At 45.9% G+C, this 55,896-nt stretch carries 50 protein-coding genes; 10 read left to right on the top strand and 40 right to left on the bottom strand.

Annotated elements, in window-relative coordinates:
- Positions 1 to 7: 7 nt before the first annotated feature.
- The 7 genes from BLQ13_RS27435 to BLQ13_RS27405 all read right to left on the bottom strand — a co-directional run bounded on the left by BLQ13_RS27435 (position 8) and on the right by BLQ13_RS27405 (position 8,088).
- On the bottom strand, positions 8 to 325 hold the full coding sequence (locus BLQ13_RS27435) for a transposase (RefSeq protein WP_090924849.1): 318 nt from the start codon (positions 323 to 325) through the stop codon (positions 8 to 10).
- 551 nt (positions 326 to 876) lie between these two features.
- On the bottom strand, positions 877 to 2,178 hold the full coding sequence (locus tag BLQ13_RS27430; protein ID WP_090924848.1) for a pyrimidine-nucleoside phosphorylase: 1,302 nt from the start codon (positions 2,176 to 2,178) through the stop codon (positions 877 to 879).
- Between the two features lie 413 nt (positions 2,179 to 2,591).
- Positions 2,592 to 3,299 (bottom strand): purine-nucleoside phosphorylase, encoded by a 708-nt coding sequence (gene deoD, locus BLQ13_RS27425; protein WP_056691414.1) that lies wholly within the window; start codon positions 3,297 to 3,299, stop codon positions 2,592 to 2,594.
- 280 nt (positions 3,300 to 3,579) lie between these two features.
- The gene (gene deoB / locus BLQ13_RS27420; RefSeq protein WP_090924847.1) at positions 3,580 to 4,758 is read right to left on the bottom strand and encodes a phosphopentomutase; all 1,179 of its coding nucleotides are present in this window, start codon (positions 4,756 to 4,758) and stop codon (positions 3,580 to 3,582) included.
- A gap of 36 nt (positions 4,759 to 4,794) precedes the next feature.
- Positions 4,795 to 5,985, bottom strand: a complete 1,191-nt coding sequence (locus tag BLQ13_RS27415; RefSeq protein ID WP_090924846.1) for a NupC/NupG family nucleoside CNT transporter — start codon at positions 5,983 to 5,985, stop codon at positions 4,795 to 4,797.
- A gap of 208 nt (positions 5,986 to 6,193) precedes the next feature.
- Complete coding sequence (gene deoC, locus BLQ13_RS27410; RefSeq protein ID WP_090924854.1) at positions 6,194 to 6,841, bottom strand: deoxyribose-phosphate aldolase; 648 nt, start codon at positions 6,839 to 6,841, stop codon at positions 6,194 to 6,196.
- A 308-nt stretch (positions 6,842 to 7,149) separates the two neighbouring features.
- The gene (locus tag BLQ13_RS27405) at positions 7,150 to 8,088 is read right to left on the bottom strand and encodes a sugar-binding transcriptional regulator (RefSeq protein ID WP_090924853.1); all 939 of its coding nucleotides are present in this window, start codon (positions 8,086 to 8,088) and stop codon (positions 7,150 to 7,152) included.
- A gap of 341 nt (positions 8,089 to 8,429) precedes the next feature.
- On the opposite strand from BLQ13_RS27405, the gene BLQ13_RS27400 reads away from it, so the two are divergent.
- Positions 8,430 to 9,056, top strand: a complete 627-nt coding sequence (locus tag BLQ13_RS27400; RefSeq protein WP_090924845.1) for an FMN-dependent NADH-azoreductase — start codon at positions 8,430 to 8,432, stop codon at positions 9,054 to 9,056.
- 161 nt (positions 9,057 to 9,217) lie between these two features.
- Here BLQ13_RS27400 and BLQ13_RS27395 read toward each other — a convergent pair whose 3' ends face one another.
- From BLQ13_RS27395 to BLQ13_RS27380, 4 genes are all read right to left on the bottom strand, one after another.
- Complete coding sequence (locus tag BLQ13_RS27395) at positions 9,218 to 9,574, bottom strand: hypothetical protein (protein WP_090924844.1); 357 nt, start codon at positions 9,572 to 9,574, stop codon at positions 9,218 to 9,220.
- Positions 9,575 to 9,759: 185 nt separating this feature from the next.
- Positions 9,760 to 10,422, bottom strand: a complete 663-nt coding sequence (locus BLQ13_RS27390; protein WP_090924843.1) for a class II aldolase/adducin family protein — start codon at positions 10,420 to 10,422, stop codon at positions 9,760 to 9,762.
- 15 nt (positions 10,423 to 10,437) lie between these two features.
- On the bottom strand, positions 10,438 to 11,958 hold the full coding sequence (locus tag BLQ13_RS27385) for a rhamnulokinase (RefSeq protein WP_090924842.1): 1,521 nt from the start codon (positions 11,956 to 11,958) through the stop codon (positions 10,438 to 10,440).
- Positions 11,959 to 11,983: 25 nt separating this feature from the next.
- Positions 11,984 to 13,774 (bottom strand): L-fucose isomerase, encoded by a 1,791-nt coding sequence (locus BLQ13_RS27380; RefSeq protein ID WP_090924841.1) that lies wholly within the window; start codon positions 13,772 to 13,774, stop codon positions 11,984 to 11,986.
- A gap of 465 nt (positions 13,775 to 14,239) precedes the next feature.
- On the opposite strand from BLQ13_RS27380, the gene BLQ13_RS27375 reads away from it, so the two are divergent.
- Positions 14,240 to 15,253 carry a LacI family DNA-binding transcriptional regulator gene (locus BLQ13_RS27375; RefSeq protein ID WP_090924840.1) on the top strand — a complete coding sequence of 338 codons (1,014 nt, stop codon included), beginning with the start codon at positions 14,240 to 14,242 and terminating at the stop codon, positions 15,251 to 15,253.
- 356 nt (positions 15,254 to 15,609) lie between these two features.
- Here the strand turns inward: BLQ13_RS27375 and BLQ13_RS27370 are convergent, their stop codons facing one another.
- From BLQ13_RS27370 to BLQ13_RS27360, 3 genes are read right to left on the bottom strand one after another with little or no spacing between them, the layout of a single operon-like run.
- On the bottom strand, positions 15,610 to 16,503 hold the full coding sequence (locus tag BLQ13_RS27370) for an NAD-dependent epimerase/dehydratase family protein (RefSeq protein ID WP_090924839.1): 894 nt from the start codon (positions 16,501 to 16,503) through the stop codon (positions 15,610 to 15,612).
- A gap of 26 nt (positions 16,504 to 16,529) precedes the next feature.
- Positions 16,530 to 17,336: a class I SAM-dependent methyltransferase gene (locus BLQ13_RS27365; RefSeq protein ID WP_338060896.1), complete on the bottom strand. Its 807-nt coding sequence runs from the start codon at positions 17,334 to 17,336 to the stop codon at positions 16,530 to 16,532.
- A gap of 33 nt (positions 17,337 to 17,369) precedes the next feature.
- Positions 17,370 to 18,350 (bottom strand): Gfo/Idh/MocA family protein, encoded by a 981-nt coding sequence (locus BLQ13_RS27360; protein ID WP_090924838.1) that lies wholly within the window; start codon positions 18,348 to 18,350, stop codon positions 17,370 to 17,372.
- Positions 18,351 to 18,637: 287 nt separating this feature from the next.
- Between BLQ13_RS27360 and BLQ13_RS27355 the strand changes: the two genes are divergently transcribed.
- From BLQ13_RS27355 to BLQ13_RS27340, 4 genes are all read left to right on the top strand, one after another.
- On the top strand, positions 18,638 to 18,844 hold the full coding sequence (locus BLQ13_RS27355; RefSeq protein ID WP_090924837.1) for a DUF5316 family protein: 207 nt from the start codon (positions 18,638 to 18,640) through the stop codon (positions 18,842 to 18,844).
- Between the two features lie 139 nt (positions 18,845 to 18,983).
- Entirely contained in the window at positions 18,984 to 19,259 is a 276-nt protein-coding gene (locus tag BLQ13_RS28980; RefSeq protein ID WP_276326757.1) for a DUF3221 domain-containing protein, read from the top strand.
- Positions 19,260 to 19,403: 144 nt separating this feature from the next.
- Entirely contained in the window at positions 19,404 to 19,988 is a 585-nt protein-coding gene (locus tag BLQ13_RS29235; protein WP_090924836.1) for a bifunctional transcriptional activator/DNA repair enzyme AdaA, read from the top strand.
- Positions 19,985 to 20,803, top strand: coding sequence for an SPL family radical SAM protein (locus BLQ13_RS27340; protein ID WP_090924835.1), 819 nt, complete (start codon positions 19,985 to 19,987; stop codon positions 20,801 to 20,803). Before BLQ13_RS29235 ends, BLQ13_RS27340 begins: the two co-directional genes overlap by 4 nt.
- A gap of 158 nt (positions 20,804 to 20,961) precedes the next feature.
- Here BLQ13_RS27340 and BLQ13_RS27335 read toward each other — a convergent pair whose 3' ends face one another.
- The 21 genes from BLQ13_RS27335 to BLQ13_RS27235 form a co-directional block, all read right to left on the bottom strand.
- Positions 20,962 to 22,068, bottom strand: coding sequence for a Gfo/Idh/MocA family protein (locus BLQ13_RS27335; protein ID WP_090924834.1), 1,107 nt, complete (start codon positions 22,066 to 22,068; stop codon positions 20,962 to 20,964).
- 113 nt (positions 22,069 to 22,181) lie between these two features.
- Complete coding sequence (locus tag BLQ13_RS27330) at positions 22,182 to 22,910, bottom strand: ThuA domain-containing protein (protein ID WP_090924833.1); 729 nt, start codon at positions 22,908 to 22,910, stop codon at positions 22,182 to 22,184.
- Between the two features lie 86 nt (positions 22,911 to 22,996).
- Entirely contained in the window at positions 22,997 to 24,169 is a 1,173-nt protein-coding gene (locus BLQ13_RS27325) for a Gfo/Idh/MocA family protein (RefSeq protein WP_090924832.1), read from the bottom strand.
- 89 nt (positions 24,170 to 24,258) lie between these two features.
- On the bottom strand, positions 24,259 to 25,326 hold the full coding sequence (locus BLQ13_RS27320) for a LacI family DNA-binding transcriptional regulator (RefSeq protein WP_090924831.1): 1,068 nt from the start codon (positions 25,324 to 25,326) through the stop codon (positions 24,259 to 24,261).
- 253 nt (positions 25,327 to 25,579) lie between these two features.
- Positions 25,580 to 26,665: a class II fructose-bisphosphatase gene (gene glpX, locus BLQ13_RS27315; protein WP_090924830.1), complete on the bottom strand. Its 1,086-nt coding sequence runs from the start codon at positions 26,663 to 26,665 to the stop codon at positions 25,580 to 25,582.
- Positions 26,666 to 27,421: 756 nt separating this feature from the next.
- Positions 27,422 to 29,764, bottom strand: a complete 2,343-nt coding sequence (locus BLQ13_RS27310; protein WP_244159487.1) for a glycosyl hydrolase — start codon at positions 29,762 to 29,764, stop codon at positions 27,422 to 27,424.
- Between the two features lie 280 nt (positions 29,765 to 30,044).
- A complete protein-coding gene (locus BLQ13_RS27305; protein WP_139168951.1) occupies positions 30,045 to 30,440 on the bottom strand; it encodes a hypothetical protein in 396 nt (131 codons plus the stop codon).
- 130 nt (positions 30,441 to 30,570) lie between these two features.
- A complete protein-coding gene (locus BLQ13_RS27300) occupies positions 30,571 to 31,143 on the bottom strand; it encodes a (2Fe-2S)-binding protein (protein WP_090924828.1) in 573 nt (190 codons plus the stop codon).
- Positions 31,140 to 33,455: a xanthine dehydrogenase subunit D gene (pucD, locus tag BLQ13_RS27295; RefSeq protein ID WP_090924827.1), complete on the bottom strand. Its 2,316-nt coding sequence runs from the start codon at positions 33,453 to 33,455 to the stop codon at positions 31,140 to 31,142. The genes BLQ13_RS27300 and pucD overlap by 4 nt, the downstream gene beginning before the upstream one ends.
- A 65-nt stretch (positions 33,456 to 33,520) precedes the next feature.
- Complete coding sequence (locus BLQ13_RS27290) at positions 33,521 to 34,471, bottom strand: FAD binding domain-containing protein (protein ID WP_090924826.1); 951 nt, start codon at positions 34,469 to 34,471, stop codon at positions 33,521 to 33,523.
- A gap of 77 nt (positions 34,472 to 34,548) precedes the next feature.
- Entirely contained in the window at positions 34,549 to 35,199 is a 651-nt protein-coding gene (locus tag BLQ13_RS27285; protein WP_090924825.1) for a nucleotidyltransferase family protein, read from the bottom strand.
- On the bottom strand, positions 35,141 to 36,271 hold the full coding sequence (locus BLQ13_RS27280; protein WP_090924824.1) for an XdhC family protein: 1,131 nt from the start codon (positions 36,269 to 36,271) through the stop codon (positions 35,141 to 35,143). Before BLQ13_RS27280 ends, BLQ13_RS27285 begins: the two co-directional genes overlap by 59 nt.
- A 41-nt stretch (positions 36,272 to 36,312) precedes the next feature.
- Positions 36,313 to 37,638: a 5'-deoxyadenosine deaminase gene (locus tag BLQ13_RS27275; protein ID WP_090924823.1), complete on the bottom strand. Its 1,326-nt coding sequence runs from the start codon at positions 37,636 to 37,638 to the stop codon at positions 36,313 to 36,315.
- Between the two features lie 32 nt (positions 37,639 to 37,670).
- Positions 37,671 to 38,048, bottom strand: coding sequence for a hydroxyisourate hydrolase (gene uraH / locus BLQ13_RS27270; RefSeq protein WP_090924822.1), 378 nt, complete (start codon positions 38,046 to 38,048; stop codon positions 37,671 to 37,673).
- 42 nt (positions 38,049 to 38,090) lie between these two features.
- Positions 38,091 to 38,600, bottom strand: coding sequence for a 2-oxo-4-hydroxy-4-carboxy-5-ureidoimidazoline decarboxylase (uraD, locus tag BLQ13_RS27265; RefSeq protein WP_090924821.1), 510 nt, complete (start codon positions 38,598 to 38,600; stop codon positions 38,091 to 38,093).
- A 324-nt stretch (positions 38,601 to 38,924) separates the two neighbouring features.
- A complete protein-coding gene (locus BLQ13_RS27260) occupies positions 38,925 to 40,541 on the bottom strand; it encodes a PucR family transcriptional regulator (RefSeq protein ID WP_090924820.1) in 1,617 nt (538 codons plus the stop codon).
- 276 nt (positions 40,542 to 40,817) lie between these two features.
- A complete protein-coding gene (locus BLQ13_RS27255; protein WP_244159486.1) occupies positions 40,818 to 43,586 on the bottom strand; it encodes a CHASE3 domain-containing protein in 2,769 nt (922 codons plus the stop codon).
- Between the two features lie 206 nt (positions 43,587 to 43,792).
- On the bottom strand, positions 43,793 to 45,181 hold the full coding sequence (fumC, locus tag BLQ13_RS27250; protein ID WP_090924818.1) for a class II fumarate hydratase: 1,389 nt from the start codon (positions 45,179 to 45,181) through the stop codon (positions 43,793 to 43,795).
- 157 nt (positions 45,182 to 45,338) lie between these two features.
- The gene (locus tag BLQ13_RS27245) at positions 45,339 to 46,349 is read right to left on the bottom strand and encodes an aldose 1-epimerase (protein ID WP_090924817.1); all 1,011 of its coding nucleotides are present in this window, start codon (positions 46,347 to 46,349) and stop codon (positions 45,339 to 45,341) included.
- 205 nt (positions 46,350 to 46,554) lie between these two features.
- Positions 46,555 to 47,364 carry an MBL fold metallo-hydrolase gene (locus BLQ13_RS27240; protein WP_090924816.1) on the bottom strand — a complete coding sequence of 270 codons (810 nt, stop codon included), beginning with the start codon at positions 47,362 to 47,364 and terminating at the stop codon, positions 46,555 to 46,557.
- A 184-nt stretch (positions 47,365 to 47,548) separates the two neighbouring features.
- Positions 47,549 to 47,815 (bottom strand): hypothetical protein, encoded by a 267-nt coding sequence (locus BLQ13_RS27235; protein ID WP_244159485.1) that lies wholly within the window; start codon positions 47,813 to 47,815, stop codon positions 47,549 to 47,551.
- Between the two features lie 265 nt (positions 47,816 to 48,080).
- Here BLQ13_RS27235 and BLQ13_RS27230 point away from each other — a divergent pair, with 265 nt between their 5' ends.
- The 4 genes from BLQ13_RS27230 to BLQ13_RS27210 all read left to right on the top strand — a co-directional run bounded on the left by BLQ13_RS27230 (position 48,081) and on the right by BLQ13_RS27210 (position 52,363).
- A complete protein-coding gene (locus tag BLQ13_RS27230) occupies positions 48,081 to 49,313 on the top strand; it encodes an aminopeptidase (RefSeq protein ID WP_090924815.1) in 1,233 nt (410 codons plus the stop codon).
- Positions 49,314 to 49,400: 87 nt separating this feature from the next.
- Positions 49,401 to 50,633 (top strand): aminopeptidase, encoded by a 1,233-nt coding sequence (locus BLQ13_RS27225; RefSeq protein ID WP_090924814.1) that lies wholly within the window; start codon positions 49,401 to 49,403, stop codon positions 50,631 to 50,633.
- A 220-nt stretch (positions 50,634 to 50,853) separates the two neighbouring features.
- Positions 50,854 to 51,444, top strand: coding sequence for an RNA polymerase sigma factor (locus tag BLQ13_RS27215; protein ID WP_090924812.1), 591 nt, complete (start codon positions 50,854 to 50,856; stop codon positions 51,442 to 51,444).
- Complete coding sequence (locus BLQ13_RS27210) at positions 51,422 to 52,363, top strand: hypothetical protein (RefSeq protein WP_090924811.1); 942 nt, start codon at positions 51,422 to 51,424, stop codon at positions 52,361 to 52,363. Before BLQ13_RS27215 ends, BLQ13_RS27210 begins: the two co-directional genes overlap by 23 nt.
- A 1-nt stretch (position 52,364) precedes the next feature.
- On the opposite strand, the gene BLQ13_RS27205 is transcribed toward BLQ13_RS27210, so the two are convergent.
- The 5 genes from BLQ13_RS27205 to BLQ13_RS27190 form a co-directional block, all read right to left on the bottom strand.
- Positions 52,365 to 52,892 (bottom strand): hypothetical protein, encoded by a 528-nt coding sequence (locus tag BLQ13_RS27205; protein ID WP_090924810.1) that lies wholly within the window; start codon positions 52,890 to 52,892, stop codon positions 52,365 to 52,367.
- Between the two features lie 237 nt (positions 52,893 to 53,129).
- The gene (locus tag BLQ13_RS27200) at positions 53,130 to 54,593 is read right to left on the bottom strand and encodes an Msr family ABC-F type ribosomal protection protein (protein ID WP_090924809.1); all 1,464 of its coding nucleotides are present in this window, start codon (positions 54,591 to 54,593) and stop codon (positions 53,130 to 53,132) included.
- Positions 54,594 to 55,091: 498 nt separating this feature from the next.
- Positions 55,092 to 55,298, bottom strand: coding sequence for a hypothetical protein (locus BLQ13_RS27195; RefSeq protein ID WP_090924808.1), 207 nt, complete (start codon positions 55,296 to 55,298; stop codon positions 55,092 to 55,094).
- Positions 55,299 to 55,379: 81 nt separating this feature from the next.
- Positions 55,380 to 55,526: a hypothetical protein gene (locus BLQ13_RS29230; RefSeq protein WP_139168950.1), complete on the bottom strand. Its 147-nt coding sequence runs from the start codon at positions 55,524 to 55,526 to the stop codon at positions 55,380 to 55,382.
- A gap of 67 nt (positions 55,527 to 55,593) precedes the next feature.
- The coding region (locus tag BLQ13_RS27190) for an integrase core domain-containing protein (RefSeq protein ID WP_139168949.1) at positions 55,594 to 55,896 on the bottom strand (303 nt) is incomplete at its 5' end.

Below are 55,896 nucleotides of genomic sequence, written 5' to 3'. Positions count from 1 at the left end.
TGAAACCTTAGCGCTTTGGTTTGCTGAAGATGTGCACTGCTTTTTTTACAATAGCCAGTTCCTCTTGCGTGTCCGCAAGCGTATGCTCTTTCTCTTGAAGTAACCGGCGCATTTCTTTAAGCTCTGCTTCCAGTTCTTTCACTCGATCTACGCTAGCTACAGGCTCATGTTTAAGTTCGCGATACTTGCCCATCCACTGGTGTAGTGTACTTTTTGGAATGTTGAGTTCTTCTGCCAAGTCTCCGAGTGTCTTGGTCTGTTCTTGAATAAATTTTACCGTTTGTTTCTTGAATTCTTCATTGTATCGTTGCCGTTGTTCTCCCATGTGGACACACCTCCGTTAGCCTTATTATCCTTCCGTCCGTTAACAGGTGTCCACTTTTTATTCTAGCTCCACTGTGATCGTTAGAATATTTAAACGCGGGAAATAGCTCAAATAGCGTTCCTTGTGATCATTAGAAAATTAATCTCATTGGATCGTTTTAGACGCTCCATTTGCACACAAGTTAGTAGCCGAGCTGATAATCATGATGATAATGACAATTTAAACTAACGAAGAGCGGTTAAGCAACATTTTCAAGGTTCATAGAGAACCAGAACATCGGACTGAGGATTGTCGTATTATGTGCTCAGCCGTGTTTCGAGTTTACGTGCACGTCGTCTCCGAACAAAAAAAGACGGGCAGATTATATCTGCTCCGTCTTCTTTCTTATATTATGTTCACCTGTATGTTTACAAGTGTGTATCTACAACTGTGTGCCAGTAAGGGATCTTGCGGCAGTTTTGTGGCAGTCTAGCGGACTGCAATCAGCAGGTAAGTCATGAGTGCATCGTTACCTTGCTTATCTATTCCGTCATTCTACCTTATTTTTCCTTTTACTCCGTTACGATATCATGAACCAATACAGGTGCATCGGCATGATCTGCAATGGTAATGTTTTCCTTGATTTTCGCAATCACCGCATCGACATCTTCACGATTCGCATGAATGGTTACCAGAGATTCACCGGCTTTCACTGAATCACCAACTTTTTTGTTCAGCATCAAACCAACCGCCAGATCGATCTCAGACTCTTTCGTTGCACGACCTGCACCAAGTAACATCGCAGCCGTTCCGATCTCATCTGCAACGATTCCAGCTACATACCCGTCACGATCTGCTGGAACTTCAATTAGATATTGTGCTTGTGGCAAGCGCTCTGGGTGATCGACCACAGAAGCATCGCCGCCTTGATTGGCCAAGAAATGTTTAAATTTCTCCAGTGCTTTACCGTTCTGGATCACTTCTTTGAGTTTCTCTTCCGCCTGCTCCAGTGAATCTGCTTTACCTGCAAGATATACCATCTGACGTCCTAGTGCCAGGCACAGTTCTTCCAGATCTTTCGGACCTTTACCTTGCAGTGTAAGAATCGCTTCTTTCACTTCCAGAGCGTTCCCGATGGCAAGACCCAGTGGCTGGGACATATCGGAGATAACCGCCATTGTTTTACGTCCTACATTGTTACCAATGCTAACCATGGCGTGTGCCAACTCTTTAGCATCTTCTGTTGTTTTCATAAACGCACCTGCGCCTGTTTTTACGTCCAGTACGATCGCATCTGCACCTGCTGCGATTTTTTTGCTCATGATGGAGCTGGCGATCAATGGGATCGAGTTTACCGTTGCCGTTACGTCACGAAGTGCATACAGCTTTTTGTCCGCAGGTGTCAGGTTGCCACTTTGACCGATAACCGCTACTTTATGTTCGTTTACGAGACGAATAAACTCTTCTTTTTCCAACTCAACGTGGAACCCAGCAACGGATTCCAGCTTGTCCGTAGTACCGCCCGTGTGTCCCAGGCCACGACCAGACATCTTCGCAACAGGTACATCCAGTGCAGCAACGAGTGGCGCAAGTACCAGTGTCGTCGTGTCTCCCACGCCTCCGGTGGAGTGCTTGTCAACTTTAACACCTTCAATAGCCGAAAGATCGATCGTTTCGCCGGAGTTTACCATCGACATCGTCAGATCGGCACGTTCCTTATCCGTCATATCCTTGAAAAATACAGCCATCGCCCATGCGCTGACCTGATAATCCGGGATTTCTCCTTGCGTATATCCTTGAACGACGAAATCGATCTCTTCTGTGGTCAGTTCTTTTCCGTCACGTTTTTTAGCAATAATGTCTACCATTCTCATGATGATCTCTCCTTTTGTAAAATGGATTGTCTAGGACACGTGTTGAGCGGGGCCGTTCCGGACCCGGATCGTTCTTTCGATCGCTGTTGTCTTCACATTTTTCTTGAATCACCTTTACTAAGGTTAAAATGTGAAAACAAAGGCGCACGCTTTGCTTCTCCAGAATCGATTCCGGTTCCTCCACTCCATGCTTCAACACCAGTTTCGATACAATCATTAGGGATTGTTTTTAATGTATACCGTTGAGCAGGAGCCGTTCCGGCTATGGATCGTTCTTTCGATCGCTGTTGTCTTCACCTTTTTTTGAATCACCTTTACTGAGGTTAAAATGTGAAAACAAAGGCGAGCGCTTCGCTTCTCCAGAATCGATTCCAGTTCCTCCACTCCATGCTTCAACACCAGTTTCGATATGTTTACAGTGTAATTGCTGTATCCAACGCCACAACCATCATGTCGTTAAATGTTTTTTGACGCTCTTCAGCTGATGTTTCTTCGCCTGTCAGCAAGTGATCACTTACGGTCAGGATTGTCAAAGCGTTCACGCCAAATTTCGCGGCAATCGTGTAAAGGGCTGTTGTTTCCATCTCCACACCAAGCACGCCGTGTTTCATCAATTTCTCTGTCACGGAACGGTCATCGCGATAGAAGGAATCGGAGCTAAATACGTTACCTACGTGGATTTTCATGCCTTTTGCAGTGGCACGGTCATAGGCTTCTTTCAACAACGAGAACGTTGCAATTGGTGAGAAGTCGTATCCACCGAAAACATGTTTGTTCATGCTGGAATCGGTACAAGCTGCTTGAGCAAGGATCACATCACGTACACGTACATGTTCCTGCATTCCTCCGCAAGTACCTACACGAATCAAGTTTTTTACGCCATATTCGCTAATAAGCTCGTTCGCATAGATTGCGAAGGATGGAATCCCCATACCTGAACCTTGCACCGAAATCCGGTGACCTTGATATGTACCTGTGAAACCGAGCATGCCACGAACTTCGTTGTAACAAACAACGTCTTCCAGATACGTGTCAGCAATGTATTTGGCGCGTAGCGGATCTCCTGGCAAAAGGATCGTTTCTGCGATATCTCCTGGTTTTGCTCCGATATGTGTACTCATGTGTAATCTCCTCCGATATAGATGATCTGTAGTACGATTTAGATGATCTCGAGTTCTTAATGTCGATTCTTTTTGATGTCAAGTTTTGTTAATGTAAAGTATATTATCGCATCTTATGCCGCTCCGATGTCTCAGAAATTACCCAGAGTTTAGCATCATGGCACAGCGCTTCGTATCTCGGCAGAGCAGGCACGTTCAGGATCAACCCAATCATCTAGATGCCCTCTCTGCCCAAGATACTATTCAAAATGCAATTAACAAATTCGCACCTAAAAGTGGTTTACTTCAACTCATTCAAGAAGCTTTTTCCATACTCCGGTAATTTCACACCAAAGTTATCTGCCACGGTTGCACCAAGATCGGCAAACGTGCTACGCAGTTCAAGCTTTTTACCCTCGCTGAAACGCGGGGAGTAAGCCAGCAGTGGTACATATTCACGCGTATGATCTGTGCCGCGGTAGGTTGGATCGTTACCATGGTCGGCTGTAATCAACAGCAGATCATCGTTTGTCATTTTCGCAAAAATCTCAGGTAAACGTGCATCATAATCTTCAAGGGCTTGCGCATAACCTTGTGGATCACGGCGGTGACCGTATAATGCATCAAAATCAACCAGGTTCAGGAAGCTGAGTCCAGTGAACTCTTCGTCCAGCGTCTCAGACAACTTGTCCATCCCATCCATATTGGACACAGTACGAACAGCTTTCGTTACGCCTTCACCGTCATAAATGTCAGAGATTTTACCCAAAGCAATCACATCCAGACCGCCATCTTTCAATTCATTCATCACCGTGCGTCCAAATGGTTTGAGCGCGTAGTCATGACGGTTCGCCGTACGTTTCCAATTCCCCGCTTCACCAACGAATGGACGGGCAATAATACGACCGAGCATGTACGGATCTTCAAGCGTGATTTCACGACAGAACTCACAGATCTCATACAGTTCTTTCAAAGGTACAACGTCTTCATGCGCTGCAATTTGCAGGACAGAGTCAGCTGAGGTGTATACGATCAGCGCGCCTGTTTCCACATGTTCCGCACCCAGTTCATCCAAAATCTCCGTGCCGCTGGCTGGTTTGTTACCAATGACCTTACGGCCCGTTTTCTCTTCAATGCGCTGAATTAACTCATCCGGGAAGCCATTCTCGAACACACGGAAAGGTGTATCAATGTATAACCCCATGATCTCCCAGTGACCTGTCATCGTGTCTTTGCCTCGGGAAGCTTCCTGCATTTTGGTGTAATACGCTTTAGGTTTATCCGCGACAGGGATACCTTGGATTGGTTCAATGTTGGAAAGTCCAAGACTTGCCATATGCGGCATATTCAGACCACCACGTTCACGTGCAATGTGACCCAACGTATCGACGTTAAAGTCATCGAATTCTGCTGCATCCGGCGCTTCGCCGATTCCTACAGAATCCATAACGATCAGATGTACTCTTTTGAATGTTGACATAAGTTAAGCACTCCTTCCAGCTTCCAATAATCCGAATTACAAAAACAGTCCAGTGATGATCGCAGACAGCACGCTGACCAGCGATGCACCGTAAAGCAGCTTCAGACCGAAGCGGGCCACCACGTTGCCCTGTTTCTCATGAAGTCCCTTCACCGCACCGGCAATAATACCGATGGAGGAGAAGTTGGCGAAGGATACGAGGAAGACGGATACGATTCCTGTTGTTCTGGCAGACAATGCCGTTTGCTCGCTCAAACTCAGCATCGCAACAAATTCGTTGGACACCATTTTGGTAGCCATAATACTGCCTGCCTGAATCGCTTCTTTCCAAGGGACACCCATAACAAAGGCAAAAGGTGCAAACACATACCCAAGCAGTTCCTGGAACGAAATACCGATTACAGCGCTAAATATTCCGTTAATCAAGGCAATCAGGGCGACAAAACCGATTAGCATCGCCGCTACGACAATTGCTACTTTGAATCCGTCCAGAATGTATTCTCCCAGCATTTCGAAGAACGATTGTTTCTCTTCTTCCCGCACTTCCAATATATCTTCTTCCGCCGTAACCCGATACGGATTGACGATGGAAGCAATGATAAAACCGCCGAAAAGGTTAAGCACAAGCGCTGTCACTACATATTTCGGTTCAATCATCGTCATATAGGCGCCGACAATGGACATCGATACCGTGGACATTGCTGATGCACAGAGGGTGTACAGCCGATGTTTCGGCAGTAGCCCGATTTGTTTTTTCACCGAGATGAACACTTCAGATTGCCCCAAAATGGCAGAAGCAACCGCGTTATATGATTCCAGTTTGCCCATTCCGTTGACTTTGCTTAATACCAGACCAATATATTTTATAACAAAAGGTAAGATTCGGATATACTGCAGGATACCAATTAAGGCAGAGATGACCACAATCGGCATTAGCACAGTCAGGAAAAACGGACCGCTCCCGCCTTCTGCTCCAATGTTGATCAAACCGCCGAAAACAAAGGTGATCCCTTCGGCTGCATAATCAAGCAAGTTCTTAAATACGGTGGAAAATCCGCCAATCAGCCATGTTCCCACTTCCGTATTCAGCAAAGCGTAAGCCAATATAATCTGTAAAACAATCATTACCGCAAGCGGTCGGTATCGAATCTGTTTCTTTCCGTTACTGGCGATATAAGCCAGTCCAAAAACAACGAGTAAGCCAAGGATGGCAATAAGGTATTTCATGTGATCTCTCCTTTGAAGGTCGTTAATCCCGTTGTATAAACTGCTCAAAGGGTTACTGAATCTTATTTTGTGTCATTTCATAACATATGATTTCAGAAATTTTATAAAGCGCTTACAAACAACAGGATATATTACGTTTCATGTTCAAGTGAAAATGGCCCTGAACCCTGTCATGTATCTCAGGCAGAGTTCAGGAGAATAACTCATTTTAGTAAGAAGAAGTGGACTGGCCGCCTTGCATGATTTTCACGCCAGAGCTTGCTCCGATTCGAGTTGCCCCTGCTTCAATCATTTTCTGCATATCTTCCAGACTGCGCACGCCGCCGGATGCTTTAACCCCTACGTCCGGACCAACGGTACGACGCATCAGGGCGATATCTTCCGGAGTTGCCCCACCTGTGGAGAAACCAGTTGATGTTTTCACAAAATCTGCTCCGCCTCTGACAGCCGCTTGACACGCACGTACTTTTTCATCATCTGTCAACAGACAAGTTTCAATAATTACTTTCACCAATGTACCTGCTGCAGCTTCGACAACAGCACGAATGTCCTGCTCTACAACATCATCTTTGCCGTCTTTCAGTGCGCTAATATTGATAACCATATCAACTTCTGTTGCCCCTTTAGCAATAGCATCTTTCGTTTCAAATGCCTTTGTTTCCGAAGTTGACGCCCCCAGAGGGAAACCAATAACTGTACAGATATCTACGCCAGTGCCTTGAAGTTGCTCTGCAGCGTAAGATACCCAGCCCGGATTCACACATACCGATGCAAATTGGTACTGCTTCGCTTCTTCCGTCAGCTTGGTAAGCTCGTTACGAGTTGCGTCTGCACGAAGCAGCGTGTGGTCGATCATTTTGGCTAATTGTGGTGTAGTCAATTGAAATCTCTCCCTTATCTGAACTGGTGAACTTATATCCTTACACTATCATGAACATATGTAAAAATCAACTTGAACATTCGTTCATTCATCTTTTGTGGATCGAAAAATGAACTTTCTGTTACGCCATGAGGAAATATTACTTGTTCCGTGTTTATTTTCCGCCTTACATAGTAAAACATCCGCCCGGATGTTATGGCAGATGTTGTCACTGTTGAACTTAATATGAAGTTGTGCAGGTGACAAGAATAGCAGCCATATGGGTAACCCATCTATTCGCTTTCCTATAACCGAAGCAATGCCTGCGCTGTGTATTGATCCGTAACCAAAATGTTGGCATACTGGCCTTTCAGAGCCGCATGAATCGCTTCAATTTTGCGCCCGCCCCCAGCCACGAGAATGGATTTCTCCTTGTTTCTTAATTCAGCCAAATCAATCCCGACCGTTCTGCTGTTAATCTCCTCACTGATCAAGTGCCCTTCCGCATCAAAAAAACGTGAACAAATATCACCTGCACCAGACTTCATCAGAAGCTCCTGTTCTTGTTCGTTAAAATATCCCAGCTTGAACAGAAGTGCATCCTCTTTCACGGTTCCTACCGTAAATATGGCGATGTTCGCCTGTCTTCCCAGCTCAACAATGCGTCCAATGTGACGGTCTGCCTCGACCATTTTTTTCACTTCAATATTATCGAAGATCACCGGAAGCGGCAGATACCTGGGAACCGTATGAAACGCTTCAGCAAACAGATGAACAATATCCGCGGCATAGGTGTTTATATGGGAGTGACTTACGCCCCCTTTAAGCTGTACCACTTCTACGCCTTTCACCTGCTTGGGTCTGAGTTGACGTGCGACCGCATGCATTGTTGTTCCCCATGTCACACCGATAATGTCCGCATCCTGCACGGTGTCCTGCAAATAGTCCGCAGCTCTCTTGCTTATATGCTTCTGAATTTCCTCATCACTCTTCAACGGTGCGAAACATACCAGAGCGGTCTCCAGATTGTATTTGGCTTTCAGTTCCCCGCCGATAATATCAATATCTTCCAGCGGGTCCATGATTTCAATGCGCACGTACCCTCGGTCTTTGGCATATTGAAGAAGCCTCGACACGGTAGGGCGTGATACGCCCAGTCTTGAGGCAATATCCTGCTGACTGTAATCGGACTGATAATACAATTTTGCCGCTTCAATGCTTAATCGCTGTTTCTCCAAGTCCATTCCCATGTGCATTCATCTCACTCATCTTATTATCGTTGGAAAATATAGAAAACGTTTAACTTTTCGTATACAGCTGAACGACTTTGCGTTGATAACGCTCGCTTCGCTACAATACTTGTCCTTATATATTATACATATATTAAAGTTTCCATCACTATATTTTGCCAAAAGTCAGATTACATACCACCTTCGCTGTCTCAGTGACCAACTTACCCGGTCTTTTACTCAAACGGACGAATAAAAAGTAACATCGCCCCCCATACTACTCCAGTCACTGGAGCTGTTTCTTGAGTATATGGACCCATAAATCAACCCACATTGGAAAGTGAGGATACCAAGTTATGTCTACTTTATTGTATATTACTGCCCATCCGCATGATCATCAAACGTCATTCAGTATGGCTGCCGGCAAATCGTTTATTGATGCGTACAAAGAAAGCCATGCCTCAGACGAAATCATTCATCTCGATCTGTACCGTTCCAATATCCCACATATCGATGCGGACGTATTCAGTGGATGGGGCAAGCTGCAAACTGGAGGCGACCTGAGCTCTGAAGAACAGTCCAAGGTACAACGGCTGAATGAACTATCTGACCAGTTCGCGAATGCAGACAAATATGTATTCGTTTCACCATTGTGGAACTTCTCCTTCCCGCCAGTACTTAAAGCATATATTGATTCCATCTGTGTAGCAGGCAAAACGTTTCGTTATACAGAGCAAGGTCCGGTAGGACTTCTGACGGATAAAAAAGCATTACACATTCAAGCCCGTGGCGGTGTCTACTCCGAAGGACCAGCGGCTCAGATGGAGTCGGGACATCGTTATTTGGGCATCATCATGTCATTTCTAGGTGTACCGAAGCTGGATGGCATCTTTGTTGAAGGTCATAACCAGTTCAAGGATCGTGCCGAGGAGATCAAACAGAAAGGGATTGAAGAAGCGCAGCGTTTTGCCAAGCAGTTCTAAGTAAGATAGAACGAGCCAAACAGCCGTAACCAGTACCAACGATCATCCGGCCATGATAAATAAAACCCGCATCACAGCCCTAGAACATAATTCTAGGGTTGATGCGGGTTTTTCATGTAAATCTGCACTGTATAACAGTGTTGTATAACTTATATTAATGCTCAGCCCTTGTGCGCCCCGGCACTGGCACGGCTCATCGTTTCAAGCTTGCGAGTAATCGCATGGCGGTCTATTTTCAATCCCCAGATTAACTCGATAATCTGTTCTTTCTCTTCCGGATGTTCGGCTTGTTTTAATTGTAGCAACAATTCATGCATCTGTTCGTTGATGTCTTCAAACTGGTTCCAGAGATCCTGCCGTACTTCGGTAGAATCCACGTGATGGTTCGCATCGACTTCTTCCTTCAATGCTTGCAGGATAGCGTCTTTCCATTCCTCATCACCAAGTTGTTTTGCAATGTTCAGGAGATCCAGATAATCGTCAACAAGAAGAGAGTTCAATTCAGCATATGTTTTCATCGTTTATTGCATCCCCTTTTCGTTCTATTTACCCAGTATTATACTCGGTATTTCAGGTAATGCAATAGTTGTCGAGAAAAAGGGAATCATTTGCTTATCTTCATGTCATATTTTGACGAATCTCATATCTTTGAAGTTCTTCCCTTACGACTGCAGAAACTATCTTGTTTTAATATCAAACCAGATCAAGATTTAAGTTGCTGCAGTAGCTGAACTCGATAAGCTTCACTCTCAAGGGATTGAATCTCTTTATATTCTGCGTCAGTCAAAATTTTAGGTTCGCCTGCGGCCTTGGCAATCATATACACCTTGGCACTTTCCTCTACCACTTGTGTACGGTAATAGGCTTCGCGCAGATTTTTACCTGTCGTAACCAGACCGTGATTGACGAGAATAAGCGCAGAATGTTCGGTCACCTTAGCAGCAACGGCATCGGCGAGAAGTTTGGTCGTTGGCAGTACGTAAGGCACAAATCCGATATCTCCAACCAATGCGGACTGATCCGGAAACAGGTGCGGAAGATGGTCAAAAACAAGACTTAGGGCTATCGTATAAGCCGGGTGCGTATGCACAATAGCCTGAATATCCGGGTTAGCACGGTAGCTGAACAGATGCATGAGGACTTCAGACGAAGGACGGCTGGCTCCTGCTTGTGTCTCTCCTGTCTCCATATCAATGGCGATCCATTCATCCGGCTCCAGTTCCTCTAGCGCGAACCCGCTTGGAGATAAAAGCATCGTATTGCCTGAGCGTGCACTAATGTTACCTCCCGGCCCGACAACAAGTCCTTGAGTTACTGCCTTACGGGCATATTTGGTTAGTTCTTCTCTAATCTGCTGTTCAGACATGTTTCTCTCACTCCTTTATTGCTGGTGTTGTTTCCGTTGGTTGAATTGCTGGTACTTTCCATATGCTTCCTGCCAGCACTCTGAATCTTGAGGTGTATACATCTCCGTATCGAAGGAGGCCGATACAATGTCACGGATCTCGGACAAACCACCTACTTCACCAAGAGCCACATATTGGAGCAGGCAATTGCCCGCAGAAGATGCCTCAACGGGTCCAGCAATTACCGGAACACCCGTAGCGTTCGCCGTAAACTGGCATAGCAGGCGATTGTGGACACCGCCACCAACCATATGAATCACAGGAGGTCGTACCCCTGTAATCTGTTCAAGCTCATCCAGCGTCTGCCTGAACTCCAGTGCCAGACTTTCCAATATACAGCGAACGATGGCTCCTACGGATTCGGGAACCGGTTGGAAAGTGCGCTCGCAATATTGCCTGATTCGTTTAGGCATATCACCTGGGCTCATAAAAACATCATCTCCCGGAGATACCACCGATTGATGTGCACCTGCTGATACCGCAAGCTGAACTAACTCTTCATGAGAGTAGAATCGATTTTCCCGTTCCCACTGGCGTTTACACTCCTGAAGCAACCACAGACCTGAACGATTTTTCAGCGTTCTCACCTTACCATTCACAGTTCCTTCATTCGTAAATCCAAGCTCCAGAGCCTGCACACTTAACACAGGTGAATCACGTTCCACCCCCATAAGGGACCAAGTTCCACAGCTAATAAATGCATAGTTCGATTCAGTCGCAGGGATCGCCGCCAGTGCTGAAGCCGTATCATGTGATCCCACGGAAACAACTTTCATGGGACCGGTGTGTAGCTCTCTAACCAGATCGTCTGATAAATGGCCTAGTACAGTCCCTGAGTGAACCAATCGTGGAAATAACGATACAGGTAAGCCGAGGCGGCTCATTAATGGTTCATTCCATTTCACTTCCCCGCTATGCAACAAACCACTGGTGCTTGCTATCGTATACTCGCATGCTTGCTCGCCAGACAGATAATAGTTAAACAAGTCCGGCAGGAATAATAGACGTGTATCAGCATCGGGATTCATTGTACTATCTTTAGAATTAATCCCACTGTCCTGAAGTTCACCGTATAACTGAAATATCGTATTAATCTGCTGAGGTAGCACACCTGACATCGCATATAGCTCTTGTTCATTGAGCATCTGAAGCACATCGTTCATCGATTTCGCATGACGTGCATCACGATAATGACGGGGATTGCAGCGCAATCTTCCCGCACCATCAATCAGTCCGTAATCCACGCCCCAGGTATCCACAGCAATGGATTTTATCCGTCCCGGCATACCTTCAGCGCCTTTGCGTATCCCTTGTTTCAGCTCATAAAATAAACGCAGGAAATCCCAGTACAATTCATCCCGAAGCTGAACCGGCTCATTAGGAAACCGATGCACCTCATGTAGCGTCAGTCTGCGTCCATCTAGAGCGCCCCGTACGACTCGACCGCTGCCAGCACCGAAATCAGCAGCAAGCACATATGCAGCCTGATAGCTCATAAGAAAGCCTCCTTAATTCAGCGTCTCAACGATACAACGGTCCAAATACATGACAAGCGCGATAATCTGCTCCCTCCGGCTCACTTGTGCCAAACAATCCCCATGCACGCGGACGGAAAATTTCTGCCTCAGGTACATTGTGCATATTTACGGGGATGCGTAAGATCGATGCTAACGTAATCAAATCTGCACCGATATGTCCGTACGAGATGGAACCGTGGTTGGCCCCCCACTGATTCATCACCTCATAGACCGAAGTGAATGCTCCGGAACCCGTCAGAATTGGGGCAAACCAGGTCGAAGGCCATGTGGGATCGGTACGCTGATCCAGCGTGTCATGAACTTGCTCCGGCAGATCCACCGTGTAACCTTGAGCAATCTGTAGCACGGGTCCTAATCCCTTAACAAGATTCAGACGAGTCATAGTCACAGGCATACCGCCTTTGGTCAAAAAGTCAGCCGAGTATCCTCCACCACGGAAATACTCAACGGAAGCCGGTCTCCATGAGGTCGCTTTCAGGCAATGCTGCACCTCTTCATCCGTGATATCCCAAAAAGGTTTGAGAACAGGCTTGCCATCTTTCGATTGTTCCCCCGTTCCATCGAGGGCAGCAGAACCGGAGTTGATCAAATGTAAAATGCCCGCTGCAGCGTGCCCCTCCAGTTGATATCCAGTCACCCGTTTCACTGAATCAGGGCTCCAATACGTGCGCACATCCGCAAAAATCTGAGCCGTTTGTGTCAGTAGTGAGCCAAACAACATGGATACACCGTTTAAACTGTCATTCTCCGTTGCCACAAGATAGGGTGCACGTTTACCATTCCAATCGAACGTGGAGTTCAGTATAGATTCCAGGAAATCTCCATTAGGGGCATGATCCGTCCATTGCCTCTGGCCTTGAAACCCCGAAACAATGGCATGGTGGCCCATAGCTTCCTCTTCATATCCAAGTGAAGCCAGCTTTGGATTGCCTGCCATTAGATCACGTACGATCTGCGTCATTTTAACAACCGTTTCCCACTCGTCGTCTTTGCGTTTTCGATCGGACTGAAGATGCTCCGGATTGTTATCCGGTCCTTCATTGCAATTATCCTTCACCCAGGCAAGTGCCCGCTCGTATTCCTCAGGATCATAGATTTCTTCTTCGATCCGCCGCGTCAATTCGCTCATATCCACATATTCGTTTCGCATGCCCAGATATTCCTGGAAAAAAGAATCATTCACGATGGAACCTGCAATCCCCATCGACACCGAGCCAATGGACAAATACGCCTGCCCCTTCATTGTGGCCGCCGCAAGTCCAGCACGGCTGAACCGGAGCAGCTTGTCACGCACATCATCTGGAATGGTCGTATCACCGCCGTCCTGCACATCTTCACCATAGATGCCGAACGCAGGAATCCCCTTCTGTGCATGTGCAGATAGCACGGCAGCCAAATATACTGCTCCCGGCCGCTCTGTGCCGTTAAAACCCCAAATTGCCGTTGGAGTAGATGGTGACATATCCATCGTTTCCGTACCATAACACCAGCATGGCGTTACCGTAATCGTTACACCCACATTCGAACGGCTGAACAATGTCGCTGCGGCCGCTGCTTCGGCTACACCGCCGATACAGGTCTCCGCGACCACGCATTCGACTGGAGAACCGTCGGCATAACGAAGCTCGGATGAGATCAGCTCAGCTACAGACGTTGCCATACGCATCGTTTGCTCTTCCAACGACTCACGCACACCCTTGCGTCTGCCATCTATTGTGGGACGAATACCAATCTTGGGAAAAGGCTGTTGATAACGATAATCCTGATGAGTCATGCGAGAACGTCCTCCTTTTAGTGCATTTCATTAAATGCATGTGGAATTGAGAATATTCTGACTGAACGATGAGCGACAAAAGAAAAAGAAATCAGATCACACTACCTGGTGGACATTTGCCGATAACCACACGCATTGATTTTCTGAATGCGTTTACATAACTCTAAAAAAATAAACCACTCTCATTAATTATCATGAAAAATAACGAGAACGGTTGCTGTGTTGACTCAAAAAATGAATTTATAAAGATCATTTTCAGAAATAACCTATAGAACGATTTTTCTTAACTGTACTTCTTAAATCAGATTAAAATAGTGCTTAATCCAGCAATTTAAAAACGAGTTAAGATCGTAGAATGTCTTTCAGGGTTATCGGTAACCCTAACTTACCACGCTCCTATGTTGCTGTCAATTACCATTATCCTTTAAAATGAAAGCACTATGCTGTGGAAAGGTTCGATTCCATTTGATTACAATCTATGATATTGCCAAAAAAGCAAATGTCTCTGCGATGACTGTCTCCAAAGTCATTAATCGCACAGGTCGCATCAGCACGGCTACACGTGAGCGTGTGCAGCAGGTCATCGATGAACTGGGCTACATTCCTAACTCCAATGCACGAAGTCTGGTGTTGCAGCGAACTCATATGCTGTCTTTGCTAATTACGGACATTACCAATCCTTTCTATACAACGCTCGCCCGTGGAGCCGAGGATGCTGCGCATCTTCGGGGTTATCGTGTTTTATTTGGTAACAGTGACGAGGATTATCGAAAAGAAAAAGAGTATGTGGAGGCGATCCTGTCGACACGGGTAGATGGCGTGCTCTTTGCACCTGCGGGAGATCGCTCTCTCCCCCATCTGCAACAGTTGCAAGCTCGAAACATTCCATTTGTATTTCTGGATCGAACCGTGCCCGGCATCACTTCAGATGTGATTGCCGGAGACAGCCGTGAAGGCGCAATAGAGCTCATACGTTACCTTATTCAACTTGGACACGAGCACATTGCACTGGTCAACGGGTCTTCCGAAGTTTCGACTGCCAGACTGCGTGAGGATGGTTATATCGAAGGACTGCAGGAAGCAGGGATTACACCTGATCCTTCCCTTATACTCCGTACAAGCTATCGTGATTTTAGTGATGATGAAGGATTGGAGCGTTTGCTCTCCAGGTCACAGCAGCCTACAGCTATTTTTGCAGCCAATAATATGCTGGCGATTGGAGTGATCCGTCTGCTCCGCAAACGAGGACTTAAAGTACCCGAGGATATCTCTGTCGTTTGTTTTGATGACCTTGATCTGGCTTCCGCCTTTGATCCTTTTCTGACCGTCATTGCACAACCTGCTTATGAATTCGGATACCAAGGGATGCAGATGCTGATTGACCGGATTGAAGGAAAACTGTCATCTGCCGCTGAAACGATGATCTTACCTTCCGAGCTCCGGATACGTACATCCGCTTCTGTTCCGCCTACTAATTAATGTTATACAAATCGAACTTGAGATTTTACACAGTCCACTCCGATGACAGAATAACCTTTCAATCGCTGTTATCCCCAGATTTTTGGGATTCCCTTTCCCAAAGGGGAAAATCCGGTGATAAAGGCGAACGCTTCGCTTTTCCAGGTTTTTTCTGCCCTCTTCGTTAATGTGTAAAAGAAAAGTTTAATTTATATAAGTGATATTTGTATGAGAAAAAAGACAAAAAAAACAGGAAGCACCCGAGATCGCATCTCTGGTCATCCTGTTTTTTTAATATGATCAATTTAAGCATTTATTCGATACAAGTGTATGTCTATTAGCTCTCTTATAACGGATAAGTGCATCTCTTGGCGTGATTATCGTTCTGACTGTAGCGCAAGAGCAATCTCACGCACAAGACCCGGAAACCAATCCATAAGCGTTTCAAATGTATACCCTGCTTGCTCTGCTTTAGCTGTGTCCATCGTCCATGACTGCTGCACTCCGAAAGGCGACATATCTTCGTCCACGGTTTGCTTCAGAATCTGAGCCTGCATTCCCGTCACCGTTTCGATTAACTGCATCATCGATGCGAGTGTAATCGCCCCCTTGGACGCGGCATTCACAGGTCCAGTTAACGACACATTACCAAGCCAGGCAAGGAACCTTGCCGCTTCCGTTGAATTAATAAACCCAATCTCGGCAGCGGGATTCGGCATGCCTATCGGTTTTCCTTGTTGTACATGTTTGATATGAAAATGAAGCCGTCTCGTATAATCATCCATACCAAGTACAATAGGGATACGCATGGCCGCTACCGGGAAGGACGCCGTTTGGAAAAAGACAGCTTCGGCAAGTCGTTTACCTTCACCGTAAGCAAAGTCCTCCTTGTTACCATACTGCAGTGGATACGTATATGGATCAAAGTCCGTTTCCACAAATCCTTCTCTTGGTTCCCCATACACCGAAAGTGTAGAGGTTAACACATATCTTTTAGTACGTCCGGAAAATGCTTCACATGCAGCCTTGGCTTCATTCGGAGAGTAACAGATATTATCGTAGACGATATCCCACTCATCCGACTGTGCAACCTCTGCTACAGACTGAGGGTTTTCCCGATCCATCCGAATTCGCTTCACTTCCGCTCCAAAATCGACCTCCGTCTGTCCACGAGTCGCAATCGTGATCTCGGACTTCCCTTCCCAGATCAGATGATCCACAAGTCGTTTACCGAAGAAACGTGTACCTCCAAGAATAAGAACCTTTTTCATCTCGTTTCCCTCCCATCTTAATCTGTCTAAAGTGAAGGCTTTCTTATCCGAAGCATCGTATGAGCATTACGCTGAAATTCATATGACGTTCTAACTTCAGATAGAAGATAGCCCTTATTTTCCAAAAACATCTTCAGTTCGTCCATATATTCATAACGCTTGCCTGACAGATCTACTGTGGGAAAAATACGTACTTCATGCTTTGTGACACGTAACATCTCTAATAACGTTCGAACATGAAAATCAAAATTCAACCGATCTGCATAAGTAAATAAGAAATGTGCGGATAAGGTCAAATCAAACTGTTCATCATTGAAAGGCAGCTCAGGCAATACCGTGGCTACGTAACATTCAGGATGCTGTCTCATATCTTCCACACAATCCGTAATCGCGCGCAATCGTTCTTGCCTCAACCCTTCAATCGTTCCGAATTGATCCCAAATATACTTTCCTTGAACAGCATGGATCTGTTTCATCGTATGTTCAATATCCTGAAACCCCTTCGTTCCTAGTTCATTCATGCCGTACTGGTAAACGATATCTGACGCTACAGCATGAGCCCCAAGCTTCCGAGCCTGACCACTGAAGGAACATGCGCCTCCAGGGCAATCCAGGATGTTCTGGCCTGCAAGCTCCTCCCTGGTCAGATCAAACATAAGCATGTATTCCTCAAACGTTCTTCCTATAAAAACAATCTGGGACAGTTCCAGACCGCTCTCTTCATGCTGATGCATCTGTTTGCTGCGTTTCCTGTCTCTGATGATGTCTTCTGAATGTTCCCGTTCTTCTCTGCTCTGCTGATCGTTCAAGATCCTCTGCTCTTCTCGGCTCATCTCGTTCGCTTCCTCTCTTATGAACGCTCTCGTTTAATCATTGGGGAAAACAAGACCAATCTGTTGCCTGATCTGATCCATGACCTTCATCGTTTGATAAGAACGTTCGTACGAGTTCATACTGGATTCTAATTTTCCTTGTTGCACCAGATTCACGAACTCCTCCACTTCATAATACATCGGGGGATGTTGCTGTTCCACCGTTAGTACCTCAATCGTCCCGTCATTATAACGAATTTCTGCATGTTCCGGCGATCCAATCTTGTCGATGATGATACTTCCACGCTCACCCATAATTTCGCTAGGTACGTGTGAATTGGCGATTTTGGAGTACGTTACGACCGCATCCATTCCATCATAATTCAGCAACACACTGCCTTGCCCGTCAACGCCGGATTCCAGCATCATGGCTTGAGATTGAACCTGGTTTGGTGCTCCGAATAACGTAATGAGTGGATATAAACAATATACACCCAGATCCATTAATGCCCCATTAGCGAGCTCAGGCTTGAAGGCATTTAACACGATACCTTCCTTGTACTTGTCATAACGCGAAGAATACTGCGAATAACCTGCTATGTACTTGCGAACAGGGCCGATTTTGGGCAAATGCTGCTCTACACTTTTAAAAACCGGAACGAGAGTGGACTTCATCGCTTCCATCAGTAACACCTCATGTTTGCGAGCTGTCTCAATCATACTGTGTACTTCTGCCGCATTCGCCGCCAGAGGTTTCTCGCACAATACGTGCTTGCCATTTTTCAGAAAAAGCTCCGCTTGTTGTGCATGGAGTGTATTCGGCGTCGCAATATACACTGCATCCAGCGCATCACTAGTTGCCATCTCCTCCAAATCCGTAAAACGATAGGCTGCATCATACCGATCTGCAAATGCGTTAGCCTTATCTTCTGTTCGCGAATATACCGCCGTTAGCTGAAAGCCTTGCACTTGAACTGCAGACTCCAGCAGCCTTTCCGTAATCCAGTTGGTACCTACTACACCGAATCGAACCATGTTTATCTACCTCTTTCGTCTATGACTGATGTTTGTTATTTGTTGTTGGTTCAGGAGATCAGAATGATCAATGCTTATATAATTGGAACCATTTTTAGTTCAACTAGTATAGATGATCTCATTATATTGTAGCGTATATTTCAGCAGGAATGAAGAAAGAGCTAATCGCTCATTATGCAGAGAGATTGAATGCCATGTATTTTTACATTTTACTTCTTCGCTTGCAACGTTTCCCTGTAATAAACGTTTTAATAAGAATTAGGGTATTTGGGAATGAGATATGAAATATGAATTTTTTTATTTATCTAGGGATTATACTGATTTTTGTTTCTGGACTTTGCACTGGAGCATGGACGACTGGTTACCAGCAAAGAGGTAATTTCCATACAGAATCTAAGGAAGACCGTTATATAAAGAAGAAAGTTGCTAGATGGTCCACTTTAGCAGGTGTTTGTTCGTTTGCAGTTGCTGGTTTGATCTATTTGTTAAGTTAGATTATAAATGGAATGCAAGCCAACAACTTCATATCACATTTAAAGTAGGTCCCTCATGATAAAAACATTTTTATTTATTTTAATTAATATGATTGTATTTACAGGCTGCTCTAACAAAGAAGAACAAATAAATTAACCAATTTACGAGGGTACTGTAGTATATAAAGAAGCTGAGAATAATAAGTATAAATTTCTTGTGCTCCAAAATATAAGCAAGGAAGATTTGGCAAATGGAGATTCTGAGAAATTTATAGAACTAGCACAAAATCAAGAAGCTGCATATTATTACCTCGATAAAGAACACTATGAGTCCGTTGAAATAGGACAAAAAGTGAGAATCACTACTGACCTTAACCAAAATGAATCCAACCCGCCTATTAGAACAGCTCTGAAAATTGATAAGATCAATAAATAAGGAACTCACCATACTTTTGTCTTCAGAATAATAAAAAAGAATTTCGTTTAATAATTTGCGATTATATTGATATCTTGCGATTTCAATCCGAAACTTCGTCATTTCTCGATCATGCAGGGTATAATTAAAGCAGAGGTGAACCTGATGAAACCCACAGAGCAACATGATACCCTGCCTTCATGGATTCCCCATGAATACTGGGAAGCAATAATCCAGAATGATCACACGTACGATGGGACGTTTTTCTACGCAGTACAAACAACCGGTATTTTCTGTCGACCCTCGTGCAGATCAAGAGCTCCCAAATCGGACAATGTCCTGATTTTTCAAAATGCCGAACAAGCGATAGCTCACAAATTCAGACCGTGCAAACGCTGTAAACCTACAGGAGAACGGGTGCCAGATCAAGAGTGGATTTACGGGGTTACGGAGTATATAGCGAAACACTATACGGAACCATTGACGCTGGATGTACTTGCTGTTGCTAGCCATGGGAGTCCGTACCATCTGCACCGGGTGTTCAAACGCATTACAGGTCAAACCCCGGTTCAATATATCCAAGCGAAGCGTATCAGCGAAGCTCAAGCTCTTCTTGAACATACACATTTAACCGTTAACGAAATCGCACGCCAAGTAGGGATATCTAATCCGGCTTATTTCATTTCCGTTTTTCGTAAGCACACCGGATGTACTCCTGCACATTACAGAGAAAGGCATGACAGCTCATGAAGGCTCAATTGGCTTACAAGGTGCCCAAGACATTATTAAACAAAGGCACGGGCTTCCTGAATGGTTACACCCATACCTTGAATCCTTATACCGGTTGCACCTTCGGATGTTCGTACTGCTACGTTAGACAGATGCCTGTCAACTTATTTCGTAAGGAAGACTGGGGAAGCTGGGTTGATGTGAAAAAAGAAGCCTCCGGCATTCTCGCCAAAGAATTGCAGCGAGCCCGTAAGAAAGGAAAAATAACAATATTCATGTCGTCCAGCACCGACCCGTATCAACCCGTCGAAGCCCAGGAACAAATCACACGTTCATTGCTGGAAACGATGCTGATCGAACCGCCAGATTTTATTTTACTGCAGACCCGCAGCCCGCTGGTTACTCGTGATATTGATATCCTACAGAAACTCGGTGAACGTGTGCGAGTGAGCATGACCGTCGAAACCGATCAAGACGATATCAGAAAGCATTTTACTCCCTCTGCACCACCTATCGCAGGTCGCCTACATGCACTTAAACAACTACGGGATGCTGGCGTCCCGACTCAAGCAGCTATTGCACCTGTATTGCCGAGCAGTGAACAGTTTGCGTCTACACTGAGGCCGCTTGTTCAGCGCGTGTGCATTGATGACTATTTTATGGGTGACGGTAGCGAAGGCAAGCGCACACGTAGACTTGGGATGGAGGCTCTCTATCAGGAGGTCGGAATGCAGCACTGGTATCAGCCGGATGCTTACCAAACGGTTGTGGAGCGAATGCAGTCGCATTTTTCAGATCAGGAGATCTATATAAGTCAGGCCGGATTTGAGCCTTGATTATAAATACATTTTGCTAAATGTCAGATCAAGCAACGGTAATCTCTGCAGTGTGCACCTGGTGTATAAAATGTTTGGTACACAAAACGGCCTCTTTCCCATTTTCTTGGAAAGAGGCTGTTTATTTCTGTTTACACGTGAAAGAAGTTATACACTTCTTACTGATCCAACTTATATAGTGGCAGATTCACTGGCAGTGCCGCTGGACGCTGACACGTACTCTGCATTTTATAAAAGGTCTGTTCATCCGATGAGTCATGGAACGCCCACATCGCTTCGAGCACATGATAAGCCAGCTCGCCGCTGGCACGGTGCGCGCGACCACTTTGAACAGCATACGCCATATCCGCCACGCCGATGCCACGCGTATTTTGCTGGTATCCTGGAAGAAGCGGAGCCTCTGTCCATTCATGTTCCCCCATCAAACGATAACGGACTGGGCCGCCAAAAGTGTTCGGGTCAGGGACTTGCAACGTGCCATGCGTTCCGTAAATCTCAATCGGAGGCAATGCACTTCCGCCAAATACATCAAAGCTTGTAATCAGCGTACCGATGGCTCCCTGCTCAAATTGGAGCAGACCGGTGACATGGGTTGGAATGTCAACGGGGATGATCTGGCCTCTCTTTTTCTCACTCGTAATCGTTCGCTCTGTCATCGCTTTACCCGTCATTCCCGCAATGGACTTAATCGGCCCCAGCAATTGAACAAGCGCGGTCAGATAATAAGGCCCCATATCAAACATCGGCCCTCCACCGCTTGCATAATAGAATTCCGGATCAGGATGCCAGAACTCATGTCCCCGGCTCATCATAAAGGCTGTTGCCGCTACCGGCTTCCCGATGATACCATCCTCGACGAGCTGCAGTGCTGTTTGGATACCTGAACCGAAGAAGGTTTCAGGTGCACAGCCTATAAGAAGGCCTTTGCGTTTCGCTGTTTCAAGTACAGCCTGCCCTTCTTCACGGGTAACCGCGAGCGGTTTTTCGACATAAACGTGTTTGCCCGATTCCAGCGCACGTATGCATACTTCGGCATGCACGGCAGGAATCGTCAGATTGATGATCAGCTCGATCTCGGGACTCGCAAACATTTCGTCCACCGTGTATACGTTAGGAACGTTGTATGCAGCAGCCTGCTCCTCTGCCCGATTCCGATCCAGGTCGGCAACCGCAATCAGCTCAAGCACCTCGAAACGGTGGCAGTTCTCCATATAGATGCCGCTGATTTTACCACAGCCGATAATACCTACTTTCATTGTTTTCATGCCCTTGCTCCCTTCGCCGTGGATTTGATATGTGTTTAAAGCTCTCTTATGGATGTCATGTGAGTACGAAATTGCGAACTTACAGATTGACTAGAATAATTAACTATAGAAGATTAGGTTTGGTTGTCTGCCATACCTGTGTATACCTCTGTTGTTGCATCAGTTTTGCTACTCTTCGCCAGCTCCTTACCTGCGGCTGTCCAGAGGAAACCACTGCGCATCATCTCGGTTACGGGTTTCATATCTACGATGTCTGCATGGTGTCCTAGTGAATTGTAAAATACCCGTCCTGCACCCCAGCGCTTCGTCCATGCTACTGGCATATCGACAGGCCCATTGGCAGCGTGAGGCCCGGATACAATCGGGAAACGGGTGGTTGCGAGCACTTCCACAGCCGGGTCAACGTGCAAGTAATACTGCTCACTTTTCACCTGAAAATCTTCAATATGTTCGAAAAGCGGGCTGGAGCCTCGCTTCATATTCACCATATATTCGACCCCGTCGTTACCTGGATGAGCTACCCACTGTCCGCCTGTCATAAACTGCCAGTCTACGTTGTTACGGAACGCGTCACACATCCCTCCATGCAGACCCGCAAGACCCACACCGCTCTGTACAGCCGCCGAAACGTTATTCACCAGCTCCTGTTCAATCTGCCCCATCGTCCATAGAGGCACAATCAGATCCAGACCGAGCAATTTCTCTGCGTCCGCATACGACTCCAAAGTGTCAGAGACTTCGACTTCGAACTGCTCTTCCTTCAAAATACGCTCAAAAATCGCGGCTACTTGCTCCGGCTCATGTCCATCCCAGCCGCCCCATACAATCAGTGCTTTTTTCATTGCTAGATCCTCGCTTTCGATACATTTTTTTTGATGCTTCCTTGGATCTAAAAATCGGAATCGGACTACAGCTCGTTATCACATCGTTACATCTCTTCAAGAGTTACCCAGCGACGCTCCGTTACCGAACGTTCTACGGCTTCGAGTACTGCTTGGCAGGCAACTCCATCATGGAAGTTTGGCGACGGCTGGCGACCTTCCGAAATAGCGGTTACAAGTTCCAACATTTCATGTGTGAACGTATGCTCAAAACCAATCGTATGTCCCGCAGGCCACCAAGCCTCGGCATATTTATGTGCAGGATCGGTAGCCAGCACGCGGCGGAAGCCCTGCACATCTTCATCATCCTTCGTGAAGTAGACTTCCAGTTCGTTCATACGTTCAAAATCAAAACGCACACTGCCCAAGCTACCGTTAATCTCAAAAGAGTTCGTGCTACGATGTCCGGCAGCGAATCGAGTCGCTTCGAAACTGCCAAGCGCCCCACCTGCGAATCTCGCCAGGAACAACGTGGCGTCATCCACTGTTACTTCACCTTTAGGTGCATCTGCACTTGAACTGCCTTTGGCACTAAGACCCGTCATCTCGGAAGCGAGCGGACGTTCTTTGATGAACGTTTCACTCATGCCAATAACCTCCTGGAATTCACCAACGAGGAAACGAGCGAGGTCAATCAAATGTGCACCGAGATCACCATGTGAACCGGAACCTGCGACTTCTTTTTGCAGACGCCATACGAGTGGGAAGTTCGGGTCCAGAATCCAGTCCTGAAGGAAAAACGCACGGAAATGATAGATTTTGCCCAAACGTCCACTTTCGATCAGATCCTTCGCAAGCTGCACGGCTGGGGAGAAACGATAGTTAAACCCGACCATATGGGTTATACCTGCATCTTCTGCAGCCTGAAGCATCTCGCGGGAGTCAGCTAGCGAAAGCGCGAGTGGCTTTTCGCAGAACAAGTGCTTGCCTTGACGTGCTGCCTCCAGAGCAATTTCCTTATGAGCATCACTTGGAGCATTGATGTCAATGAGGTCGATGTCATCCCGTTTGACCAGTTCACGCCAATCCGTGACGCTCTCAGCCCAACCAAACTGTTTTGCCGCCGCCTGAACTCCCTGCTCATTGCGACCGCATATGACCGACATTTCAGGCTGTAGCGGCGCAGATGGGAAAAACATGGGCAGACTGCGATAGGCATTACTATGGGCCTTCCCCATAAATTTGTATCCAACCATTCCTACACGAAGACGTTTTGACATAATCATTTCCTCCCTTAATAGAATGAAAAAACATGGGTATAGAATGAAAGTACCATTTCATAGAAGGTAACTAACGGATCTGCTTGGCTCTACTCTTCAACATGACGGTTGGAAGAAGCACGAATAATCAAATCTGTGGGTAAAAGGGTTCGTAACGAGTCAAAAGATACTGTAGAATGATACCCTTTCGAATCTCTTGCATCAGCTATGCCACTCGTACCTTGCATCAGCTTGGACACAGCAAGCTCCCCCATCTCGAAAAAGGGAACCCTGACGCTGCTCAGCGCGGGAACAGCCATCTCGGCCGCATCCGAGTCATCATAACCAACAAATGCCGGGAAATCCTGAGTACGTACTCCTCGTTCCCGCAAGCCATGCATTACACCTATAGCCATCCGATCATTCGCTGCGAACACGGCATCAATCTCATGCAGACGATCAGCTATAGAGGCTGACGCCTCAATGCCACTCCGCCTGCTGTAGTTGCCTTCAAATAACAGACTAGAATCCAGCTCCATGCCCGCCTCATGCAGCCCCAATCGCACGCCCTCCAATCGATCCTGACTGTTCGAATAGCTGTCGGGTCCATTCAAAAAGGCGATTCTACGATGTCCCTGATCGGTAAGATGACGTATAGCAAGCCTGCTTCCCTCTACATGATCAGCATCCACTTCCATGAATGACTCATTCGCAAAATGCTGATTCATAACGCAGAACGGATGCCCTTCCCGATCCAGTTGCTGCATGGCCGCCAGCTCATCCTGATCATGTCTCGCACCAAGAATGATACAGGCATCAATTTTCTGTCTACGGAACAAATCGGTATAATTCATAACCTCACCTGCGGTTTGAAACATGACCAGCAGATCAAGGCCGTTATCTCTCGCTTTGCTTCCGATACCACTTAACATTTCCGAGAAAAAATAGGCTGAAAACAGATGCGCCTTCGGAACATATGGCAACACAACGCCCAAATTGCCGCTCTTACTTCTGGCGAAGCTACGAGCAAGTGCACTCGGTACATAGCCTAGCCGCTCGGATGCTTCAAGTACCCTGCGGCGAGTCTCTTCCCTGATGGGTCCAACGCCGTTTAAAACTCTGGACACCGTCGCTTCGGATACCCCCGCTAGCTCAGCGACTTCTCTACGAGAAGCCATGTCCGTCACCTCCTTCAGATGAAATGTGCACATTAAATTTAAATCAAAATCATCGAGAAAAACCATTTATGTACGCGCGTACATTTTCTCATGCCATGTAACCGTTGTCAATGCAAAAACAACAAAAAGAATGAGGAATTCAGGATTCACCTTTTTTCCTCATTCTTACTTGTCAATAATGTAGCGCACAGATTTGTTCTATGAACTTAATATATACGTACTATGATTTTAATATATAGATGAAGTAAACATTTTAACCATTTGTAATTACGCTTGCTTCTTTGGCAGACTGACTGAATTCAGCCTGTTCCATCTCTTTAGTCAATTTCCGGATCATGCGATCTGATGGCTCGGAGGAAGCCTGAAGCTTACGAACCTTATGCAATACCTCTTTGTTCGGCAGGAAATGCAGGGAACGAATAAAACGAATGGTTTTCGTTTTGGCACGCATGACAATCGAATCTGTCTCCGCCCGGTCATCTGCAAGATAACGCACGCCGCCAAGAATTTCACCAGGCGTTACTCCCGTTGCGGCAAAAATAACGTCCTCTGTACCGATCATGTCTTCCATCGTCAACACTTTGTATGGGTTATCAATTCCCATCTGCAAGCAACGCTGGAATTCATCTGCATTGGCTGGCATCAAACGGCCTTGAATCTCGCCTCCGAGGCAGGACAAGGCTGCTGCAGCCAGCACGCCTTCAGGGGCACCACCTGATCCAACATACAGATCAATACCCGCTTCCGGGAAAGCTGGAGCCATCGCTCCCGCAACGTCGCCGTCACTAAGGAATTTGATCCGCACGCCAACTTTGCGAAGCGTTTTAATCGTGCTCTCATGCCTTACTCGATCAAGGATCATGACCGTGAGATCGGAGATATTTTTATTTAGAGCAACAGCCGCTTTTTCCAAGGTCACCTCAATCGGATCTTCAATGCAGACTTTGCCTACCAGCGCAGGACCAACCGCCAGTTTCTCCATATACATGTCCGGAGCGTGAAGCAGATTTCCTTTTCCCGCCACCGCAATGACCGATAATGCATTGTTCAGCCCTTTAGCAACAATGTCTGTACCTTCCAGAGGATCAACAGCGACATCAACCTCCGGTCCCTCCGCATTGCCGACTTGTTCACCGATGTACAACATTGGGGCTTCATCCATCTCCCCTTCCCCAATCACGACCGTGCCTCGAATGGACACGGAATCGAACATGGCACGCATGGCTAAAGTAGCCGCTTCGTCTGCACTATTCTTGTCGCCTCTTCCCATCCAAGGAGCTGAAGCTAAAGCCGCCAATTCTGTTACTCGGACAATTTCCAACGCCAGTTCGCGTTCCATGGTTGCCACTTCCTTTCTGATTTCCCACAGCATAACGTGAAGGTCATCTGAAAATCTATCGCAAATCCATATCAAATCAATCTATAAATAGCGTAGCATCAGCTTTTCTCTGGCATTTCCCTTATTTTTCTATTTATTAGACAAGTTAATTTAACTTGATTTAGGGGTAGGCTTATAGCGCGTATAGCTTCCTTTTTTTGTATTAAAACATTAATATTTTTCCCAATTTTAATTATCGTTTTCTTCTCTCCTGTATCCTTAGGAGATTAGTGTTGCTATTCTACACTTATGGAGTGTTGTAACCCTAGCTCTGACTGCCATTTGAGCCAATAGGTCAGATGATTGACCTGCTCATTTTCAGTAGAATCGAAAACGATTTTCGGGAAACAATCTGGTGTGTAAAAGTTTCAACTAAAATGGAATTTGTTCACTGCAATGGAGTGTCTCTTCTGTGTCTGAATCCAGTTCATAAAAGAGTGAAATTTAGTATTAATCAGAACTTTAGCATTCCCTAATACCATAGATGTCATCTATAAAGGATATCGAAAAATATAAGTTTACATAATAATTATTATGGTAAAAAATTCGTCATTATACTTATGTAAATTACATATACTACCAAAAGTATAACTTTCTAAAATAAATCATAACTCCCTTAAGTCTCGGATTTTCATCCATACGCTTCCTTCCCTACACATAATAAAACAAGACCGGATCAGTTCAACAAGAAACTGACCCGGTCTTGCTTGTTTTCGATTAAGGTTCCACACCCCATACCAACTGATCACTTACGTACCCGGTTACTTTGCTGTGATTAGCATATTGATTCCCCGTTGCCATGAAGGAATAATCATCGGATTGATTGTAATTAGACCAGTTATTTTTAGAAAACCGAGCCTGTATCTCTGCACTTTCACCCGGATTCAGCACTCCGGCGTTACTAGTGAACCCCAGTTCAACATAATAGTCAGCACCAGTTACTGGTGTGTCCAGCTTGACGAAGGTACTGGTAACGTTGGCACTGCCTACACTTGCCCAATCGGACCAGAAGGTCTGTGCTTGCTCACCATCAATCGTATAATAGTACCGCACCTTTACATCGCTGAGAGGAATAGCCGTATTCCCGGAATTAATCAGCTGGAACTTGGGAGCGATACCGTTCGTCGAAGCACTCGTATTGCCGTTATACGCCTGAATCGTTAGCTTGCTGTCGGGTGGTACAACAACAACGGAACTGTCGACTACATTCAATTTAAGAACGGCATCTTTACCCTGATCGAAATGAAAAGTCAGACTCGTTTGCCCGAGAGGTAGTGTTGTAAGATAGGCTTGCTTCAGTACCACTGTTGATTCAGACGCCGTATAATGCTGGCCGGAAGCCAGATTCACCCCTCCCCTAGAAATGCCCGTAAGCTGATGTCCGTTCAAGGTGAGTGAAATCGTAATATCCTGCGCATGACTTGTTTCCTTATCAAAGGTCGCACTTCCGGGTGAGATGACCGCACTCGGATTGGGCTGGTTCGCCTTTAGATCCGGCAACTCATCCAGAGTAATGACATAATCGCTTTGATAGAGCGTTTTTAATGTGGCAGCATAGTTGAACGCTTCGCTCATCAGATGCTCGCCGTACCACGGAAGGAAATAAAGCCAGCCCGCTTTTTCCTCTGTCAGATTTTTCACGCTTGGAACAGTATCGTTCTCTGTCATTGCCACCATTTTTTTGCCATTGGTCAAGTTCACCAGCTGATAAAATGTGGACGTGATGGCATCCTCGTTAGGCACACCAGATAATCCATCGTAACGATTGTAGATCGTATTGTATTTGTCAAAGCCCACAAGATCTACCTGATCATCCCCCGGATACCAAGCTGGTGAAGTACTGTAAACATAGCTGTTGTAAGTCCAGATCAGGTTATGCAGGTCATACGTTTCGGTCAGCTCGGTGTAGATCATATCCCACAGTTTTTTATACACATCTGCTCCAGCAGAAGCCCACCAGAACCAAGCTCCCTCTCCGTTCAATCCGCCGTTTCCTTCTGCTTCATGGTAAGGACGGAAAATAACCGGCACATCATTATCCTGTAATATCTGCAGTTGCTCCGCCAGGTCTTCAATCGTCATCATCACATACTGATACTCCTTCGTACCAGGAATGACAGCTTTTGCGGTATCAAAATTCGTTTCGGTTGGTTTGTAGGTCGCCTCTTTCCAATCGACAAAATCGCCAAGCTGATACGTAGTAAAGTTACGCGGCACATTGATATGCCAAGATGCGGTTGCAATGCCTCCGCGGTTATTCACCCAATCGATCAATCGATCAGTTGTACCATCTTCCCAGCCATACAGCGGGTTGTAGTTCATAAAATCAAATCCCCGGATAGCCGGATATTTACCCGTCAGATCATGTATCCACTCAAACTCCAGCTCAGAATTCCCGTCATTCCCTCCTCCATAGATCTCCTGTTGTCCCGATATGATCTTGTGTCCGTATACCTCCGTTAGATAATTCATTAAAAGCTGCGTTTCTGGTGTAGCCTGAGAATCCGTGAGCACAGGCTGCACATTCAATGGATCAAGATCGGCATAGTCCACCGTGAACGTATCAAAATATGCATAACCCCAACCAGCCTTCAGTTGAATTGTGTTGCTTCCCTTGTTTAATTTGTGAAAACCAAAATCATAATCCGACCATGTTGTCGTATAGGGAAGCATGTAAGAGCCTTTCGTTACCCCGTTCACTGCCAAGTATTGAAGTCTGCCGTCCATACTAAGCTCCTGCATATAACGGGTGGAAATACTGTACATCCCCGTCTCGGGAACAGTTACATCTAATGTGATCGTTCCCGATCCCTGCATCCAGACAAATCCGCTTCCCGAGTAACCTGGCTTCGGCTGTCCGTAAATCTGAGTTACCACTTGCAAATCCGAGGTTAATTGTGCATCTTCACCTTCAATCTTAAGTAGCGGGGCATCCGCTTGCGCAGGTGCAGGCAATGCCAGCATACCCAACAACAAGGTACTGACAAGCATGATTGCCAAAGCTTTTTGAACCCTCTCCCTCCATCCATTCTTCGTTCCCATCTTCATTCGGACCTTCATTGCCATCTCCCTTTCCATCTGAAATGTGAGAGCGAAATGTGCATAACCCCAATCATGATGGCGCTTTCACATTTAAACATATCATGAGTGGATAAAATTGTAAATATATGGTTATATAGATCAGTCATCACTATGTATATCAAGAAAAAATAATCATTATACCCCAAGGAAACCTCACAATTTTAAATTCCGAAAACGCTTAGATTTCTGTTTATAAACACTATATTTTTTTCACAATCTAGTCATGCTTATGTGACTAAGCTCTTCATTCATCTTTCATTCATCTGACACCTGAATAAACATACTTTACTCTTTTTTTATCCCCTGATATCCAAGTAATCAGGAATTCGGGTGATGTGCCTTTACTTTTGTCCAAGGCGAACTCTTCCACGTTTTTCGTTATGTCCAAAAGGTAGTGACCATCAGGTGACGACACATCATGATATTCGATCGTATCGTTAGGGTATACAACCATAACTTTTACGTTGCTTGCTTTTTTCGCTGGAAACATATCAAACGTTACGGTTGCTTTGTACATTCCGTTATCTCCCCCATAACTTTCGACCACCTGGCTCGTATTTACGACGGCCTCATTATTCTCAATGTAATTTGCAAGCAACATGATCACAAGCAGACTTAACACGGTTCCCAGAAACAAATGCTTTTTCTTCATCATAATCCTCCCACACAAAAAAATAAGAACTTTCCACGGGCAGCACTTGATCTCCACTCGCAGGAAATTCTCTATTATTCTTAATATTACCATAATTTTGTACAAACTTAAATCGTGCTACTGCTTCGGATCATCAGGTTTCAGCACCATCTGTTTGTACAAAGTTAACCGCTGATCTGTTTACATTTTCTTTTACCACTGTTCCAACCGTTCCTTTAACTGCGCAACGCTCACTTGCCTTGTTTACCGCGCGTATAATCCCGCCATAGCCTGTACAGCGACAGAGATTACCGCATAATCCGGTTTCAATCTGCTCCAGAGAAGGATTTGGACATGCGTCCAGTAAAGCCTTGGTTGAAATAATCATCCCTGGAGTGCAGTATCCACACTGAAACCCGCCTTCTTCCAAGAAGGCATGTTGAATGGGATGTAGCTCTCCCTCTTTCTCACCATGAAGTCCTTCAATGGTTGTAATGACGCTCTCCTCACTTTGATACGCCATCACGAGACAAGAATTAACCGGCTCTCCATTCATGAGAATCATACATGCACCGCATCGTCCGACCTCACAGGAAATCTTCGTTCCCGTCAGATTTAATTGATTCCGAAGGATATCGACAAGCCGTGTTTCAGGAGAAACGGACAGTTCTTTTAATTGCCCATTCACTCTAGCACTCCATGTCTGTTCAAGAGGCTGATTCTTCATGATGGTTTCACTCCTTCTGGCAAAAGAACATTTAAGCTCTGGCTGAGTTGCTCGCGCGGCACGGGGAGCTGAGTTACCCATACGCCTGTTGCCTGATGAATAGCCGCAGTAATCGCAGGTGCGAGTGCAATGGAACCAATCTCGCCAATGCCTCTGGGTCCGAATGCATCTCCTTCAGGTAACTCTTCAATTGCCTCTACTTCCAAATTCGAGTGAATATCCTTGATCGTCGGAATTAAATACGTGTCCAGATTCGCCGTAACGTAGCGGCTCTGCTCCATGACGGCATCCTCGGTTAACGTAAATCCAAGTGCCATTACACTGCCACCTTCAATCTGACCTATATAACCCATCGGATTGATCACCGGTCCTGCGGCTACAATATGCCTTGTATCCAGAAGTTTGGTTTCGCCCGTCAGCGTATTGACCTCCACCTCTGCAGCAACTGCTGCATACGTGTAAAGGTAATGACCGCCCATCACATTGTCAGGCGTCGTGGGGTAATGAAAAGTGGTGTCAAAAATCCATTCCTGTGCTTCACCCTGCTTTACAAGATCCGTATAAGCGACGACTAAGCGGGGGGCAGATGTTGAAGAGGAATCCTGTGATTCTACCCATATTCCCTCACGTCCTGTCATGAGTTGCTCTGCCGAAATCCCAGAAAACTGTGATGCAACTTTAAGTAGCTTTGCACGGAACGGGTGCTGCAAGCGTTGCAAAGCCATCCAGGCCATCGTGGTGGAACGAGAAGCTGTACTCGATCCACTATGGGGCACACGGTCTGTATCCCCAATAACAATACTCAGGTCCGATGGGTGACAGTGGAACAGATCACAGAGCATGATCTCCAGCGTGGCCACAAGACCTTGCCCGAATTCCTCGTAGCTGAAGGCCACTTCAATCTTGCCCTCCGCATTCAGCGACAAGCGTCCACCAGCCGGATCTGGAATGCCATAACCAAGCCCGGCGCCATGCATCGCGATAGCCGCCCCTACTCCTCGTTTGATCCATGGAGGAAGTGACGCTTCCACCGGAGGATGAAGATGCTTCTGCCATAGCTCCGAGCGGTCCAGCGCCTCCCATACTTTATATAATCCATCCGTGGGCAGAATACGCTGGTTCAAGGGACCGGGATCATGCTTCTGCCTCAGATTACGCCGCCGAAACTCCCAGGGGTCCATATCTATGAGCTGTGCCAAACGATCCATCTGACCTTCCATTGCAAAGATCGCCTGATTGCCTCCGAATCCGCGAAACTCCCCCGATAATCCATTGTTTGTATACACAGATACCCCTTCTACATCCACATGCGGAATCATATACGGCCCCATACAATGCTCGGTACAGAAGTTTAATACGGGTGCTCCAAGCGTTGCATATGCACCGGTATCTGCCGTAATACGAACCCGATGTGCCTGCAAAATCCCCTCACGGCTTATCCCCGTTTGCATCTCGATCTTCATCGGATGACGCTTCAAACCAGCCCGAACGGATTCTTTACGCGAGTTATGCATTTTAACAGGTCGGCCACATTTTAACGCGAGCAGTGCACCATAAGGTTGCACGTTCAATTCATCCTTCCCGCCAAACGAACCGCCAATAGGTGAAGATACCACCCGAATGTCTTCTTCCGGGCAGCCAATAATACGTGCGAGTTGCATACGATCCTTATACCCATGCTGTGTTGCCGCATAGACATGAAGACGGCCCATCTCGTCAGGTGCAAACAGCCCTCCCTCTGTCTCCATATATGCATGCATTTGTCGTGGCGTATAATAAGTCTCAGTTACGATATGTGCACAAGAGTCAAAAGCTTGCTGGGCATCTCCACGTTTGATCTCTGTACGATGCAGCACATTGCCTGGACCATGTGAATGCAGTTCAGGCGCCCCAGGAGCCAGTGCGGCAGCCGTGCTATCCAGTGGCTCAATCTCCTCATACTTTACACGAATAGCTTCTATGGCGAGCAAGGCTCGTTCAGGTGAGTCGGCCGCAACCGCGGCAATCGCATCACCTACATAACGCACAACATCTTCACAGAAGACGGGCTGATCCGGAGTCGCAATACCAAAACGGTTGAGTCCAGGCACATCCTTGGCTGTTAACACAGCATATACACCGTCCATGGCTTCCGCTTCCGTTGTATCAACCGACAGCAACCGTGCATAAGGAAAAGCACTTCGCAGTACTTTCCCATAGACCATGTTAGGCAAGGACATATCCGTAAGATACTGCAATTGTCCCGTGACCTTAGGAGGGCCATCCGGCCGCAGATGCCAGCGATTTCCACTCTGTTTCCGGTTAAGCAACATGGTGTTCCTCCCCTTTCGTAGCTCCTTTTTTAAGTCCAGTTCTGAATTGTAGATGGCTTAGTTGCCTATGGATGAAAAGCCTGCCAAAGTCCGGCCCCAAGCATATTTCCGGCCGACTGTCTCCTGTAGAGTTCAGTGGCGAAAGCATCCGTATAGGATACAAATTCAGCAACAGCCTGGGTCGCAAGCCCGGCGGCTTGAGAAGCATCTGCTTTTCCTGATCGAAGCCAGTGCTCCGTTTCGGTTAACCTCACGGCTATACCCGAGCCGCCACCAGCAGCTATCGCAACCTGTGTCCATCGTCCGTCCTGCGGGCTAACCTCCCCGTGAAAAGCTACCGTGACAAGCGAGGCAGTAAATGCCTCTCTTCGGCCTAATTTACGATAGAAGGAGAATTGATGATTTCGTTCAGGTATGGATTGCTCGGTCTCGTATACGTATTGCTCTGGATCAGAGGTCGATAGATTTACTGTAGCGTTCCTGAACGGAATATGAATGGAGATTAATACATCATCTGCGTTCAGCTTGTTATCACGTCCATTTTCAAGCCATAACGCCACGCGCTGCGTCTCCAAACCACGACAGGTCAGCAAGTGAAGCTCAGCATCATACACAAGTAGCGCCGGTAATGAATCCCCTATCCCGGAAGCAATATTTCCGCCAATTGTCGCCAGATTTCGAACAGAAGGGGCCGCTATAGCCAAGATAGCCTGATGCAAAATAGGAAACCGGCTTAGCAAAGGGTCTGTTGCACATTCCCTCAATCGGGTCATGGCTCCAATTACAATCTCATCCCCTTGCATCGAGATTCCACTGATCTCGGGAATGCAAGCCAAACTAACCAAATGTTCTGGTAAAACCTTTGATGAAGCCTCCCATTGTGTTCGCAATAACGTGCCTCCAGCAACGTAACACCGTGTTCCTTCAATCTGTTCCCTAATATTTTGTAGTTCTTGTAACGTATCTGGCTGCCACACCGAGGGCTGTGCACCTGAGCCGTATCCCGGCAGTACCATGGCTCTCCCTCCTTTATTTCTCCGTTTCCTCTACCTTCCCAATCGTCTTGCTGTGTTCGTACAGAGTCGCGTTGATTTCAGGCTTCCCTCCACAACCGTTCTTCTGCATATTTCAGAATTTGTTGCACTTGCAACTCCGTATCAGCGTCCCAGAAACTCTCTCGCCCTAAAGACACCTGTACACCTTGGTATTTAGGGTTTCGGAGCATTTTTCGTGCCCCTTCATCTCCGTGTAGGGACAGAAGCGGACCGAACATATGTGAGCGAAAAGCAACCGGGGGTTTACTCCCCTCATTGTCCGTACCCGCAACATAATCAGACAGCGGATTAGAATCCAGTACTGCGGTGACATGATTAATATTCTCTGTCGTTATAAGGGGCTGGTCTGCCATCAGCATCAGGACCCCCTTCGGCTTGTATTCCATCGCCGTCAATATACCGCAACGAATGGAGTTTGCCATACCACCAGCAAAATCGTTACATAGTACCATACGCAATCTTTTGTCGGGATTATATGTGTAAGAGAATGCCTTGTGCCATTTGGAAGGTAACCATTCAAGACTATCCTCTGGTTTGACCACACAGATGATGTGATCCAACCGGGAATTCAGAGCGGCCTCCAGTGTCCATGCTGCCAGTGCTCTTCCATCCGGCATCATGACCGATAGTTTATCTCGCCCAAGTCTGCTGCTCTTGCCAGCCGCCAGAACGATACCTGTCGTTTGCATAAGCACCGCTCCTTTTTTCGGTTACTAACGCAGATTTAACAGCCGTTCCCTTACGTCTTACCGTAATCAACTCTGCAACAATACTGATCGCGATCTCCTCTGGCCCATCTGCACCAATGGACAATCCAACTGGACTATGCACGTGATGTAATGGTGGCATCCCGTCGAACAAACGAGCTGTTCGGGTACGTGAACCCATAATGCCGAGATATGCATAGTTGGTGTTGTCTAATAACGCTATCCATTCTCGTTCACGGGGGAATTGATGACTCATTAGGATGAGATAGTCATGTTCATTGATGTTCAGCTGCGGGAAAACTTCCTGAGGAAAACCGTGCACGAGTTCCGCATCTGGAAATCGTTCTGGCGTACACAAGGCTGCTCTCCAATCTGTGATAACGACACGGAATCCAGCGGATTGAGACAGTGCGGCGACCGGTACAACATCATTTCCGGCGCCAATGATAATCAAACGTGGTTTGGGCGTATATAGCGAAGTAAAATGTTGAGGAAGATTCCAAGAATTATTCCTAACCTCCAGATCAGGAGCACAGGACAACGACAAATCATTTTCGGAACAATCAGGTCGTTCATTTGCAGTTAAATATCGCTCTTGTCCTGGCTCGGCTGACTTGACTGACTCGATCTTCGAGCAACGATACGTAACATTAGTGTAATCCTCATCAAAAGACCGGAGAAGAGAAACCGCTAAAGCTGCATCCAAACATTGCTGCATCTGCATTATCATGTCACGTAACTGGCCACAGATCGGTTCAAGCAGAACAACTACAAGGCCTCCGCAACCAATTGTTTCGCCCCAGGACAAGTCGTCTTCAGGCCTCATATCGTAGGAAGCCAGCTCAAGTTGTTGCGTCTCCAGCACGCGGCTCACCCTGGCTTGCAGGTCACTCTCCAGACACCCCGGACTGATACTGCCGTACATCCTGCCGTCCTCCGTTATTAACATAGAAACCCCTTGTTTGCGGTAGGCATGCCCCTCAACTTTAATCGCAGTAGCAAGTACACTCCGGGTTTCACGAAGGGCAATGACACACAGATCATGCATCTCCATAGGGCCGCCCCCTCTTTACTATTTGCCTTTCAACGTTTCTGTTATAACCGTTTCATTAGCCTTGCAATGCATTTATCTGACTCTCGTAATACGATGCTGCGGTCAATAGTTTGTATTTTACGATTGTTCAGCACGATACTGCCATCAATGATGACCGTTTCCACACAGCTACGGGTAGCCGAATAAACGATACGGGAGTAAATGTCTGTCTCATAGGACGGGTACGTATGAAAATCATCAAGGTCCAGCAGGATCATATCTGCCTTTTTGCCGACTTCAAGACTGCCTATCTCTCTGGATAGCCCCAACACTTCCGCTCCGCCCATCGTTGCCATGTGTAACACGGTTCTGGCATCCATCACCGTCGGCCCGTGCGGCACCTTCTGGATCAGTGCTGTCATACGCATCTCCTGGAACATATCCAGATTGTTATTACATGGCGCACCGTCTGCACCGATCCCCACTGCAATTTGTCTGTTCAAAAGGTCGGGGATGTCTGCAATTCCGGAGGAAAGTTTCATATTAGATCCGGGACAATGGGTTACTTTGACACCACGTTTACGAATAATCTCCTTCTCTTCTTCACTCAGCCACACACAATGCGCAAGAACCAATCTGGGAGTAGCCAGGCCAATGTGATCAAGATAGACGATGTTCCGCATACCTCTCTCGTGTTCAACCAGTTCAATCTCTCCACGATTCTCGGAAGCATGGGTGTGCACTTTGACGTGATATTTATTCGAGAGGTCACGTACTTCCGTAAGCAATTGTTCTGTGCAGGATACAACAAACCTTGGACAAAACGCATATTGAATACGGCCTCCACCGAATCCGTTCCATTTTTCTAACAAATCAACACTCTGCTGCAGCGAATCCGCCGTATTCTCACGCAAAGGCTCAGGAACCTCATCACCATGATCCATCATCACCTTACCTGAGATGACCCGGATTCCACTCTGGGCCATCGCTTGAAAAGCCGATTCCGTATGATTCACCGTCTCCATATCCAGAATGGTCGTTGTGCCGCTAGAGATCAATTCGCCCAGTCCGAGCATTGCCGAGTAATACACCGATTCTTCATCATGTGCCGCTTCTAACGGCCAGATTCGCTTGCGAAGCCAATCCATCAGCTCCATATCGTCCGCACGTCCGCGAAACAACGTCTGGCATAGATGAATGTGGGTCTGGATAAACCCCGGCAGTAACACTTTCCCTCGTGCATCAATGACTTGATCTGCCAGGTTCTCATCGATATGCACCGCCATGTCTTTGATTTTGTTATCTTCGATGAGAAGATCTCCCGTAAATACTTCCTCTTCTGTATTCATCGTGACCAATTGCGCGCCTTTGAGTAGAATCGTTCCCATCCCCATCTCCCCTATCCCGTCCTGTCTTATCTTCAGCTTCCCCGGTACGTGCTGTATCCCCCCGGTGCTATCAACAAAGGGATATGATAATGGCTCCCGGTATCTCTTACTTCAAAACGAATAGGGACTTCGGTCCACAACACATATGTCATATCCGTTTGAGCGTCTTGTGCAAAATAGGGTTTCACATCAAAACGTAGTTCGTATTCGCCTACTTCCAGCTTTCCTTCGTGAAGCAAAGGTTCGTTCAAACGTCCATCCGAATTGGTCAACGATTCTGCCACCTTCAGGGCATTCCACTCGTTTCCTGACCATTTTATAAAATAGAGTTCAATTCTCACTCCTACAGCAGGAGCACCCTTAGATGTATCCAGTACATGTGTAGTAATCCGGCCAGCATTCGGCTGCATCAGGCATTCACCTTCGATCTATGTTTATCCTTTTTCTTCAGATCACTTTGCACGCTCGGTCATCCATTGTTGCAAACGGATTGTAGCAATTTTAAACACTTCGTTTAACGCCGTTACGAATTCTTCCTGCTCGCTCTTCTGTAGCCGTTGCTTCATGGAATCAAGAATAGATTCTTTTGTATGGCCTTTCACCGCTAAAATAAACGGAAACCCGAATTGATTTGTGTACCTCTCGTTCAACTGCTTAAGCTCGCTGTACTGTTCCGGTGTTAATGAATCCAGGCCAGCACCAGCCTGCTCCTGAATCGAGCTGGTACTCATGCTGATGCGAGCACCTAAATCCGGATGCTTACGGAGCAGTTCCAGCTTCTCTTTATACTCCGAATCAAGAACTTGATTCGTCATAACCTGCATCATCTCTTCCCATGAACCAAAAGGCCGAAGTCCGGCAGCACGCTCTGCAATCCAAGCAGATTCTTCAAATAAAGAGCCAAATTCTTTCATAAACTGTTGAACAGACCAGCCGTTAACGAGATGTATAAGATCATCCATGTGATAACCCCCGGTCTCTATTTAATTATTGTTCCTCATTCTATTCACTGCTTCAGAATGTAGCAACATTATTTACGTGATTTTGTAAAATAACATAACATCAAACGAATGAATTGTTATCTGCGCACGGAATCCGCCTTTTACACTTGCTATGTATGTCAAAAAACCGCACTCACCAATGAAGGGAGTGCGGTTTAATCATTTTAATATAGCTTTTGATCAACACTTTAAGCGTCACTCATATCACGAGCATTATAAACACATTAATACGTGAACATATGAGTATATGAGTATATGAGTATCCAACTATACGAGCATTAGTTATTACGTCCGAAGTCTTGCAGGCGCTTTATCTCGCACGAATTTACGGAAGGTAAAGACCAGCTTTAATTTGAGCAGATCATTCGTCTTTTTGAAATCCATTTGCAACAGACTGCCGATCTTCTCCATACGATAAGTTACCGTATTCCGATGCACATACAACTGTTTGGCGGCTTCATTAATTAATCCGTCATTTTCAATAAAAGACTCTAGCGTGCTCATCAGTACCTGATTGGGATCACCGTCTCTGGCAAGCAAAGGTTCGAGCACTTTATTGCAATAATTCTCCATCATTTGTTCCGGCACATGCTGAAAGACATACGCAAATTCCAACATCTCAAATTGCAGTGCCCGATCCTTCATGCCGAGCCTTTGGGCTAACTGACGTGTATCCAGACACTCTTGGTATGCTTCACGTAGTGAAGTCGGCTCATGTTTCATTTTGCTTATCCAGAAACGAGGACCTGGCGCACCTTTGGCTTCTTGAGCCATAAGCACATCGCCAAATCGATTTAAGAGAAAGGCGGACAACTCCTCGCCATAATCACGCCCGGTCGGACAACTGTAGATAGATAGTATGCCTTCATTCATCTGAAAATGTTGGGAAGCTGTAAATTGCATGAGCGGATTGTACTGCAACTCACGATGAATCTGCTTGAGCAGCTTCCCCTCAGCAAAAGCATTGGGTTCGAGCGTGGTTAACACACACTGATACGTCTCTTGAAATAGGTGTACTCCCTTATTTTCGCTCAAAGTCATGAGCTCCTGCATCGTTAATTTCTGATCCATATATTGCGTCAGCAAGGTCCGCATTTCATCCTGAACCGTTGGGTTGATATGTTCGCGGTAGGTCATATCCATGTAAAAGGCGAGCACATCCGCAGCTTGCTGGAACAGTTCCTCCTCCGCTCGTAGAGACAAGGCAGAATCCGTGTACACCAGCAGGAAACCCAGTTCCTCGTCTTTTTGTTGAATCGGGACACGGTGACAGCTTCCCTGATTCCATTTTACCCGGTGCATCACTGATTTCCAGGGCCAGCCTTGCGTGACTGCATTGTCCGACATCACGTCATCGTTCGCATAGAGCACATGTCCGCGTGAGCCGATGACGGCAATCGAATAATTGAGGATCGTGGACATTTCGGCGAACACATTGCGATGATGTTGTTGCTGTAAAGCGAACTGCATTAGTTTCTTTTGTTTTTGCACAACTTCGTGCAGGAGCCGATGGCTACGTTCATGTTCCGCTTTAAACAAGGCGTTCATCTGGTCAGAGAAAGTGAATTGGAACGGAAGCTCCAAAAGCGGTAGCCGAAGTCGATTCGCTTCCTCTACTATGCCTTGGGGAATCGAATCCCAGAATCGTCCAAGCTTGATGCCGATTCCCGCGCATCCACGTTCATTCAGCCGTTGCATTAAACGAAGCGTATCTGTTTCACTATCTTTGATCATAAAAGCGGTCGTAAACAACATTTCTCCAGATTTGATCCAATCTGCAATATCAGGAGCGTCCATGACGTTGACTGACTTCATCATCCGTGAAGTCCCTTCCCGGCCCGCAATCAATTTGGCTTCAGACAGCGGGTATACCTGCAAAGCTTCTTTAACGGTAAGCTGCATGGACATGACCTCCCATATATTTAACACATTTGTGTAAACAAATCGTTCACAATGACCTTTAGGCTTCGTAACCCCACCGATTTCGAAATAAAAAATAGAGAACCTTTGATTGTTTGTTAAGTATTATAACATCAATTTCCATAAAGAAACTTACATGAGAAAAAAATAAACCTATGTCCTCAAGGCAGCATCATCATGCTGTCATGGGCATAGGTTTGAAACATTTTAAATAAATATTTTATGCTTAGCATTTTAAATCCAGCAATGCGGATTCGTTCAAATCTCCATTTTTTCGTGACTCATCCATAATTTCATACGGGATAATACATCTTTGATATTCAATGGTTTACTGAGATAGTCCGTGGCTCCGGCAGCGATACATTTCTCCCGGTCTTCTTTCATCGCTTTTGCTGTGAGTGCAATGATGGGAATCTGGGTCAGACCGAGTTTCTCTCGAATCCGACGGGTGGTTTCATATCCATCCAGTTCTGGCATCATGATATCCATAAGAATAACATCCGGTCTGAGACCTCCCTGCTCTAACAGCTCCAGACATTCCGTTCCATTCTGAGCAGAGGTCACTTGCATACCATATTGCTCCAATGCATTTGCAAGCGCATATACGTTACGAATGTCATCATCCACGACAAGAATCTGTCGATCCCTGAATAACGATTCTTCCAAAGGCGTTAGCAAAATCTCCATATTCTTCAGTTCCGGCTCCACATGAGGTGATGAAGTGTTGATACGTTCTTCTGCTGTAGCACCAACTGTCTCATAAACAAACAATCTTGAACTTTGCTCCTCCTGCGGAACCTCGTGACCTTTTCTATACAGCGGAAGAAACAGCGTAAACACACTGCCTTGGCCCAATCGGCTCGTTGCCGAAATTGAACCGCCAAGTAATGAAGCCAGTGATTGAGAAATGGACAGCCCTAGCCCCGTACCGCCATATTTACGCGCCGTTGCTCCATCAGCCTGTTTGAATGCCTCAAAGATCTGGAGAAGTTTATCCTCCGCAATACCGATCCCCGTATCACTAACGGAAAAAGCAATGACTTCGGTTTCTTGACCGGCGTGTTCAGGGTCAGTCAGACGCACCTGAGAAATGGTTAGTGCCACTTCCCCTGTGCTGGTGAACTTAAACGCATTCGAGAGCAGATTTCTAAGAATCTGATGCATCCGCATTTCATCGGTTTCAATCGTAGCCGGAAGAGGACCTTGTAGCTGAATACGAAAATCTATTTTTTTCTGTTCAGCCGTTTTCAAGAAATACTGATTCATCACTTCAGGCAACGTGTCGAGGTAAACATCATCAAATTCCACTTCCATCTGTCCAGCCTCAACCTTCGACAGATCGAGAATATCGTTAATCAAGTTAAGTAAGTCTTTGCCCGATCTGTGAATAACGGCTGCATAGTTCTGCTCCTCACCGCTCAAATGATGATGTTTGTTTTCCGCCAATATCTCGGACAGAATCAACATGCTGTTCAGAGGTGTGCGCAGCTCATGCGACATATTAGCCAGAAATTCGGATTTGTATCCCGAACTGATTCGCAGCTGATGCGCAGTTGCTGCAAGTTCTTGGACCGCATTCTCAGCCGTGCCCTTCTGACTCTCCAAGCGTTCATTTAACATATATAACTCTTCCGTTTGCATCTGCAATTCTTCTGTCTGAGATTGCATCTCCTCGGTTTGAAGCTGCAGCTTCTCGGATTGTGCCTGTAACTCTTCGTTCAGTACTTGTGATTCATCGTAAAGGTGCTGTAGTTCCATTCGCGTAACTGTAGAATGAAGCGAAACACCGAAAATGACCGTTAATTCCTTGATCAACTCCATGGCCTTCTCGGTTAATGGCTTCATGGAAGCGAGTTCTACGACAGCAACGGTCTTTCCTTCAAACAGGATGGGTACAACGGTAAGCGAACTCGCTGAGGCATGGCCCAGACCGGACGAGATGCGAATGTAATTCTGCGGTAAATCATTCATTCGTAACACCCGTTGCTCAATCGCACTTTGACCGACTAACCCTTCACCAGGGACAAGTGATATTTTCCCGAGCGAGTGTTCCTTCTCCCCATCTCCTGCATAGGCTGCCACCCGAAACAACCGATTGTCCTTCCAGTGATACAACACGCTGTACGGAATCTCCAACATCGTTGCAAGTTCACTCAGGAACAAACGTGATAAACCTTCTAATGTGGTAGGGTTTTGGAAAAGAGTAGCAACACCTGTAAGTTGATCCTTCACCCGGTTTTGCTCCTGCACTTCATCCAGTAGTTGATTCGCTTCATGTGCGAGATCAGCGACTTCATCCCGTGTTCTTACACGTATCCGCTGTTTGAGGTTACCGCCTCTGGAAATATCGCTAATCGTGTGCTTTACCTCTTGAAGCGTTCTAACAATGTTGCCTGATACAATGAAAGCCGCGGCGATGGATAGTGCTGCAATCAGACCCCACAAGGTGTACATGATTGTCAGCAAAGTTGAACTCCGGTTCGCCAAATCCGTCACCCTAGCTTCTGTAAGCAAAATTTCGGTGTTGCGGAAGGTAGCCAGCTGGGAGCGAAGCAGATCGATTTCCGTTTTCCCCGGATCGGACTGAAAAAAAGCGAGAACCTTATCCTGATCGCCTTCCTTCTTGAGCAGTACGGATCGTTCACCAGCAATTTCAATCCAACGGTTGATATGGGATTTAATATTTTGCAAGTTTTGCTGTTGTGCCGGATTATCGCTAATCAAGGCGTATAACTGATCGTAATTCGTATTCCACTCGGAAAGACCTTGATCATAAGGTTGCAGATAACTTTCCTTTCCGGTAAGCATGAACCCGCGCTGTCCCGTTTCCATATCGAGTACGTTTTTCTCAATCGCGTTGGTCAGATTATGTACGTCCAGATCATGATGACTAATAAAATCATTTTCCTTCTGCAACACATCGATTTGGGCCGAAAGGATCAGTAGCACTACACCAAATAAGAGCACAACCACAAGATAGCCCAATACAATTTTGGAGCGTATCGTAAATCTTCTCGTTTTAGACAACGTGAAACCCTCCAAATATAGACGAATGCTGAATCGTTGCATGAAATCTGTTGCATTAGTATTTTATATGTATAGATATCAGCTGACAAGAAAAATATGTGATTACATAAGAAAAACGACCTGCTTTGCAGGCCGCTTTTCCGGGACTTTATTCATAGATATTTATAATTGACACAATATAGGAATTTAAAATCAGTTTAAGCCTTTTAAGCCTTTGGTGCAATCATTTTAGCCGGGTCTACATATTGATCGAATTGTTCCTCTGTAAGAAGTCCGGTTTGTAACGCAGCTTCCTTCAGGGACAAACCTTCTTTATGTGCAAGTTTAGCAATTTTAGCTGCATTCTCATATCCAATATGAGGATTGAGTGCAGTGACCAGCATAAGCGAGTTATCCAGATTGTGTTTGATCTGATCCAGGTTCGGCTCAATACCCACAGCACATTTGTCATTAAATGCAACGATGGAGTCAGCGAGCAACTGTACAGACTGCAGGAAGTTATAAATGATGACAGGTTTGAATACGTTCAGTTCAAAATTACCTTGGCTTGCCGCGAATCCAATCGCCGCATCGTTACCCATCACTTGTGTCACAACCATCGTGATCGCTTCGCTCTGTGTCGGATTCACTTTACCTGGCATAATCGAGCTGCCCGGCTCGTTCTCAGGGATACGAATCTCACCGAGACCGCTACGTGGACCGCTTGCGAGCCAGCGTACGTCATTGGCAATTTTCATCATATCCGCTGCAAGCGCTTTTACTGCACCGTGAGCATACACCACTTCATCATGGCTGGTCAGAGCGTGGAATTTGTTCGGCGCAGATACGAAATCTTTACCTGTATGCTTACCAATCTCCTTAGCTGTAAGATCACCGAAGTCAGGATGCGCGTTAATCCCGGTTCCTACAGCCGTACCCCCAATCGCAAGTTCCTTCATGTACTCTACGCTTTCGCGGATCATACGTTCACTCTTACCGAGCATAGCTTCCCAGCCGCTAATCTCTTGGCCAAGCGTAATCGGCGTTGCATCCTGAAGGTGAGTACGTCCAATTTTGATGATATCCTTAAATGCTTCCACTTTTTCCGCAAAAGTCGCTTTCAACACCGCAATTGCTGGCAGCAACTGATCCTCCACCGCAAGAACGCCCGCGACATGCAGCGCTGTTGGGAAGGTGTCATTGGAGCTTTGCGACATATTAACATCATCATTCGGATGTAGGCGCTCTTCTTTACCTTTTTGCTCCAGCAGCTGGTTACCCAGGTTAGCAATAACTTCATTCACGTTCATGTTGGATTGAGTACCGCTACCCGTCTGCCATACCACGAGTGGGAAGTGATCATCAATACGTCCTGCAATAATTTCATCAGCAGCATAAGCAATCGCATCTGCTTTCGCCGCTGATAATTTGCCTAATTTATGATTACTGGCCGCAGCACTTTTCTTCAAAATGGCGAGAGCTCGCACCAATTCCATCGGCATATGCTCGCGTCCAATAGGGAAATTTTCCTTACTGCGCTGCGTCTGAGCGCCCCACAGCCTGTCGGCTGGTACTTTCATTTCGCCTAACGTATCTCTCTCAATGCGGTATTCCACTTGCTTGTCCTCCTCCAAAATGTTGGTCTGGGTCTCTACAAAGCTTGTGTATCTCGTCATATTATACATGATTTACGAACAGGTTTTCACCTTTTCGACAAAATTGTAAGCGTAGCGCAAAACGAACAGGTCAGAAGCAAGTTCAATCTATCCCGTTTTATTTTTGAGCAGCAATCGGATACAAACGGCTGGTTTGTTCATAGAGTTCACCTGGTTGTAATCCAACGAGACCACTCTCTTCTGCGGAAATCCCTTCCACATTCGGAGCATTAACCAGATTCATCTGTGGTTCCGGACAGAAAAATTCATTGCAGGCATTGTTGTTCCAGATCATCCAATGTTTATAAGATGTACCCACATCGTATACCAGTTTGTCTCCTGTACGATGATCCGTAAGTTCCATGTAATTGCGGCCATTTTGCGGCTCAGCGGTATAGTGGTTATCCATCGCTGCAAAAAACGGACTAACTCCGGCCTGTTTAAGCTGCTCTTCTTCCGGTGTAAGCGGTTGAAATTGTCCCGTCGGTAGCGAACGCTCGTTTAATTCACGGCGCTGGCCAATCGTCACTTTGGCTGTATAATCCGAGGACTGACTGTCGGGAGTAAAAGGAACTTTAATTGCTGTATGGAAAGCAAACAGGTTCGGCATATATTCTGTGCCCGTATTGTTCACGATTAACTGCTGCTGCAGACCATGACTGCTCAGAGAGTAACGAAGCGTTACACTGAAGGTGAACGGCAAATATTTGTAAAAAGCATGGCCTTCTCCAATGTTTTGGCTGAGTGTGACATAACTCTCAAGATCATTAGAACCGAATCCCTCAACCGTCCACGCCACATCATGCAAAAATCCGTGCAGATGGTTGCCTGTCGCGGGTTCATTAATCGGTAGTTGATAGACTTTTCCATTCCAAGGGAAACGACCGTCTTCATATCGATTAGGAGGAGACAGAATCGGAATACCGTACACGGCAGGAGCCGCCATGAATTCATCCATCTGATCCTGATCCGGTTCGCGCAGGTAGCTGTATCCTTTTTCCGTATCCCGAAAAGCTACCAGGTTCGCGCCAACGCTTGGAATCACCGCCGCTTCAAATGAACCAAAGCGTAGCCATACCGCGGGAATGCCGCCAAATTGCTCTTCAAACGCTGTATTCTGTTGTGTCATCGTTATATGTACCTCCTGCATACTAAGGTTATATTATACGGCTCGACTATATCATGATTGCGCCTAAAAGAACAATCTGAGATCGAGAACAAATTAAACAGGCAAGCGCAAAACAAAAAGACAGCTGCACGATCAGCTGCCTTGATCACTCTTTGTTGGTCTTCATCGCTCTTCAACTCACTCACGAGTAACGGTCTATGTTTTCTCATTCTACATACTTACCCTGCTTGGGTACCGTATCTTCTTCAAAATGCATGTCGAGATGCCGGAGTGATTCATGTAACATCTCCCCGCTTAACACATGTCCATGCCCTGTCACAACCGTTCTCGGCTCCAGTTGCCTGATACGCTGAACCGATTCATGCGCTTCCTCCCAATCCGTTGTAAAATACGCCGGAGGGCCGTGTAACTGTTTGTCCTGAAGCAGAACACTCCAGAGCGACTCCTGTTTGACCGAGATGATTGCATCACCCGCAATCAGTAATCGATCTGCTTCGCGGAACAAGGATATATGTCCCGGTGTATGACCTGGCGTATGAATCCAGTTCCAACCCTTTGTGCCGGGCACCGTATGATTTTGGGGTAGACTGAATATCCGATCATCCAGATTAATGGCTTCGTTCGGATACGTAAAAGACAAATGCGCCATGAGGCCTCCACCCACAGAAGGGTCTGCCGGAGGATAATTTTTCAAACCTGTGAGATAAGGTATTTCAAGTGGATGCGCGTACACCGGCACTCCCCAGAATTGCTCCAGTTCAATTACCGTTCCCACATGATCAAAATGACCATGCGTTAAAATAATAGCAGACGGCGGACCTTGAAAACGCTCGGTTGCCACATCAACAATGTGATTCGTGAATTTTGACATTCCTGTGTCCACAAGGACCCAGCTCCTGCTTCCCGGTTTTCCAATGAACACGACGTTCACAAAAAGGGTACGCAAGCTCAAAATATCAGGAGCAACTTCCTCTACGCTGGTCATTCCTGATGTAATCAGATTGTCAAATGCCATTCACGGTTACCTCCCATCAGGCGAATTGTCTCTCTGGTTTAGTTCATCTCGTAGACTTCCCTTTTCTGGAATATCTATTCGGAATCTCGGAAATAAAAATAGACGGCGGACACCCTTCCCAGGGCACACACCGTCTAGTATAGTCAGGTAACTCGGACAATAGAACAAGAATATTTACTTTACATTAAGCCGGGTAAGCATCCAAGGCTGCATCCAGCAATTGATTGTACAAATCATCATCATTTTCGAGCAACTCGTCCATTTTCAGCAACTCTTCCTCATCACCCGACTGTTCCGTGAAGTGCAAGCTGTAGTCCCAGTCCTTGCCGTTCTTGCTCATAAACGTAATTTCATATACGGATTTACCACCATCTGTCTTGAATACCGTACTTCCCACAAAACTTTTTTCGTCCTCACGACGCATTTCTGCGCGAATAATTTCAATACTCACTTTTATACTCTCCTTTAATCTCTCGTTTAAAGCCTCACTTCAATAAATCTTCGATTCAAGCGTCCAAAAAACTCTCTTTTGGTGCTTTTCTCCAACTTTCTGGCAAAGCTGTTTGGTAATTATTATTGGTTAATTGTACAATATATATCGTAGCAACGTATACATTATTCAATGAAGGCCCTATGCTGAATCCTCATTAACTTCAAAGAGGACTATAATAGACCGCCAGCTACGATATTCATATCACATTGGAGGAAAAAATAGCATGAACAATTTTGAATCGAATCTGCAACAATATGCTGAACTGGCTGTCAAAGTAGGTGTCAATGTCCACCCTGGTCAGACGTTAGTCGTAAATGCGCCAATCACGGCAGCTCATTTTGTACGATTGATCGTTAAGGCTGCGTACAACACGGGTGCAAAACGGGTCAAAGTCAACTGGAGTGACGAAACGGTTACTCGACTTCACTATGATCTGGCGCCGGATGAGGCATTCTCGATCGAACCAAAATGGTTCGCAGCTGAAATGACAGAGCTTGTTGAAGAAGGCGCGGCAATCTTGCATGTTATCGCGGAAAATCCGGATCTGCTGAACGGAGTTGCACAGGAGCGCATCGTAACCAGTCAGAAAGTGCACGGCAAAGCGCTGGAGAAATATCGTGCCTATCAAATGGCGGATAAATTCAGCTGGTCCATCGTAGCTGTCCCTTCTCCTGAATGGGCTGCTAAAGTATTCCCGGATCTGCCTGAAGCGCAGCAAGTGGACCGCCTGTGGGATGTTATTTTCAAAACGGTACGAATTGGTGAAAAAGATGCTGTCGCTGAATGGAAAACTCACCTGCAAAACCTTGACTCCCGCGCAAATCTGCTGAACAGCAAAAAATATAAAAAACTTCACTATACCGCGCCAGGTACGGACTTGACGATCGAACTTCCCGAAGGTCACATCTGGGTATCCGGAGGCAGTGTAAACGAGCAAGGACATGTGTTTATTGCCAATATGCCTACAGAGGAAGTATTTACTGCACCGCTGAAAACGGGTGTGAATGGTACTGTTCGCAGCACAAAACCGCTTAGTTACGGTGGCAATCTGATTGATGGCTTCTCCCTCACATTTGAGAATGGACGCATTGTTGATTACACTGCTGAACAAGGGCTTGATGCACTGAAAAACCTCGTCGAAATGGATGAAGGCGCACATTATCTTGGCGAAGTTGCCCTTGTTCCACATCAATCTCCAATTTCGGATACGAACATTCTGTTCTACAATACCTTGTTTGATGAGAATGCATCCAATCACTTGGCGATCGGAAATGCGTATGCTTTCTGTCTGGAAGGGGGCAAAACGATGTCTAAGGAAGAGTTGATCGAACATGGCATGAACTCGAGTCTGACTCACGTTGATTTCATGATCGGTTCCGGTGAGATGAACATCAATGGTGTCACTTCGAAGGGTGCGGAAGAACCGATCTTCGTGAATGGAAACTGGGCATTCTGATTAGCTCCACACATAGAGAGGAGATTTCTCCTCTCTTTTCCTATGTCTGAATTGTACTCATATTTAAGGATGTTGGAGGGATATTCGATGTTAAGTTTTGAACAAAAGCTGGATCGATACGCTGCACTCGCTGTCAAAGTTGGGGCAAACGTGCAACCGGGACAAATTTTTGTCATCAATACCATGATTGATGCAGCACCACTTGTGCAACTACTGGTACGTAAAGGATATGAAGCCGGGGCCAAACAAGTTATTGTGAAATACTCCGATGAAAAGGTCAACCGCCTTCGCTTTGAAATGGCTCCTGAGGAGTCCTTCGATGAACTTCCCAAGTGGCATGCGGCAGAGATGGAGGAACTCGCAGAGAATAATGCCGTTTTTCTGACGATTTTATCTTCCAGCCCTGATCTGATGAAAGGCATTAATCCGGCTAGAATCTCGGCGAACCAGCGCTCCTTTGGTCAGGCGATGGCTAAGTATCGTCAGTATCTGCAAGCTGATAAAATGAGCTGGACGGGCATTGCTTGCCCTTCACCGGATTGGGCGGCCAAGGTATTCCCTGATCTCCCACAAGCAGAACAGATGAATCAGCTCTGGGATGCGATCTTTTCCGCTGTACGCGCGGACGTTGAAGATCCAATCGCTGCATGGGCACAACATATCGAACGCCTGGAGTCACGAGCCGTGGCACTCAATAACAAGAAGTACCATGCACTGCATTACATCTCCCCGGGCACAGATCTTACGATCGAGCTCCCTGAAGGACATATTTGGGCGCAGGCTGGTAGCGTAAACGCACAAGGAACCCCTTTTGTAGCCAATATTCCTACGGAAGAAGTGTACACCGCTCCAGCGAAATACGGTGTGAACGGCACAGTGGCGAGTACCAAACCGCTAAGTTACGGCGGTAGCATTATCGATCGGTTTACCCTCACATTTGAGAAGGGACGGATTGTGGACTTTCATGCAGAGGAAGGTCAGGAAACGTTGGAACGCCTCATCTCCATGGATGAAGGTTCTCATTATCTTGGCGAAGTTGCGCTTGTACCTTTCCACTCTCCAATCTCAGAAAGCGGCATTCTGTATTATACAACGCTGTATGATGAGAACGCATCTTGCCATCTTGCGATTGGCAGTTCGTACGCTTCCAATATCGAAGGAGGCAAAACGATGTCTCCCGAAGAGCTTGCGGAACGCGGTATGAACTCCAGCATCACTCATGTTGATTTTATGATGGGGTCACCAGAGACAGACATCTATGGGATTACAACGAGTGGAGACCGTGAACCGATTTTCCTGAAAGGAAACTGGGCGTTTTAAAAAAACTTTAATTTATATTGAACAGGCAATTTTGCTGCCATGGATTCCATGGTTTGCAAGATCGTCTGTTTTTTCTTTTTCAGCAAACATCAAACAGGGTCGGAACTCCCTCTTTTCAGGACTGTAAACAGGTCTATCGGACATTGTAACGTTTCCATAATCTGTTGTAAAATGTAATGATACCAATGTTTGTGGACTGTTGACCAGAAAGGAGAACACCATGGCCAATCGGCTCCAGCTTTTACTCGCATCCGATTTTCATCAATTAGGACCTGTACTTCAGGAAGAGGTCTATTATGAATACTACAATATGGTGTATGGATTAATCGTATATATCATTAAGGAACGTACAGCGGCAGAAGATATTATTCAGGAAGCATTTATTAAAATCATTAAAAACAAACCCCTCTTCGAAGACGAGGTTAAACTTAAAGCCTGGCTCAAAGTAGTCACCCGGAATACCGCAATAAATTATTTGAGAAAAAATAAAAATAACCGTAACCAACTGGACACGGACAGTGTTTTTATAGATATAGAGACGATGAATCAAACCGCTGTTTCGGTGGAAAACATAGTTGAGACTCAGATGATGCAAGAATCCATCGAGCGTTACCTTTCTCAGCTGAAGCCGGAATACCGCGTTCTCGTTGAGTTACGGTGGAAAGAAGGCTTTTCTTATCGGGAAATTGCTGAATTATTGAGCACCACAGAAGACATTGTGAAACAGCGATTATTCCGGGCACGTGGCAGTATCAAGAAGAAATTACATAAGGAATGGGGTGGAAGCATTGAGCAAAGGCAAGCTAGATAAGCTTGAACATCAATTCGATTCAGGTCTTGAAGATGAATACTTTGATGCAGCGTTTGAGCAGGCATTTGATGAAGCTTTCCAACAAGCCACCTCTACCCCTTCCGCCTCCCGTACAGAATCCATGCAGCATTCCTGGCAAAAGGTACATAAGGAGATCGAAAGAATTGGCGCACGTAAACGTAAAATACGCACCTTCAAGCTATCGGGCATCGTGGCAGCTTCTGTGACCATTGGAGCCGTTATTTTCAGTCTGCCCTCGGGAACACAAGCCGTATCTCCTATTGTTCAATCGATCAAGGATTGGAGTAATGGCATGAAATCGATCATGGTTGAGGATAAGTCTGTAAATCTGAGTCCCGATCCCTCAACTGCCAAAACACCGCCACCACCTGACCTTGAATCGAGCACAATTATCCATGATGAAGCGGAAGACATTCCTGCCTTTGAACTCAACAAACATGTTTTCCGCCCCGTTGCGGTTACGGAAAAGATCGCTCGTGATGGATTTATCGGTGAATTTATTATATCCAAAGCCATTCCTGCCCGTTTTGACAAGATAAAATATGAACTCGTACTGGATACAGAGAATCCCGTCAATCCTGACAACTATTACGAGTCCGATATGATGAGGGTGAAATACTCCATCCAGGGTAAAAGTGATACAGACGAGCTTATCCAGTTCGATTATGAATACGTTAAGCCAGGGCAGTCTCTTGAGAAAACATCACTGCAGAAAAGCACTGTTGTGAAACTTGCAGATGATAGTGAAGCACTCATGTATGTGGGACCACCCTTCAATTCTATTCAGTGGATGACAGGTTCTCTAAGTATGAGTCTGTTTGGAACCGTGACTGAAGAGGAGATGATTGCAATCGCCAACGATTTTCTGGAGCAAAATTCTCCTGCCAAATCAAAATAAATTAAAACAATACACTAGGTGATGTATGTGTAGACTGATCCGATGTCATCCCATCATGAGCAGTATGAACACTAGTGACACGATAATAATAACCGGATGTGACCTCCCAATCCGAATTGGATCGAAGAAGATTCGTTTGGGTCTGTGTTGAGGAGCTGCCTGCGAACGTTACCCAAGCTGTTCCTGTCCAGCGCTCCAATCGATAATTCACAGACAAGGTTTTCATGTCTTTGAATGTTCTAGTCGCTGTTTTTACGATGGCATGAAGTCCGTCTCCGCGTGTTAATGTACAAGTCGCCTGATAGATATGTACGGGTTTGGCAGCCCTTGATTGGAGGAAATACTCCTGAGGTTCGAGTGGCGGCGGAGCAGTTCGCGCTCCCGACGGCACGCTGATGATCGGACTTGCAACTGCGGACGATTCTGTAGGCAGAACAAGAATAACTGGCGCAGTCAAAGCCAGAATCAGACCTACTTTCAAGATTGGCGTACGGCATATTTGTCTGCCTCGTCTTAGGATATTATGCATCTTCATTCCTCCCCAGCCTTGTTTTAATTTTTGGTGTAATCTATTAAACGGACGGAATGGATAACTGGTTTCAAAAAAATAAGGACGCCCGATGGTTCAATCGGTAGCGTCCTTTCATCATTTTCCAGATTAACAAAAACGATGAAACCTAAATTAATCCATCTCGTATGATGAAGAATAGGCTTTGTTCGGCGGAATCTAAATCTACTTTATGCAAGTAACATCATCATCGTCTAATTACCTGGTTCGAACGATTTGTTTATTCTCTATAGCATATACCTGATCGGCGACATTCTCGACCAAACGTGCATCATGTGAGATGAAAATAATTGTGCCTGCATAACTTTTCATTAAATGCTCTAGCGCCTCCATTGCAGGAAGATCAAGAAAATTACTCGGCTCATCCATAATCAAAATATTGTATCGGCCAAGCAACAACTTCGCCAGCTGCAACTTCATCATCTCGCCGCCACTTAATACCGCCAACCGCTTGCGCACATCATGCGGAGAAAACCCTAGAGATGCTAATACAGCTCGAATCTCCGGCACTTGATAGTCACAGTTCTCCTGTATGAATTCGATGACGGCCTGATGGTGGTTAAGTGTGTATGCTTGTTGTGCAATATAACCGATCTCTGCCTTAGGCGATATGATGATGCCCTGTTCACGGTTCAAGATCATGTTAAGCAACGTTGTTTTCCCTGAACCGTTCGCACCTGTCAGCGCAATCTTACCCCCAAGAGGGAATTGAAAAGACGCGTTCTCCAAAATGACAGTCTCACCAAGTACTTTGTTCATCTCATTGCCTATAATCGGAAATGGATTGTGAAGTTCTAACGCATGACTCTGACGAAAGTGAATCGTACGATTCAACTCCGGTGCTTGGACATCCCCTAACGCTTCAATGCGCTGTTCCATATTTTTGGCGGCTTGATGAAGTTTCTTTTGTTTACTCCCCACAGATTTCTGATGAGCAAGTCTGCCACCGTGATCAGAGCTATTTTTCCTTGCAGTCCCTTTCTCTTTCTGATCGACTTTCCGAGCCTGATTCCTTTTTTCAGTTATCGCTTTTTCCAGTCGTTCTCGTTCTTTCACATATTGCTGATACTGGATTTCCTGCTTTTTCTGGTTTTCATTCTTCTGAGCCAAATAATCGGAATATCCACCCCAATACTCCGTAATCTTCCCATCCTTCAGTTCCCAAATTTTATCAACCACTTGATCAAGAAATTCCCGATCATGACTGATAACCAGCAACGCTCCCGTATAAAAAGAGAGCTGATGGATCAAGAAATGGATTCCTTCCGAATCGAGATGGCTCGTGGGTTCATCTGCAAAAATGCCGTGCACTGAACTGGACAAAGCCTGAGCAATTTTCAGTCTTGTTTCCTGTCCGCCACTCATCTGCTCAGCATCTAAGCGGTCTATTCCAAGCTTACCCGCTAATGCATAATCCACATCGCTCTGAGCCCCGCCCTGCTCCATCTGCGGGATATAAGAAAAACTACCGTTCCTCACAACTTTCCCATAAGATTCGGGAATCTCACCCAGTAACACTTTTAACAATGTGCTCTTGCCCGCCCCATTGGCGCCAACCAAGCCGATCCGGTCATATTCATAAAGCTCCAAATGTTCAATATTGAATACCTCACGGCCCGCATATTCCACAACAATCTCTTTTGCTTTAATTAATATACTCATCATGGGTTCCTCCTTCAAAAATCGCAGTTTACACGTTCGCAGGATGACCTGCGATTTATGAAGGGGGATTATATAAAGAAATACCAATGCATATATCTCATGAGGTCTTCCCTCCTTTCTATGTCAAGCATTTTGGATGTAATAAAAAATGCAGATTTGAGTCCACTGTGGACTCAAATCTGCATTACTTCACGTATAGAAGACACTTCGAATCAGCATAGCACAAATAAACTACCCCATTCGAAACCTATGTCTTTCCATACGTAAAATAAGCAAATCAAAAAAGCCCACGATTTTGGTAAAATCCGCTTTTTTTGACCTGCTTATCGAAGCCGTATGGAATGAATCATAGGAACGAGCCTCCTCTTCTTTTATTGAATTGAATAATACCATGAGGTTCTTCCAGCGTCAACCTGAAGCAGCATTTGGTTCCAGTAATCTGTTGCGACTTCAATGGAATATGTTTGTTTCTCACAACTGCGGTTTGAACATGATCATTTAATCCAATTGTCCATTGAGTTTTGCTTTAAAAACGATAATTACTAAGCCAATAATTAAAAATAACCACCCTAAAGCAGATAATGCTTTGTTGGTAGTTCGATAAGGATACCCCCAATTCGGTCCTCCTGTATATTTGGTTGTTACGATTAATAATAACAAGCCAATCGCCGCAACCACAATGCCGGCTAGAATAATGTAATCCATATTGGGTCTCCTCATTCAATGAAAATAAAAGAACCCTAAGAAAAAAATAGTACCGATGTCATCTTTGCTTGGCAGGAACATTCAAACGGCTCCTATTAGCTTCATGACAACTATAGTTATAGCTGGAACAATTGAGTTTATAGAATTAAAAATCCAGTGTACGATTATATTTGACCATATATTTTTAAATACGAGGTATATCACAGCAAAGTATGCCCCTATGATCATATAAGGAATCGTTTCGGTTCAACCCCTTAATATTGGACACAAGCTAGCTTTTTCTCAGATTAACGCATCATAATGCAATGGATTTGGGCTCTATGATTCCATCGTTGACCAGGCGCAGGTAATCTGTCGGCGACCAATCGTACAGGCTGCCGTGAATGCGGTCTTTATTGTAGTAACGGATGTATCGATCCACTTCGGAAAAGGCTTCTTCATAGCTTTCAAAGCAATGTCGCTGGTAACATTCTCGTTCCAGAACACTATGAAATGATTCAATAAAGGCATTCTTATTGGGAGTTCGAATGGGCGTCCGTTCATGCTCCAAGCCGGTTTCTTCACAAAAAGCATAGAAAGCCTTGCTTATAAACTGAGG

The organism is Paenibacillus polysaccharolyticus, assembly GCF_900102085.1.
Lineage (GTDB): Bacteria > Bacillota > Bacilli > Paenibacillales > Paenibacillaceae > Paenibacillus > Paenibacillus polysaccharolyticus.
Note: the sequence above shows the minus strand (reverse complement) of the source record. Positions and strands in the feature narration are given on the sequence as shown.

Excerpts from the sequence above, each read along its gene's own strand:
- BLQ13_RS27240 (WP_090924816.1), bottom strand. The coding sequence starts at position 47,364 with ATGGCATTTGACAATCTGATTACATCAGGAATGACCAGCGTAGAGGAA.
- BLQ13_RS27205 (WP_090924810.1), bottom strand. The coding sequence starts at position 52,892 with ATGCATAATATCCTAAGACGAGGCAGACAAATATGCCGTACGCCAATC.
- BLQ13_RS27285 (WP_090924825.1), bottom strand. The coding sequence starts at position 35,199 with ATGCAAACGACAGGTATCGTTCTGGCGGCTGGCAAGAGCAGCAGACTT.
- BLQ13_RS27370 (WP_090924839.1), bottom strand. The coding sequence starts at position 16,503 with ATGAAAAAGGTTCTTATTCTTGGAGGTACACGTTTCTTCGGTAAACGA.
- BLQ13_RS27280 (WP_090924824.1), bottom strand. The coding sequence starts at position 36,271 with ATGGAGATGCATGATCTGTGTGTCATTGCCCTTCGTGAAACCCGGAGT.
- BLQ13_RS27405 (WP_090924853.1), bottom strand. The coding sequence starts at position 8,088 with ATGGACTTGGAGAAACAGCGATTAAGCATTGAAGCGGCAAAATTGTAT.
- pucD (WP_090924827.1), bottom strand. The coding sequence starts at position 33,455 with ATGTTGCTTAACCGGAAACAGAGTGGAAATCGCTGGCATCTGCGGCCG.
- uraD (WP_090924821.1), bottom strand. The coding sequence starts at position 38,600 with ATGGATGATCTTATACATCTCGTTAACGGCTGGTCTGTTCAACAGTTT.
- BLQ13_RS27380 (WP_090924841.1), bottom strand. The coding sequence starts at position 13,774 with ATGACTCATCAGGATTATCGTTATCAACAGCCTTTTCCCAAGATTGGT.
- BLQ13_RS27365 (WP_338060896.1), bottom strand. The coding sequence starts at position 17,336 with ATGAGCCGAGAAGAGCAGAGGATCTTGAACGATCAGCAGAGCAGAGAA.
- BLQ13_RS27215 (WP_090924812.1), top strand. The coding sequence starts at position 50,854 with ATGGCCAATCGGCTCCAGCTTTTACTCGCATCCGATTTTCATCAATTA.
- BLQ13_RS27335 (WP_090924834.1), bottom strand. The coding sequence starts at position 22,068 with ATGAAAACAATGAAAGTAGGTATTATCGGCTGTGGTAAAATCAGCGGC.
- BLQ13_RS27340 (WP_090924835.1), top strand. The coding sequence starts at position 19,985 with ATGAAGGCTCAATTGGCTTACAAGGTGCCCAAGACATTATTAAACAAA.
- BLQ13_RS27305 (WP_139168951.1), bottom strand. The coding sequence starts at position 30,440 with ATGATGAAGAAAAAGCATTTGTTTCTGGGAACCGTGTTAAGTCTGCTT.
- BLQ13_RS27395 (WP_090924844.1), bottom strand. The coding sequence starts at position 9,574 with ATGAAAACATATGCTGAATTGAACTCTCTTCTTGTTGACGATTATCTG.
- BLQ13_RS27275 (WP_090924823.1), bottom strand. The coding sequence starts at position 37,638 with ATGGGAACGATTCTACTCAAAGGCGCGCAATTGGTCACGATGAATACA.
- BLQ13_RS29230 (WP_139168950.1), bottom strand. The coding sequence starts at position 55,526 with ATGATCATAGGGGCATACTTTGCTGTGATATACCTCGTATTTAAAAAT.
- BLQ13_RS27260 (WP_090924820.1), bottom strand. The coding sequence starts at position 40,541 with ATGCAGCTTACCGTTAAAGAAGCTTTGCAGGTATACCCGCTGTCTGAA.
- BLQ13_RS27430 (WP_090924848.1), bottom strand. The coding sequence starts at position 2,178 with ATGAGAATGGTAGACATTATTGCTAAAAAACGTGACGGAAAAGAACTG.
- BLQ13_RS27310 (WP_244159487.1), bottom strand. The coding sequence starts at position 29,764 with ATGAAGGTCCGAATGAAGATGGGAACGAAGAATGGATGGAGGGAGAGG.
- BLQ13_RS27400 (WP_090924845.1), top strand. The coding sequence starts at position 8,430 with ATGTCTACTTTATTGTATATTACTGCCCATCCGCATGATCATCAAACG.
- deoD (WP_056691414.1), bottom strand. The coding sequence starts at position 3,299 with ATGAGTACACATATCGGAGCAAAACCAGGAGATATCGCAGAAACGATC.
- uraH (WP_090924822.1), bottom strand. The coding sequence starts at position 38,048 with ATGCAGCCGAATGCTGGCCGGATTACTACACATGTACTGGATACATCT.
- BLQ13_RS27300 (WP_090924828.1), bottom strand. The coding sequence starts at position 31,143 with ATGAAGAATCAGCCTCTTGAACAGACATGGAGTGCTAGAGTGAATGGG.
- BLQ13_RS27290 (WP_090924826.1), bottom strand. The coding sequence starts at position 34,471 with ATGGTACTGCCGGGATACGGCTCAGGTGCACAGCCCTCGGTGTGGCAG.
- BLQ13_RS27245 (WP_090924817.1), bottom strand. The coding sequence starts at position 46,349 with ATGACACAACAGAATACAGCGTTTGAAGAGCAATTTGGCGGCATTCCC.
- BLQ13_RS27390 (WP_090924843.1), bottom strand. The coding sequence starts at position 10,422 with ATGTCTGAACAGCAGATTAGAGAAGAACTAACCAAATATGCCCGTAAG.
- BLQ13_RS27435 (WP_090924849.1), bottom strand. The coding sequence starts at position 325 with ATGGGAGAACAACGGCAACGATACAATGAAGAATTCAAGAAACAAACG.
- BLQ13_RS27225 (WP_090924814.1), top strand. The coding sequence starts at position 49,401 with ATGTTAAGTTTTGAACAAAAGCTGGATCGATACGCTGCACTCGCTGTC.
- deoC (WP_090924854.1), bottom strand. The coding sequence starts at position 6,841 with ATGATCGACCACACGCTGCTTCGTGCAGACGCAACTCGTAACGAGCTT.
- BLQ13_RS27325 (WP_090924832.1), bottom strand. The coding sequence starts at position 24,169 with ATGTCAAAACGTCTTCGTGTAGGAATGGTTGGATACAAATTTATGGGG.
- BLQ13_RS27355 (WP_090924837.1), top strand. The coding sequence starts at position 18,638 with ATGAATTTTTTTATTTATCTAGGGATTATACTGATTTTTGTTTCTGGA.
- BLQ13_RS27200 (WP_090924809.1), bottom strand. The coding sequence starts at position 54,593 with ATGAGTATATTAATTAAAGCAAAAGAGATTGTTGTGGAATATGCGGGC.
- BLQ13_RS27415 (WP_090924846.1), bottom strand. The coding sequence starts at position 5,985 with ATGAAATACCTTATTGCCATCCTTGGCTTACTCGTTGTTTTTGGACTG.
- BLQ13_RS27385 (WP_090924842.1), bottom strand. The coding sequence starts at position 11,958 with ATGAGCTATCAGGCTGCATATGTGCTTGCTGCTGATTTCGGTGCTGGC.
- BLQ13_RS27195 (WP_090924808.1), bottom strand. The coding sequence starts at position 55,298 with ATGGATTACATTATTCTAGCCGGCATTGTGGTTGCGGCGATTGGCTTG.
- BLQ13_RS27320 (WP_090924831.1), bottom strand. The coding sequence starts at position 25,326 with ATGGCTTCTCGTAGAGAAGTCGCTGAGCTAGCGGGGGTATCCGAAGCG.
- BLQ13_RS27360 (WP_090924838.1), bottom strand. The coding sequence starts at position 18,350 with ATGGTTCGATTCGGTGTAGTAGGTACCAACTGGATTACGGAAAGGCTG.
- deoB (WP_090924847.1), bottom strand. The coding sequence starts at position 4,758 with ATGTCAACATTCAAAAGAGTACATCTGATCGTTATGGATTCTGTAGGA.
- BLQ13_RS27330 (WP_090924833.1), bottom strand. The coding sequence starts at position 22,910 with ATGAAAAAAGCACTGATTGTATGGGGCGGCTGGGATGGACATGAGCCG.
- glpX (WP_090924830.1), bottom strand. The coding sequence starts at position 26,665 with ATGGAACGCGAACTGGCGTTGGAAATTGTCCGAGTAACAGAATTGGCG.
- BLQ13_RS27230 (WP_090924815.1), top strand. The coding sequence starts at position 48,081 with ATGAACAATTTTGAATCGAATCTGCAACAATATGCTGAACTGGCTGTC.
- BLQ13_RS29235 (WP_090924836.1), top strand. The coding sequence starts at position 19,404 with ATGAAACCCACAGAGCAACATGATACCCTGCCTTCATGGATTCCCCAT.